This window comes from Nocardia sp. NPDC050412 (genome assembly GCF_044458825.1).
GTDB lineage: Bacteria > Actinomycetota > Actinomycetes > Mycobacteriales > Mycobacteriaceae > Nocardia.
Window position 1 is genome coordinate 324633 of record NZ_JBITIJ010000002.1, and the last position, 57374, is coordinate 382006.

At 65.6% G+C, this 57374-nt stretch carries 54 protein-coding genes (2 of these 54 cut by a window edge); 24 read left to right on the plus strand and 30 right to left on the minus strand.

Features of this window, described 5'->3' with window-relative positions:
* Positions 1–766: the 3' portion of a MerR family transcriptional regulator gene (locus tag ACIBI6_RS05555; protein WP_396955419.1), read on the plus strand. 167 nt of this gene lie to the left of the window's left edge; the window shows 766 of its 933 coding nt (coding positions 168–933); its start codon lies off the left edge, out of view; its stop codon occupies positions 764–766.
* Between the two features lie 9 nt (positions 767–775).
* Here the strand turns inward: ACIBI6_RS05555 and cysC are convergent, their stop codons facing one another.
* From cysC to ACIBI6_RS05570, 3 genes are read right to left on the minus strand one after another with little or no spacing between them, the layout of a single operon-like run.
* Complete coding sequence (gene cysC, locus ACIBI6_RS05560) at positions 776–2614, minus strand: adenylyl-sulfate kinase (protein WP_364343534.1); 1839 nt, start codon at positions 2612–2614, stop codon at positions 776–778.
* Positions 2614–3546: a sulfate adenylyltransferase subunit CysD gene (gene cysD, locus ACIBI6_RS05565; RefSeq protein WP_396955421.1), complete on the minus strand. Its 933-nt coding sequence runs from the start codon at positions 3544–3546 to the stop codon at positions 2614–2616. Before cysD ends, cysC begins: the two co-directional genes overlap by 1 nt.
* A gap of 32 nt (positions 3547–3578) precedes the next feature.
* Positions 3579–4466: a helix-turn-helix domain-containing protein gene (locus tag ACIBI6_RS05570; protein ID WP_396955422.1), complete on the minus strand. Its 888-nt coding sequence runs from the start codon at positions 4464–4466 to the stop codon at positions 3579–3581.
* Positions 4467–4555: 89 nt separating this feature from the next.
* Here ACIBI6_RS05570 and ACIBI6_RS05575 point away from each other — a divergent pair, with 89 nt between their 5' ends.
* Genes ACIBI6_RS05575 through ACIBI6_RS05585 form a run of 3 tightly spaced genes read left to right on the plus strand, consistent with a single transcriptional unit; the run spans position 4556 to position 7668 of the window.
* Positions 4556–5719 (plus strand): hypothetical protein, encoded by a 1164-nt coding sequence (locus ACIBI6_RS05575; RefSeq protein WP_396955423.1) that lies wholly within the window; start codon positions 4556–4558, stop codon positions 5717–5719.
* Complete coding sequence (locus ACIBI6_RS05580; RefSeq protein WP_364343522.1) at positions 5719–6495, plus strand: SDR family oxidoreductase; 777 nt, start codon at positions 5719–5721, stop codon at positions 6493–6495. Before ACIBI6_RS05575 ends, ACIBI6_RS05580 begins: the two co-directional genes overlap by 1 nt.
* 9 nt (positions 6496–6504) lie before the next feature.
* Entirely contained in the window at positions 6505–7668 is a 1164-nt protein-coding gene (locus ACIBI6_RS05585; protein WP_364343519.1) for a sulfotransferase, read from the plus strand.
* A 47-nt stretch (positions 7669–7715) separates the two neighbouring features.
* Here the strand turns inward: ACIBI6_RS05585 and ACIBI6_RS05590 are convergent, their stop codons facing one another.
* Positions 7716–8387, minus strand: a complete 672-nt coding sequence (locus ACIBI6_RS05590; protein ID WP_364343516.1) for a PaaI family thioesterase — start codon at positions 8385–8387, stop codon at positions 7716–7718.
* Positions 8388–8635: 248 nt separating this feature from the next.
* Here ACIBI6_RS05590 and ACIBI6_RS05595 point away from each other — a divergent pair, with 248 nt between their 5' ends.
* The gene (locus ACIBI6_RS05595; RefSeq protein ID WP_364343513.1) at positions 8636–9289 is read left to right on the plus strand and encodes an HAD family phosphatase; all 654 of its coding nucleotides are present in this window, start codon (positions 8636–8638) and stop codon (positions 9287–9289) included.
* 237 nt (positions 9290–9526) lie between these two features.
* Here ACIBI6_RS05595 and ACIBI6_RS05600 read toward each other — a convergent pair whose 3' ends face one another.
* Complete coding sequence (locus ACIBI6_RS05600; RefSeq protein ID WP_364343510.1) at positions 9527–10120, minus strand: TetR/AcrR family transcriptional regulator; 594 nt, start codon at positions 10118–10120, stop codon at positions 9527–9529.
* Between the two features lie 21 nt (positions 10121–10141).
* On the opposite strand from ACIBI6_RS05600, the gene ACIBI6_RS05605 reads away from it, so the two are divergent.
* Together ACIBI6_RS05605 and ACIBI6_RS05610 are read left to right on the plus strand one after the other, a co-directional pair.
* The gene (locus ACIBI6_RS05605; protein WP_364343507.1) at positions 10142–10510 is read left to right on the plus strand and encodes a hypothetical protein; all 369 of its coding nucleotides are present in this window, start codon (positions 10142–10144) and stop codon (positions 10508–10510) included.
* Positions 10507–10995 (plus strand): hypothetical protein, encoded by a 489-nt coding sequence (locus ACIBI6_RS05610; RefSeq protein WP_396955424.1) that lies wholly within the window; start codon positions 10507–10509, stop codon positions 10993–10995. The genes ACIBI6_RS05605 and ACIBI6_RS05610 overlap by 4 nt, the downstream gene beginning before the upstream one ends.
* Positions 10996–10998: 3 nt before the next feature.
* Here ACIBI6_RS05610 and ACIBI6_RS05615 read toward each other — a convergent pair whose 3' ends face one another.
* The 4 genes from ACIBI6_RS05615 to ACIBI6_RS05630 form a co-directional block, all read right to left on the minus strand.
* Positions 10999–12255: a sigma-70 family RNA polymerase sigma factor gene (locus ACIBI6_RS05615; protein WP_364343501.1), complete on the minus strand. Its 1257-nt coding sequence runs from the start codon at positions 12253–12255 to the stop codon at positions 10999–11001.
* 8 nt (positions 12256–12263) lie between these two features.
* A complete protein-coding gene (locus tag ACIBI6_RS05620; protein ID WP_364343498.1) occupies positions 12264–12611 on the minus strand; it encodes a YciI family protein in 348 nt (115 codons plus the stop codon).
* Positions 12612–12720: 109 nt separating this feature from the next.
* A complete protein-coding gene (locus tag ACIBI6_RS05625) occupies positions 12721–13524 on the minus strand; it encodes an ABC transporter ATP-binding protein (protein ID WP_396955425.1) in 804 nt (267 codons plus the stop codon).
* A 20-nt stretch (positions 13525–13544) separates the two neighbouring features.
* Positions 13545–14216, minus strand: coding sequence for an FCD domain-containing protein (locus ACIBI6_RS05630; RefSeq protein ID WP_364343486.1), 672 nt, complete (start codon positions 14214–14216; stop codon positions 13545–13547).
* Between the two features lie 253 nt (positions 14217–14469).
* Here ACIBI6_RS05630 and ACIBI6_RS05635 point away from each other — a divergent pair, with 253 nt between their 5' ends.
* Entirely contained in the window at positions 14470–16137 is a 1668-nt protein-coding gene (locus tag ACIBI6_RS05635) for a 2-isopropylmalate synthase (RefSeq protein WP_396955603.1), read from the plus strand.
* A gap of 79 nt (positions 16138–16216) precedes the next feature.
* Positions 16217–18490: a LuxR C-terminal-related transcriptional regulator gene (locus tag ACIBI6_RS05640; protein ID WP_396955427.1), complete on the plus strand. Its 2274-nt coding sequence runs from the start codon at positions 16217–16219 to the stop codon at positions 18488–18490.
* A gap of 4 nt (positions 18491–18494) precedes the next feature.
* Here the strand turns inward: ACIBI6_RS05640 and ACIBI6_RS05645 are convergent, their stop codons facing one another.
* The 5 genes from ACIBI6_RS05645 to ACIBI6_RS05665 form a co-directional block, all read right to left on the minus strand.
* On the minus strand, positions 18495–19010 hold the full coding sequence (locus ACIBI6_RS05645) for a DinB family protein (RefSeq protein ID WP_396955428.1): 516 nt from the start codon (positions 19008–19010) through the stop codon (positions 18495–18497).
* A 94-nt stretch (positions 19011–19104) separates the two neighbouring features.
* The gene (locus tag ACIBI6_RS05650; RefSeq protein ID WP_364343473.1) at positions 19105–19953 is read right to left on the minus strand and encodes an alpha/beta fold hydrolase; all 849 of its coding nucleotides are present in this window, start codon (positions 19951–19953) and stop codon (positions 19105–19107) included.
* Complete coding sequence (gene hsaA / locus ACIBI6_RS05655; protein WP_396955429.1) at positions 19953–21119, minus strand: 3-hydroxy-9,10-secoandrosta-1,3,5(10)-triene-9,17-dione monooxygenase oxygenase subunit; 1167 nt, start codon at positions 21117–21119, stop codon at positions 19953–19955. The genes ACIBI6_RS05650 and hsaA overlap by 1 nt, the downstream gene beginning before the upstream one ends.
* 127 nt (positions 21120–21246) lie before the next feature.
* Positions 21247–21954, minus strand: coding sequence for a response regulator transcription factor (locus ACIBI6_RS05660; protein ID WP_396955430.1), 708 nt, complete (start codon positions 21952–21954; stop codon positions 21247–21249).
* Positions 21955–22196: 242 nt separating this feature from the next.
* Positions 22197–23684: an FAD-dependent oxidoreductase gene (locus ACIBI6_RS05665; protein WP_396955604.1), complete on the minus strand. Its 1488-nt coding sequence runs from the start codon at positions 23682–23684 to the stop codon at positions 22197–22199.
* 170 nt (positions 23685–23854) lie between these two features.
* Between ACIBI6_RS05665 and ACIBI6_RS05670 the strand changes: the two genes are divergently transcribed.
* A complete protein-coding gene (locus ACIBI6_RS05670; protein ID WP_396955431.1) occupies positions 23855–26269 on the plus strand; it encodes a PEP-utilizing enzyme in 2415 nt (804 codons plus the stop codon).
* 59 nt (positions 26270–26328) lie between these two features.
* On the plus strand, positions 26329–27267 hold the full coding sequence (locus ACIBI6_RS05675) for a tyrosine-protein phosphatase (protein WP_396955432.1): 939 nt from the start codon (positions 26329–26331) through the stop codon (positions 27265–27267).
* Positions 27268–27462: 195 nt separating this feature from the next.
* On the opposite strand, the gene xylB is transcribed toward ACIBI6_RS05675, so the two are convergent.
* Both xylB and ACIBI6_RS05685 read right to left on the minus strand, forming a co-directional pair.
* Positions 27463–28875 carry a xylulokinase gene (xylB, locus tag ACIBI6_RS05680; protein WP_396955433.1) on the minus strand — a complete coding sequence of 471 codons (1413 nt, stop codon included), beginning with the start codon at positions 28873–28875 and terminating at the stop codon, positions 27463–27465.
* Positions 28875–29873 carry a zinc-dependent alcohol dehydrogenase family protein gene (locus ACIBI6_RS05685; protein ID WP_396955434.1) on the minus strand — a complete coding sequence of 333 codons (999 nt, stop codon included), beginning with the start codon at positions 29871–29873 and terminating at the stop codon, positions 28875–28877. The genes xylB and ACIBI6_RS05685 overlap by 1 nt, the downstream gene beginning before the upstream one ends.
* 67 nt (positions 29874–29940) lie before the next feature.
* Here ACIBI6_RS05685 and ACIBI6_RS05690 point away from each other — a divergent pair, with 67 nt between their 5' ends.
* On the plus strand, positions 29941–30453 hold the full coding sequence (locus tag ACIBI6_RS05690) for a hypothetical protein (RefSeq protein WP_364343449.1): 513 nt from the start codon (positions 29941–29943) through the stop codon (positions 30451–30453).
* On the opposite strand, the gene ACIBI6_RS05695 is transcribed toward ACIBI6_RS05690, so the two are convergent.
* From ACIBI6_RS05695 to ACIBI6_RS05710, 4 genes are all read right to left on the minus strand, one after another.
* Complete coding sequence (locus ACIBI6_RS05695; protein ID WP_396955435.1) at positions 30439–31470, minus strand: glycoside hydrolase family 172 protein; 1032 nt, start codon at positions 31468–31470, stop codon at positions 30439–30441. The genes ACIBI6_RS05690 and ACIBI6_RS05695 overlap by 15 nt on opposite strands.
* Complete coding sequence (locus ACIBI6_RS05700; RefSeq protein WP_396955436.1) at positions 31467–31793, minus strand: FGGY-family carbohydrate kinase; 327 nt, start codon at positions 31791–31793, stop codon at positions 31467–31469. Before ACIBI6_RS05700 ends, ACIBI6_RS05695 begins: the two co-directional genes overlap by 4 nt.
* A gap of 212 nt (positions 31794–32005) precedes the next feature.
* The gene (locus ACIBI6_RS05705; protein ID WP_364343443.1) at positions 32006–33418 is read right to left on the minus strand and encodes an L-fucose/L-arabinose isomerase family protein; all 1413 of its coding nucleotides are present in this window, start codon (positions 33416–33418) and stop codon (positions 32006–32008) included.
* A gap of 93 nt (positions 33419–33511) precedes the next feature.
* Complete coding sequence (locus ACIBI6_RS05710) at positions 33512–34354, minus strand: SDR family NAD(P)-dependent oxidoreductase (protein WP_396955437.1); 843 nt, start codon at positions 34352–34354, stop codon at positions 33512–33514.
* 107 nt (positions 34355–34461) lie between these two features.
* Between ACIBI6_RS05710 and ACIBI6_RS05715 the strand changes: the two genes are divergently transcribed.
* Positions 34462–35052 (plus strand): TetR family transcriptional regulator, encoded by a 591-nt coding sequence (locus ACIBI6_RS05715; RefSeq protein ID WP_364343437.1) that lies wholly within the window; start codon positions 34462–34464, stop codon positions 35050–35052.
* On the opposite strand, the gene ACIBI6_RS05720 is transcribed toward ACIBI6_RS05715, so the two are convergent.
* The 5 genes from ACIBI6_RS05720 to ACIBI6_RS05740 form a co-directional block, all read right to left on the minus strand.
* A complete protein-coding gene (locus ACIBI6_RS05720; protein ID WP_396955438.1) occupies positions 35030–35911 on the minus strand; it encodes a glycosyl hydrolase family 32 in 882 nt (293 codons plus the stop codon). The two genes, ACIBI6_RS05715 and ACIBI6_RS05720, sit on opposite strands and share 23 nt — an antisense overlap.
* Before the next feature lie 501 nt (positions 35912–36412).
* On the minus strand, positions 36413–37216 hold the full coding sequence (locus ACIBI6_RS05725) for a hypothetical protein (RefSeq protein WP_396955439.1): 804 nt from the start codon (positions 37214–37216) through the stop codon (positions 36413–36415).
* A gap of 60 nt (positions 37217–37276) precedes the next feature.
* On the minus strand, positions 37277–38041 hold the full coding sequence (locus ACIBI6_RS05730) for a tyrosine-protein phosphatase (protein ID WP_396955440.1): 765 nt from the start codon (positions 38039–38041) through the stop codon (positions 37277–37279).
* 4 nt (positions 38042–38045) lie between these two features.
* The gene (locus tag ACIBI6_RS05735) at positions 38046–40250 is read right to left on the minus strand and encodes a pyruvate, phosphate dikinase (protein WP_396955441.1); all 2205 of its coding nucleotides are present in this window, start codon (positions 40248–40250) and stop codon (positions 38046–38048) included.
* A 193-nt stretch (positions 40251–40443) separates the two neighbouring features.
* Complete coding sequence (locus ACIBI6_RS05740; RefSeq protein ID WP_396955442.1) at positions 40444–41472, minus strand: zinc-binding dehydrogenase; 1029 nt, start codon at positions 41470–41472, stop codon at positions 40444–40446.
* Positions 41473–41622: 150 nt separating this feature from the next.
* Here ACIBI6_RS05740 and ACIBI6_RS05745 point away from each other — a divergent pair, with 150 nt between their 5' ends.
* Together ACIBI6_RS05745 and ACIBI6_RS05750 are read left to right on the plus strand one after the other, a co-directional pair.
* Entirely contained in the window at positions 41623–42306 is a 684-nt protein-coding gene (locus ACIBI6_RS05745) for an AraC family transcriptional regulator (RefSeq protein WP_396955443.1), read from the plus strand.
* A 101-nt stretch (positions 42307–42407) separates the two neighbouring features.
* Positions 42408–43148 (plus strand): maleylpyruvate isomerase family mycothiol-dependent enzyme, encoded by a 741-nt coding sequence (locus ACIBI6_RS05750; RefSeq protein ID WP_396955444.1) that lies wholly within the window; start codon positions 42408–42410, stop codon positions 43146–43148.
* On the opposite strand, the gene ACIBI6_RS05755 is transcribed toward ACIBI6_RS05750, so the two are convergent.
* Positions 43092–45368 (minus strand): ATP-binding cassette domain-containing protein, encoded by a 2277-nt coding sequence (locus ACIBI6_RS05755; RefSeq protein ID WP_396955445.1) that lies wholly within the window; start codon positions 45366–45368, stop codon positions 43092–43094. The two genes, ACIBI6_RS05750 and ACIBI6_RS05755, sit on opposite strands and share 57 nt — an antisense overlap.
* 64 nt (positions 45369–45432) lie before the next feature.
* Here ACIBI6_RS05755 and ACIBI6_RS05760 point away from each other — a divergent pair, with 64 nt between their 5' ends.
* Positions 45433–46416 (plus strand): helix-turn-helix transcriptional regulator, encoded by a 984-nt coding sequence (locus ACIBI6_RS05760; RefSeq protein WP_396955446.1) that lies wholly within the window; start codon positions 45433–45435, stop codon positions 46414–46416.
* 65 nt (positions 46417–46481) lie between these two features.
* On the opposite strand, the gene ACIBI6_RS05765 is transcribed toward ACIBI6_RS05760, so the two are convergent.
* From ACIBI6_RS05765 to ACIBI6_RS05780, 4 genes are read right to left on the minus strand one after another with little or no spacing between them, the layout of a single operon-like run.
* Positions 46482–47297, minus strand: coding sequence for an SDR family NAD(P)-dependent oxidoreductase (locus tag ACIBI6_RS05765; RefSeq protein ID WP_364343407.1), 816 nt, complete (start codon positions 47295–47297; stop codon positions 46482–46484).
* A 15-nt stretch (positions 47298–47312) separates the two neighbouring features.
* The gene (locus ACIBI6_RS05770; protein ID WP_364343404.1) at positions 47313–48044 is read right to left on the minus strand and encodes a glucose 1-dehydrogenase; all 732 of its coding nucleotides are present in this window, start codon (positions 48042–48044) and stop codon (positions 47313–47315) included.
* A 1-nt stretch (position 48045) separates the two neighbouring features.
* A complete protein-coding gene (gene kstD, locus ACIBI6_RS05775) occupies positions 48046–49725 on the minus strand; it encodes a 3-oxosteroid 1-dehydrogenase (protein ID WP_364343401.1) in 1680 nt (559 codons plus the stop codon).
* Between the two features lie 14 nt (positions 49726–49739).
* Positions 49740–50477, minus strand: a complete 738-nt coding sequence (locus ACIBI6_RS05780) for a glucose 1-dehydrogenase (RefSeq protein ID WP_364343398.1) — start codon at positions 50475–50477, stop codon at positions 49740–49742.
* Between the two features lie 213 nt (positions 50478–50690).
* On the opposite strand from ACIBI6_RS05780, the gene ACIBI6_RS05785 reads away from it, so the two are divergent.
* From ACIBI6_RS05785 to ACIBI6_RS05820, 8 genes are all read left to right on the plus strand, one after another.
* On the plus strand, positions 50691–51851 hold the full coding sequence (locus ACIBI6_RS05785; protein ID WP_396955447.1) for an LLM class flavin-dependent oxidoreductase: 1161 nt from the start codon (positions 50691–50693) through the stop codon (positions 51849–51851).
* A 1-nt stretch (position 51852) separates the two neighbouring features.
* Positions 51853–52638: a glucose 1-dehydrogenase gene (locus ACIBI6_RS05790; RefSeq protein WP_364343392.1), complete on the plus strand. Its 786-nt coding sequence runs from the start codon at positions 51853–51855 to the stop codon at positions 52636–52638.
* A gap of 2 nt (positions 52639–52640) precedes the next feature.
* A complete protein-coding gene (locus ACIBI6_RS05795; RefSeq protein ID WP_396955448.1) occupies positions 52641–53591 on the plus strand; it encodes an alpha/beta hydrolase in 951 nt (316 codons plus the stop codon).
* Entirely contained in the window at positions 53588–53932 is a 345-nt protein-coding gene (locus ACIBI6_RS05800; RefSeq protein WP_396955449.1) for a VOC family protein, read from the plus strand. The genes ACIBI6_RS05795 and ACIBI6_RS05800 overlap by 4 nt, the downstream gene beginning before the upstream one ends.
* A 92-nt stretch (positions 53933–54024) precedes the next feature.
* Positions 54025–54537, plus strand: coding sequence for a hypothetical protein (locus ACIBI6_RS05805; RefSeq protein WP_364343383.1), 513 nt, complete (start codon positions 54025–54027; stop codon positions 54535–54537).
* A gap of 103 nt (positions 54538–54640) precedes the next feature.
* The gene (locus tag ACIBI6_RS05810) at positions 54641–55057 is read left to right on the plus strand and encodes a nuclear transport factor 2 family protein (RefSeq protein ID WP_364343380.1); all 417 of its coding nucleotides are present in this window, start codon (positions 54641–54643) and stop codon (positions 55055–55057) included.
* A gap of 86 nt (positions 55058–55143) precedes the next feature.
* On the plus strand, positions 55144–57207 hold the full coding sequence (locus tag ACIBI6_RS05815; protein WP_396955450.1) for a TRAP transporter permease: 2064 nt from the start codon (positions 55144–55146) through the stop codon (positions 57205–57207).
* 29 nt (positions 57208–57236) lie between these two features.
* Positions 57237–57374 carry the 5' portion of a TAXI family TRAP transporter solute-binding subunit gene (locus ACIBI6_RS05820; RefSeq protein WP_396955605.1) on the plus strand. The gene runs 825 nt beyond the window's last position, so the window shows 138 of its 963 coding nt (coding positions 1–138); the start codon lies at positions 57237–57239; its stop codon lies off the right edge, out of view.

The following is a 57374-nucleotide window of genomic DNA, read 5'->3' on the forward strand; positions in this document are numbered from 1 at the left end:
GCGCACCCTCCGTGAACTCGGGATCGATCTGCACGCCATCCGACAGGTGCTCGACCGCAAACTGACGGTGCCCGAGGTCGCGGCCGCCCATGCCGACGCGCTGGAATTCCAGATCAGCACACTCCGAGTGCGACGCACGGTGTTACGAGCGATAGCCGAGCGGGGCTCGACCCCTGAGGAGATGGAACTCATGCACAAGCTCGTCGAACTCTCAGACGCCGAAAAGCGCCGCCTCATTACCGAATTCGTCGAAGACACCTTCGGTGGTACCGATGCGAACCCGGAATTCGTCGACCTCATCCGCTCGACAATGCCGGAACTGCCCGACGACCCGGCACCCGCCCAGGTGCGGGCCTGGGTGGAACTCGCCGAACTCACCCGAGATCCGGATTTCCGCGCATCGGTGCGCCGCATGGCTGAATATCAGGCCGCACAGCGCGCCGAAGGCGACACCACCGGCCTGCACCACGAGCTGACCGAACTCGTGCGCGAACGAGTCGGTCAGGCGCTCGCGGCGGGCACAGCGCCGTCGTCGGTTGCGGCCCAGCTCATTGTCGATGAGCTGACCGCCGCATATGCGACGACATTCGGCCGCCCCGATGACGCCGAGCTACGGAACTGGCTGCTGCTCCGCCTCGACGTCGCGGGAGACCCACGCGCCGAACGCTACTGGCAACTCCTCTCGATCATCAATGGCTGGCCCGTCCCGCCGACACTTGGTCCGGTGTTCGAATGGTTCGGTGCCGCGCTGCGGGCGAATCCCTGACCGGGTGCATCATTCGAGATCCGCCAGCTTGGCGAGGATGGCCGCGGCCATGGCCGCCGGATCGCCGTCCTCGGGACGCAGCACCAGTTCGGCTCGGGTGGGTGCCTCGTAGGGATCGTCGATGCCGGTGAAGCCGCGGATCTCACCGGCCCGGGCCTTGGCGTACATGCCCTTGGGGTCGCGGGCCTCGCAGATCTCCAGTGGTGTATCCACGAAGATTTCGACGAACGGGATGCCCGCGGTATCGTGCACGGCCCGTACCTTATTGCGATCGGCGGCGTAGGGACTGATCAGGGAAACCACCGCGACCACACCGGCTTCGGCGAACAGTCGCGCCACTTCGCCCACGCGGCGGATGTTCTCGACGCGATCAGCCGCGCCGAAGCCGAGGTCGGCATTGAGGCCGTGCCGCAGATTGTCACCGTCGAGCAGGAAGGCCGGACGGCCCGCCGCGACCAGGCGACGTTCCAGTTCCACTGCGACGGAGGACTTTCCGGAGCCGGACAGGCCGGTCAACCAGACCGTCAGCCCTGCTGTCGGGCGCTCGTCGCGGCCGACAGCGGTGGCATGCCAGACGACACGAGAGGAGGGCAAGGTCGGCCCGGTGATCATGCCCGCGGCGACGGTGTTGTTGGTGGTGTCGTCGACGAGGATGAAGCTGCCAGTGATGCGGTTGCGGCGGTACGGATCGAACAGCAGCGGCTGGCGTGTGCGCAGCTGAATGCGTCCGATTTCGTTGAGCGACAACGAATTCGCGCTCTCATCGCGATGCAGGGTATTGACGTCGAGCCGGTAGTCCAGGCTGCGCACCTCGGCGGTCGCGGTGCGGGTGGTGTGCCGGATGGTGTAGGTGGCACCGGGGGTGAGATCGGAGTCCTCGGCGAACCAGCACACCATCGCGTCCAGATCGCGTCCGACATGGGGCCGGTTCGCGGGGCGGCAGATCAGATCGCCACGGGAGACGTCGAGTTGGTCGGTGAGTTGGATGGTAACGGCCTGCGGCGGAAAGGCTTCGGTGATCGGTGTTCCGCCTGGACCCCAGATTGCCTCGACCGTTGTGGTGAATCCGGAAGGCAGCACCGCGACTTCGTCACCCGGCTTGAAGACACCACCCGACACAGTGCCCGCATACCCCCGGAAATCCTCTGCGTGCCTGCGGGTTACATACTGCACCGGGAACCGCGCGTCGATGAGATTACGGTCGGAGGCGATATGCACCTCCTCGAGGTGGTGCAGTAGCGGCGAGCCCTCGTACCAGGGCATGCTCGCACCGCGATGCACGATATTGTCCCCGTGCAGTGCCGACATCGGGATGAAGCTCAGATCGGCGACCTCGAGTTTCGTCGCGAAGCTGGCGAATTCCTCGCGGATTTCCTCGAACCGGTCCTGCGACCAGCCGGCCAGATCCATTTTGTTCACGCACACCACCAGGTGCGGGATGCCGAGCAGACTGGCCAGGAAGGCATGCCGCCGAGTCTGTTCCACAATGCCCTTGCGCGCGTCCACCAGGATCAGCGCGAGATCGGCGGTGGAGGCGCCGGTGACCATATTGCGGGTGTACTGGATGTGGCCGGGTGTGTCGGCGATGATGAATTTGCGCCGGGGCGTGGCGAAGTAGCGGTGCGCAACGTCGATGGTGATGCCCTGTTCGCGTTCGGCGCGCAGGCCATCGGTGAGCAACGCCAGATCCGGATAGTCGTCACCGCGCGCCTTACTGGTCCGCTCTACCGCGGCGAGCTGATCGGTGAAGATCGTCTTGGAGTCGAACAGCAGACGGCCGATCAGCGTCGACTTACCGTCATCGACGCTGCCCGCGGTGGCCAGGCGCAGCAGGGTGGTGGTCGTCATCAGAAATACCCTTCCCGTTTGCGGTCTTCCATGCCTGCCTCGGAAATACGGTCATCGGCGCGGGTGGCGCCGCGCTCGGTGACTCGGGTGGCGGCGACTTCGGTGACCACATCCGCGGGGTTCGCCGCGGTCGATTCGACACATCCGGTGCAGGTCGCATCGCCGACCGTCCGGAATCGCACCGTGCTCTCATACGGCTGCTCACCGTCGAGCAAGGTGAGAAATCGCGTGTGCGCCAATAACATTCCGTCGCGTTGGACGACCTTTCGGCGGTGCGCGTAGTAGAGCGGCGGCAGCTCGATGGCTTCGGCGGCGATGTAATGCCAGATATCGAGTTCGGTCCAATTGGACAGCGGGAACACCCGGATGTGTTCGCCCTTGCTGTGGCGACCGTTGTAGAGATTCCACAGTTCCGGTCGCTGATTGCGCGGATCCCACTGCCCGTATTCGTCGCGGAAGCTGAATACGCGCTCCTTGGCGCGCGCCTTCTCCTCGTCGCGGCGCGCGCCGCCGAATACCGCGTCATATCCGCCCTCGCGGATCGAGCGCAGCAACGTGGCTGTCTGCAAACGGTTTCGGGAGGCGCGCGGTCCGGTCTCCTCCTTTACCCGGCCCGCGTCTATATCGTCCTGCACACTCGCGACCACGAGTCGCAGACCGAGCCGCTCGACGGTGCGGTCGCGGTATTCGATGACCTCGTCGAAATTGTGTCCGGTATCGATATGCAGCACCGGGAACGGCAGCGGCGCCGGCCAGAAGGCCTTGGCCGCGAGGTGCAGCATGACCACCGAATCCTTGCCGCCGGAGAACAGCAGCACCGGCCGTTCGAAGGTCGCGGCGACTTCCCGGAATATATGTGCCGACTCGGCCTCGAGCGCGTCCAGATGTGGCAACTCGTAGGTGCTCGCCGTCGACTTCGCGTACTGGCTCACGCCCCAAAACTAGAACACGTTTCGGTCATTGGTCAATGGTTGGAATCCGGCTTGTGACCCCCGGATTCGGCGGTCACCCGATCCGCGGCGGCCACGAGCGCCGTTCCGCGACGATCGATCTCGGCGCCGGTGATGGAAGCTCCGACATACATCGTCAGCACCATGTTCTGCCTGCCGTCGCCGCCGTAGGTGGGTGCCGCGAGGAGGCTGACCGGATGTTCCTTGCGCGGGCGCAGATCAGTGCCGAGATAGACCCGCTCCCCGAGGCTGGTCACCAATTCGCCGACGAGTTCGCGCACCTCATTGGGCAGATCGCTGGCCGCGACCCCGGCCAGCAAAGCGTACAGTCGCCGACCCGCCGCGGTCAGGCTTTCGACCAGGTAGCCGCGCTCGCGGCACTCCGCCACGATCCGGCGTAGCCGGGCCTCGTCCTGGCGTAGCGGCACCGTCGGCGGCTTGTGCAACCAGGCATCGAATGCCGCGTCGGTATCCCAGAGCACGTACATCAGACCGACCGGCGGTGCGAAATGGTAGGCCGCACCCACCTTGACCAGGCCAGGACCGGTGCTCTCCAGCACCATGATCTGCTCGCCGACCACGGCCGATGCGGTACAGGTGGTGCGGTAGAGCGCGGTGAGTTTCTCCAGTTCGCCGCGCGCGATGGAGGCGATGGCGAAGCTGTCCTGTGCGACCCGGCCCGCGGCGATAAGCGCAGGTCCGAGGCCGTAGGACCGGGTGCTCGGGTCGCGCATGAGATAGCCGCCCGCGGTCAGTTCGGTGAGGATGCCCAGGCAGGTCGGTTTGGCCAGGTCGAGTTCGCGGGCCAGTTCGGAGAGTCCGAAGCGTTTGCCGCGCCGCTCGACGAAGAAATCCAGCACTTGAACCACCCGTGCGGTCGGGGCGGATCTGCGGGCAACCATGGACAACTCCTAGAACAGGTTCTAATCTTGCTCATATCGAAATGTACCAGAGTGGTACATATTTGGAACAGCTACTTCGGAGAAGCCTCTTGCTGACACAGCCGTTCGCGGAAGCCATCGCCGCCGCCGAGGAAATCATCACCGGCGCACCGCATATTCGGACCGAACAGGACCTCGTCGAGGGCTACGACTACCTCGCGGGCAGTATTCGCGCCTCCATCCAGATGGCGTGGGCCTTCGAGCGGGACTTTCCGTTCTTCGTCATGTCCACCGGGCCGTATACGAAGATGGGTCTGGACAACCCGGACACCCTCTACTTCCATTCATATCTGCGTCCCGACGCCGAGTATGTGGTGACCGGGACGCGCGGCACCACCCGCGACCTCAGCTTCCAGGTGCTCAACGGCAACTACTCGCCGGTGGACGTCCCCGACAGCGAGACCGCCTTCGATGCTCGCGCCCTCGATATCGCGGCCGACGGCTCCTATCAGCTCCGTCTCGGGCCAGGCGAGGCGCGCCGCGGCTATGTCCATCTCGCGCCCGACTCCGCCATGCTCGTGGTTCGCGAGGTATACAGCGACTGGGCCATCGAGCAGGCGGGCACGATTCGCATTCAGCGGGTGGACACAATCGGCGACGCACCGCCGCCGCTGACCAGGGATCTGATGAGCAAGCGCTATGACATCGCGGGGAAAATGCTGGTCTCGCGGCTCAATACCTTCCTGGCGTTCCCGAAGTGGTTCTATCTCAACCTGCCGGTCAACACGATGACCGAACCGCGCTCCACCCCGGGCGGGCTCACCACCCAGTTCTCCTCCGTCGGCCATTACGAACTCGACGACGATCAAGCGATGATCCTCACGGTGCCGAAATCGGATGCGCCTTACCAGGGTTTCCAACTCGGCAGCATGTGGTACCTGTCGCTCGACTACATCAACCACCAGACCAGCCTCACCGCCGACCAGGCGCGCGTGGATCCGGACGGGATGATCCGGCTCGTGATCAGCGAGCGAGATCCGGGACTGACCAACTGGATCGAGCGCACCGGCCATGCGCGCGGGTACCTGCAGTTCCGCTGGCAACAGCTGTCGCGGGATCTGAAGCCCGAGGACGGGCCGACGGTGGAGGTGGTATCAGTCGCCGAATTGCCCGAGCGGCTGCCGTACTACCAGGAAGCTCGGATCACACCCGAGGATTGGAAGGCGCGGATCGCGGCGCGTCAGGTTGCCGTGGCGGAAAGGATGCTCGGCTGATGTTGTTGCAGGACAAGGTAGTTGTCGTCTCCGGCGTCGGCCCGGGGCTCGGCCGGGCCATCGCGGTGCAGAGTGCGCGCGCTGGAGCGGATGTAGTGCTGGCCTCGCGGACCGAATCGCGGCTGACCGAGGTGGCCAAGGAGATCACCGAACTCGGTAGGCGCGCGGTGGTGGTGCCGACCGATATCAATGATGAAGCGGCCGTGACGAATCTGGTCGAGACGGCACAAAGTGCCTTCGGCCATGTCGACACCCTGGTGAACAATGCCTTCGCGATTCCGCCGATCACCGATCTGGCCGATGTCGATCTCGATGATGTGCGCGCCGGTTTCGAGACGAATGTGCTTGCCGCACTGCGCTTGACGCGTCTGTTCGTGCCCGCGCTCACCGAGTCGAAGGGTTCGGTGATCATGATCAATTCGGCGGTGCTGCGGCATTCGCGGCGCACCTTCGGGCCGTACAAGATGGCCAAGGCGAGTCTGCTCGCGCTGGCTCAGAGCCTGGCCACCGAGCTCGGGCCGAAGGGCATTCGGGTGAATACCATTGCGCCCGGCTACATCTGGGCCGACAACTTGAAGTGGTACTTCAACTATCAGGCCAAGCAGCGCGGGATCACCCCCGAAGAGGTGTATGCCGAAACGGCCGAGACGATCGATCTGCGCAAGCTGCCCGAGCCCGATGAGATCGCTGACGCCGTCGTCTTTTTCGCCTCGTCGCTGGCGCGGGCGATCACCGGCGCCTGCCTGGATGTCAATGGCGGCGAATACCACCACTAGGAGATGACTGTGATCGGCAGAGACGACGTCGGCACCATCGACGATCTGCACGCCTCGGCGACCAAGGTCGTCGGATTGAGCGATTTCGGCGACGACGGCTACCGCGAGGGGCTGGCAGTGCTGCTCGAGTCCTATGCCAAGGAGGCTGAGCTGACGCCCTTCGGGAATAAGGTCAATCGGGCCTTCCTGCGAGGTGCGCTGATCGCTCGGCTGCTGAGTGAGGCGGCGTGGCAACGCTTTCCGGAACATGCCGAGGTCGCGATCGAGCGCCCGATCTTCGTGACCGGACTGCCGCGTTCGGGTACCACGGCGGTGCATCGGCTGCTCAACGCGGATCCGGCGCATCAGGGCCTGGAAATGTGGCTGACCGAGATGCCGCAACCGCGGCCACCGCGCGAGACCTGGGCGGACAATCCGGTGTATCAGCGGATCGAGGCGGCATTCGAACAGCACCATGTGGAACATCCGGAATTCATGGGCGTGCACCATATTTCGGCGGACCAGGTGGAGGAGTGCTGGCAGCTGCTGCGGCAGTCGTTGATGTCGGTATCCTACGAATGCCTCGGCTATGTGCCCGGATATTCCGAATGGTTGCGCGAACAGGATTGGACCGATGCCTATCGCAGGCATCGGCGCAACCTGCAGTTGATCGGGATGCCCGATGCCGACCGGCGCTGGGTTTTGAAGAACCCGAGTCATTTGTTCGCGCTGGACGCGATCTTCGAGGTATATCCGGATGCGCTGGTGATCCAGATGCACCGGGATCCACGCACCATCATCGCCTCGGTATGCAGTCTGAACGAGCAGGCCTCGGCCGGGTGGTCGGAGAAGTTCCGCGGTCCGGTCGTCGGTGCGGCGCAGTTGGATCTGTGGGCCAGGGGCGCGGATAAGTTCCTCGCGGACCGCAAGCGGCACAATCCCGCTCAATTCTGCGATGTGTACTACGACGATTTCATCGCGGACCCGATCGGCACCGTCGGATCGATCTACCGGCACTTCGATATCGATCTGAGCTCAGCGGCCGAAGCCGCGATGACGGCATTGCATGCGGAAAGCACCACCGGGGCGGCCCGTCCCGTGCACCGCTACACGCTGGAGGATTTCGGCCTCACCGCCGATCAGGTCGACGCGCGCTTCGCCGAATACCGCAACAAACATTTCCCGACGAGCTAGGACATGCGAGATCAGGTGGAATTTGCGATTTCACCTGATCTCGGTTCTCACTGCTGACCTGGTTTGAGCACGATGAACAGCCCCTTCGCCTCGGCGCAGAGGCGTTCGCCGTCGTGCAGGGTGGCCCGGACATAGACCTTTCGGCCCTCCTGCCGCTCGGTCCAAGCGTGCACCCGCAGTTCGGTGTCGAGGGGAGTGATGGAGCGGTAGTCGACGGTGAGCGACGCGGTGCGGGTCACCTGGCCCGCGTGCACCGCGGCGGCCATACCGAGCAGATCGTCGAAGCCGACCGCGACCTGTCCGCCGTGGGCGGCATTATTGCCGCCCAGGTGGAAGGTGCGAAAGGTGATGCGGGCTTCGATGCCGTCCTTGCCCGCCTTGTCGACGACGAACGGCGGCAGCGTGATGTTGCCGCGGGAGGGCAGGTCGACCCTGGTCCAGGTCGGCGCGGACCATTCGTCGACGATTGCCGTATCCAACTTGTCGTTGAGCTGTTTGAGGATGCCGATCGTCTCCAGCGCGAGCTCATCGGTCGGGCAGGCCAGCCTGGCCCGATCCATCAGACTGCGCACTTGCTCGACGAACGCACCATAGTGCGGCCCGCCGCGCGAAATATCGAGCTCGTCCAGCTGTGCATTGATCAGCTCCGACATCGGCCGGAACCCGCCCTCATGGTGTTCTTTGCTCGGCAGCGAGTTACCGACCTGCTCTTCGTTCATGTAGAACACGTTATCGGTTGCCGGTCGAATGCTCGTTCGGTGGGGCTGGAGCAGCGTCGCATCGGCCGTACGCCATGGCTGGTTGCGCGCGTCGACACGATGGCCGAATGCGGGGGCGGGGTGGGCTGGCCTAGTGTGGGTACTCGTTGTTCATCAGGTCTTCCGAAAACCCCCACCGCGGGGCGGGTCGATGGGTCGACCATCGGGTCGTCGCCGAACGGTGTCGCTGGCGAAAGGCTTTGTCCCGTATGCACATTGCGGCTGTTGTTTTTGATATGGACGGCGTTCTGATCGACTCCGAGCCAGTGTGGGAGCAGGTGCGCCGCGCGTACGTGGCGGAGAAGGGCGGGCGCTGGCTACCCGATACCCAGCAGCGCTTGATGGGGATGAGTACGGGGGAGTGGTCGGACTATCTCAGCGGTGAACTCGGTGTCGGTGCGACGCCGGATATCGTGGCCAATGACGTGATCGATCGGATGGCCGAGCACTACGAGAAGTCGGTGCCGCTGCTGCCGGGGGCAGTCGAGGCGGTGCAGCGCATCAGCGAACACTGGCCACTCGCGGTGGCCAGTTCGTCGCCGCGCAGTTTGATCGACACGGTGCTCGGCCGCACCGGGCTGATCGAATTCTTCGGCGTCACCTTCTCGACCGAAGAGGTCGATCGAGGTAAGCCCGCACCGGATGTGTACGTGGCGACGGCCGCCTTCATGCGGCACAAATCCACCGAATGTGCCGCCGTCGAGGATTCGAGCAATGGACTGCGCTCGGCACATGCCGCGGGGATGCGTGTTATCGCCGTGCCGCGCCCGGAATATCCGCCTGCGCCGGACGCCCTTGCCCTGGCCGCCGAGGTGATCGACACCCTCGACAAACTCACCCCCGAAATCGTCGCCGGAGGGTGAGACCGACTCGCCGATCATCCAGACCACCGAGGTCTTCCAGTGCGGACGCATGCGCCCCCGTGTCGGCGATCGGGTTCGATTCCGGTGCGATTCGGAGCCGAAAACCATCGCCACAGCGCCCGCAGAACCGCTTGGTTATCGAGTTCATCGACACCCGCCGGTAGACGCGACCTCGCGGTCTGCGCTCTGAACCCCTTTCATGTGGGGCCGTAAGACGCGCGGATCCCGGGACAGGGGTCAGGGCTGGTAGGACTCGAGCAGGGCGCGGGCGGCGGCGGTGAGGTCGGCTTCGAGCCAAGTGGGGAGGGCGGGGGCCTGGGCGTGGCGGCGCAGGGCGGCGTAGGGCAGGTCCACCACGGCGCGGCTGACGGCGTCGATTTCGCGCTCGCCGTCGCGGCCGAAGCGGGCGGCGGCGATGCGGCGCAGGTGCTCGATGAGCGGTGCGTTCATTTCGTCGAGCCGGGCACGGAACTCCGCGTCCGGTCCGCCGTCGAGCAGATCACTGGGGCGCAGGTTCAGCAAAAGCCTCGCGTCGTCGGGTAATTCGCGACCGAAGCGAATGCTCGCCACGGCCATTGCGACACCGGCCTCGACCGGATCCGGATCGGTGGCGGCGGACTTGACGCGGTCCTGGAAGCGTTCGAGCGCGCGCAGCCAGGCCGCGGTCAGCACGCCGTTGCGGTTGCCGAAGCGGTGATAGAGCGTACCGACGGGTGCACCACTGGCCGCGGCGATCGCCGCGACGCTGGCGGCGCGGGGGCCATCGGTGAGTACGAGGGTGCGCGCTGCGTCGAGGATCACGTCGGTGTCGTGCTTGCGGGGAGGCGCCATGTACTAGTACGTTCCTTCTATATGGAGCGATTGTCCTACATAGATGAGCATGCCAGATCGGTGGAAGCGAATCGCGATCGGGCGTGGAAAGCCTTGCTGAAGGTTGTCTGCAAGGATCCGAGCGATCCCTCGAAGACGCCGGTCGGCTTCGTGCTCGACGCGGCCGAGGAGCCCGCTCGGCTGGCACTGCGTGGGCGGCACTGGTTCTCGCGCTATGCGCTGGTCTTCGAACTGGACGAGCAGGGGCCGAGCCGGACGTTGCTGCGAGCGCGCAGCTGGGCCGAATTCCCAGGTCTGCACGGAAAAATTTACCGCGCGTTGGTCATCGGCACCGGCGGCCACAAGATTGTGGTGCGCGATATGCTGCGCCGAATCGCGGCCGCGGCATGATCCCGGGGTTGGTCTGGGGTGCCACCGAGGCCGAATGCGAACTCCCCCTGCCATGTGACGAGGTGCAACCTGGTGGGGTGCAGGCGGATCGGGCCATCAGCATTGATGCGCCACCCAGCGTGGTATATGGCTGGCTGTGCCAATTGCGGGTCGCCCCTTACAGTTACGACCTGCTCGACAACTTCGGCAGGCGCAGCCCACGCCACCGTGATCCGGCGCTGACCGAACTCGAGGTGGGACAGCGGTTCATGTCCACGTTCACCCTCGTCTCCTTCGCGCTGTGCCGCCATATCACCCTGGTCTCCGGCAACGTCTGCGTCACCTACGCGGTGCGACCCGAAGCGCACGGCACCCGACTGATGGTCCGAATGCATTGCGGCGCACCGTGGATTGTCGCCCGCGTGCTGGTCCTCGGCGATGTGGTCATGATGCGCAAACAGTTGCTGACGTTGAAGGAGTTGGCCGAGGCCGAGGTATCGCAATAGCGGTTACTCACATCCGGCCATGCGGTCCAGCAGCAGCGCCTGTTCGGCATTGTTCCCGGTCAGCTCCGCCGCGCGGGCGAATTCGGCCCGCGCTTCGGCTGGTCGACCGAGCCGGTCGAGCAGGTCGCCGCGGACAGCGGGGAGCAGGTGATAGTTGTCCAATGTGCCGGTGGCGACGAGCGCGTCGACGAGTTCGAGACCCGCGGCGGGTCCGTGCACCATGCTGACCGCGACGGCTCGATTCAATTCGACGATCGGGGACGGAAAGCGTTCGGCGAGAACCGCGTACAGGCCTGCGATGCGCCGCCAGTCGGTCTCCTCGGCGCTCGGCGCCATGGCATGCAATGTGGCGATCGCGGCTTGCAGCGCATAGCGGCCCGGCCGCAGCCCGCGATTACGGCTGGCCGCATGGGCCCGGCCCAGCGCTGCGAAACCACGTCGGATCAGCAGCTGATCCCATCGGGAACGCTCCTGATCCGCCAGCAGGACAACGGTTTTCGTGGGACTCATCCGTGCGGCCGAGCGCGAGGCCTGTAATTCCAGCAGCGCGGCGAGGCCGTGTGTTTCCGGTTCGTCGGGCAGCAGATTCGCCAGCATCCGCGCCAATCGCAAGGCGTCCTCACACAATTCGACGCGGATCCAATCATCGCCCGTCGTCGCGGAATAGCCTTCGTTGAAGATCAGGTACACGACCTCCAACACCGAATCCAAACGCCTGGCCAGCTCGTCACCCTGCGGCACCGCATATGGCACGCGCCTGGCGGCGATGGTGCGTTTGGCCCGCACAATGCGTTGGGCGACAGTCGATTCGGGTACGACGAAGGCGCGAGCGATCTCGTCGGTGGTCAATCCGCCGAGCAACCGCAGCGTCAATGCCACCCGGGCCGGTTGTGACAGCACCGGATGGCAAGCCGTGAAGATCATGCGCAGCAGATCGTCCTCGATATCCTCCGCCGACTCGGGCTCGGGAGCGGTCCGCAGTTCATGGCCGACCAGCGTCAGCTTCCGGGCGAGGTTCTGATTGCGCCGCACCCGATCGATCGCTCGATGTTTCGCGGTGAGCATGAGCCAGCCGCCCGGATTCGGCGGCACGCCTTCGCGCGGCCACTGTTCCAGGGCGGCGACCAGCGCGTCTTGGGCCAGTTCCTCGGCGGCGTCGATATCGCCGACGGTCCGGGTCAGCCCGGCTACGAGGCGCGGCCATTCCATCCGCCACACGGTTTCGACGGCATCGCGGATCTGCTCGGGCGGCCGGCTCATCTATCGGATCAGCCCTCGACGACCTGTCGAATCTCGACCTCGATATTCCACTCCGGCCCGTGCACGCTCAGGAAGCGCGAGGTCCATTCCACCGCCTCCTGCTTCGTCTTCGTCTGCAGCAGGCAGTACCCGCCGACGACTTCCTTCGACTCGGTGAACGGTCCATCGAGCACGGTCTGCTTACCGCCGACCTGGGTGATCTTGGTGGCTTCGGTGATCGGATGCAGACCGGCGGTATCCAACAGCACCCCGGCCTTGGTCATCTCCTCGATCACCTTGTTGACCTGCTCGATCAGCGCCTCGTCGGGAACCGGCGCATCCGTCGGATCGACTCGGATCAGCATCATGTGTCGCATCTGGCCATCCTTGGTTCGGTGGTCGGCTTGTCCGACCCTCACTCAACGCATCGAACGGCATCGGCTCGAATCGACATTCTCTCGAAAATTCTTCCAAAAGGCACATTTGTCACGCGGGCCAGGCCCGCGCGGCGGCCCGCGCGGTCCAGCGGCCGTCGTCGTAGCGGACTGCCACCGGGTGGTCGAAGGCCGCGCTCACAGTGTCCGTCGTGACCGTCTCGGCGGCGGGACCGGCGGCAACTGTCCGGCCGTCGGCGATCAGCAGTGCGTGGGTCGTGGTGCTCGGCAGCTCCTCCAGATGGTGGGTGACCAGGATCGAGGCGACCTCGGGATGGGTTTCGCCGAGGGCGTCGATGGTCTCCAGGAGTTGTTCACGAGCCGCCACATCGAGTCCGGTGGACGGCTCGTCGAACAGCAGCAGGCGCGGCTCGGCGATCAGGGCGCGCGCGATCAGGGTTCGGCCGCGTTCGCCCTGGGACAGCGTCGGCCAGATCTCCTCGGCCTTACCTTTGAGACCGACGGTGTCGATCATGGCGTCGGCGCGGCGCAGATCCTCCGGTGTCGGCGTCCAGCGCATCGGGGTGTCGATGGTTGCGGTGATGCCGGTGAGCACGACCTCGCGGACGGTCAGCGGATACCGCAGTGGATGGCGCGGATTCACATGGCCGATCGAGTGGCGCAGTGGGGCCAGATCGACTCGGCCCATCCGCTGGCCGAGGATATCGACGGTGCCCGAGGTCGGGAAGGTGACCGCGGCGCAGAAGCCGAGCAGGGTGCTCTTGCCCGCGCCATTGGGTCCGAGCAGTGCCCAGTGTTCGCCCGCGTGGACGGTCAGCGAGATGCCGTCGATGATCTGTTTGCCTTCGCGGCGGAAGGTGACCTCGGTCAGTTGCAGCACCGGGGTTTCGGGCATGAGAGATCTCCGTTCGGTCTTCAGGTGAACGCGTCTTTCAAAGCGCTCAAGTGCCTTCGGCTGAATTCGGCTGCGGCACTGGGGTTTCGATGTGCGATCGCATCCGTGAGCCGAATGTGCGCGTCGTGGTCGGTGGGCTCCGAGGGGACCGGGCGGATCTTGAGCATATCGATCATCGCCACCCGGAGCCGGGGGAGGAAGCTGTCGAAGAGTTGGGTGAGCACATCGTTGTGGGCGGCGACGATGACAGCACGATGGAATGCCATATCGGCATCGACATGGTCGGCGATCGGTTCGCCGTGCGCCTCGCGCGCGGCCAGGGCCCGGCGGATGGCGCGCAGGTCGGCCGGGGTGCGGCGCTGCGCGGCCAACGCCGCGGCCTCGGCCTCGATCGCGATGCGGGCTTCGATGACCGCCGCGATGGTGGCACGACGCAGCACCACATCCCAGTCCTCGGTGACATCCAGCGCGGTCACGAAAACCCCCGCCCCCTGACGACTGTCGAGCACGCCCTTACCCGCCAATTCGCGGATCGCCTCGCGCAGGGTCGAGCGGCCGACACCGAGCTGCGCGGCGAGGGTCGTTTCACCCGGAAGGCGATGTCCCAGTGGCCATTCCCCGCTCCGGATGCGGGTCAGCAGCAGTTCCGCCGCCTGTGCCGCGAGCGGATGCCGCCGTACCTGCGAGACCATCCGAACCTCTCTACTTGTCTGAGGAGTTGTGTATAGTCTAGCAATCATGCGCACCATGCTTCTGCTCAGCCGCCACGGCGGGGCCTAACGACCGGCCGCCCGCCGTGGGGCTTCGTCGTGGCCGGTCACCGTTCTCTGTGACGGCCCCGAAGGCCAGGAAGCAGCAATCATGACCATGTTCCCCACCATTGCCACGCCAGCGGGTGCCGTTCCGCATGCCGCTGCGGCGTGGAACAGACAGCGGCATTCGCAAATGCCGTCGCACCGCTACCGCAACGTCTACGATCGGGTGGAAGTGCCACTCGCCGAACGCGATTGGCCGAATGCCCGGCTCACCCACGCGCCGCTGTGGGTGCCGGTCGATCTGCGCGACGGCAATCAGGCGTTGGCCGAACCCATGGATCCGGTGCGCAAGCAGCGATTCTTCGAACTGCTGGTTGCCATGGGCTACAAGGAGATCGAGGTCGGCTACCCATCCGCATCGCAGACCGATTTCGATTTCGTCCGCCTGATCGCGCGCACCGATATCGCGCCGGAGGACGTCACGATCGTGGTATTCACACCGGCCCGACGCGATCTCATCGAGCGCACGGTGGAATCGGTGCGCGGCATCCGCAACGAGGTCGTCATCCATATGTACACCGTGACAGCGCCGGTATGGCGAAATGTCGTGCTGGGCAAGGATATCGGCGAACTGCGCGAGTTAATCGTCTCCGGTGGCCGCGACGTGCTCGAATTCGCCGGTGATCTGCCGAATGTGCGGTTCGAATTCTCCCCCGAGGTATTCAACCTGACCGAACCGGATTTCGTACTCGACATATGCGACCGCATGACGACCCTGTGGGGCGCCACTGCGCAGCGGCCGGTGATCCTGAATCTGCCTGCCACGGTGGAGGTTGCGACACCGAATGTGTACGCCGACCAGATCGAGTACATGCACAAGAATCTGGCGCGTCGCGACAGCGTCATCCTGTCGGTGCACCCGCACAATGACCGGGGTACCGGTATCGCGTGCGCGGAGTTGGCCGTACTCGCCGGAGCCCAGCGCGTGGAAGGCTGCGTTTTCGGCAATGGCGAACGCACCGGCAATGTCGATATCGCGACCCTGGCGCTGAATCTGCACGCGCAGGGCATCGATCCGATGATCGACTTCTCCGATATCGACGAGATCCGCAGGACCGTCGAGTACTGCACGCGTATGCCGATCCACGAAAGGCATCCCTACGTTGGCGATCTCGTGCACACCGCGTTCTCCGGCACCCATCAGGACGCGATCAAGAAGGGTATGGCCGAACATCGCGAACGGGCGGCCGCGACCGGTATCGACGAACGCGAACTCGATTGGCATGTCCCGTATCTGCCGATCGATCCGGCCGATATCGGGCGTGGCTATGACGCGGTGATCCGGGTGAATTCCCAGTCCGGCAAGGGCGGCATCGCATATCTGCTGGAGTCCGAATACGGCCTGGAACTGCCGCGTCGACTGCAGATCGCTTTCGCGCGGAACGTGCAGGCGCGTACCGATGACACCGGTCTCGAGATCACCGCCGCCGAACTGTACGAGCTGTTCGAGGCGACCTATCTGCATACCTCGGCGGAGTCGGTCGAGTTGACGCAATGGCGGACGACCGACGCGTACACCGAGGTCACGCTGAGCGTTGGCGGTGTCACTGAGCGTAGCGAACATCGCGGTGTCGGTCCGATCGAGGCGCTCACCGCGGCATTGGCCCGGGTGGGGTACCCGGTCGAGGTGCTCGGCTTGACCCAGCAGTCGATCGGGGCAGGCAACGCCGGGACCGCGATCACCTACCTCGAGTACCGCGTCGGTGCGCAGACCGGATGGGCCTGCGGAAGCAGCGATTCCGTCCTCACAGCATCGCTGGCCGCCGTCATCCGAGCCGCGAACGCGATAGTCTCCTAACGGGTACCAATACGACATCTCGGTCAAAATGCCCGGGACGACGGCCGCGCATGAAAAGGTATGCAGCGTGGTGCGGCACGTGACAGGGAACCTCCCCGCTGAGGTGACGAGCTTCGTCGGTCGTGACGCCGAGGTCGCCACGGCGCGCAAGCTGCTGTCCAGCACGCGGCTGCTCACCCTGACCGGGCCGGGCGGCGTCGGGAAGACCCGGCTCAGCCGACGGGTGGGGGAGACGGTGCGTCGCGCCTTTCCCGACGGTGTGTGGCTGGTCGAGGTGGCGCATGTGCACGACGGGGACTTGGTGGCGTTGAGCGTCGCGCAGGCGCTCGGCCTGCGCGACGACACCACTTCCCCCGTCATCGGCCTGACCGAATTCCTGGCCGACAAGAGCCTGCTGTTGATCCTGGACAACTGCGAGCACTTGATCGGCGCGTGTGCCGAACTCGTGGACCGGCTGATTCCGGCGACCACCGATGTGCGGATTCTCGCGACCAGCCGCGAGTCGCTCGGGGTCTCCGGGGAACAGGTGATGCCGGTATTGCCGCTCGCGGTGCCGGAGGTGGATGAGGACGAGACACGCCCGGCGCACGTCGACAGCGATGCGTTGCGGCTGCTGATCGATCGGGCCGTCGCCGCGAACCCTGACTTCCACGTCACCGATGCCAATCGCGGGACGCTCGCGGCGATCTGTCGTCGCCTGGACGGCATACCGCTGGCACTCGAACTGGCGGCATTGCGGCTGCGGATGTTCACACCGGATCAAGTGCTCGCGCGTCTGGACGATGCAATGCGGCTGCTCACCGCCGGGTTGCGTACCGCGCCGGAGCGGCAGCAGACCCTGGAGGCCGCGATCCGGTGGAGCTATGACCTGTGCACGCCCGACGAACAGCGGCTGTGGGAGCAGCTGTCGGTCTTCGCGGGTGGTTTCGATCTGGAGGCCGCGGAGGCGGTCTGCGCGGTCCCGGACGCACTGTTGGACGCGTTGACCGGACTGGTCGACAAGTCGGTGCTCGGCCACCGGCAGAACAGCGACGGTACCGGGCGCTACACGATGCTCGAACCGTTGCGTCAGTTCGCCTTGGCGCGATTGGTCGCCCGCGGTGGTGAGCGTGCTGTGCGGCTGCGTCATCGCGACTACTACCACGGGATCGCTGCGCAGGGACGCACCGCGTACTGGGGGAGCGAGGATGTCACGTGGTTCCGTGACGTCACCCGCGAACATCCGAATCTACGTGCGGCGCTGCAGTTCTCGCTGGCCGATGCGGAAAGCGCCCATCGCGCACTGGAGATCGCGACGGAACTGCGCCCGTTCTGGGAGCATTACCGCTTCCTACTGGAAGGCTACCGCTGGCTCCTGGAAGCACTGGAGAAGGATCGCGACCATACGAAGGATCGGGCACGCGCACTCGCGGCGGCCTCGGTGATCGCCGCCATGCTGTCGGATCCGGCGACCGCGACGCGATTCGCTGACGAATGTCTGGATATCGCAACGGAACTCGATGCCGAAGACGTGCTCGTCGAACACGCCCTGCTCGCCGCGCTACTCGCATTCGCCAACGACGAACCGAGACAGGCACTCGATATCGCCGAGTCCGTCTCCGACCGTGCGCGTGCCTGCGCCCACCACGGCGTCGAGATGGAGAGTCTGGCCTTCGCGTATGTGTGTGCGCTGGTGCTGGGCGACGAACGGGCTGGCGCGATCGCCGATCGCTTCCTCGCCAAGACCAACGACTACGGCTCGCACCTGTTGGGCGGGCTGGGGCATTGGGCGGTGGGCACCGATCGCTGGCGTAAAGGCGCGCAGGACGCGGCGATTGCGGAACTGCGCAAGGCGGTCGAGCTGTTCAGCCTGTTCGACCGATGTGTGTGGACGGCGTCCGGGTTCGACGGACTCGCGTGGGTGGCGACGGCCGATGGGGATCTGCAGCGCGCGGCGCGGCTGATGGGGGCGGCGTCGACGGTGCGGCGCGGCAGTACCCAGCGGCTCGCCCATGAGATGACCGAATTCGTGGGGGACAAGGTGCGCCTACAGGTGCGCGATGCGATGGGCGAGAAGGAGTTTCAGGCCGCCTTCGATGCGGGTGCGGCGTTGGGGTTGGAGGCGGCGGTGGCCTTTGCGCTCGGCACCGCGCGGCCTGCCGCGCCGGTGAAAACTGTTGCGGCGGACGTGCTTACTCGACGCGAACGTGAAGTCGCGCGGTTGATCGGGGCAGGTTACAGCAATAAGAGCATCGCGAGTGAGTTGGTGATTTCGATTCGGACCGTCGAGAGCCACGTCGACCACATTCTCACCAAATTGGGCTTCACCTCGCGGACACAGATCGCCGCGTGGGTCAGCCGGAATCAGATCTGACGCATCAGTCGCCGGTCGCGCCGTCGATGCGTTCGCGCAGGAAGTCGGCATGACCGTTGTGTCGCGCGTATTCCTCGATCATATGCACATAGACCCAGCGCAGGCTGAATTCGATGCCGCGACGAGTGAAGACGTGGTCCAGGGGAAGGTCCGCGACGGCGGCGTCGGCCGACTTGATCTCCGCGTGCAGCGTCGCCAGATCCGCGGCGGCATCGGCAGTGGCTATATCGTCGAAATCGCCGTTCGGGTTGTCTTCGCTGCAGTACAGGTAATCCAGCGGTTCGCCGCGGGTGGCGATGCGGAACCAGCCGCGTTCGCATTCGGCGAGATGGCGGACCAGCCCCAGCAGCGACAGCGTCGAAGGTGCGACGCAGCGCCGTTTCAGCTGCTCGGCCTCGAGGCCGGCGCACTTCCACAGCAAAGTGCGGCGGTGCAGGTCCAGCCAGGTCTGCAGCATGGTCCGCTCGTCGGCGACCAGCGGCGGCTTGGTTCTGGTGATCTCGGGTGCGGTCCACGTCACCGGCAGACTGTAACTGGCGAACCGCGACCGAATCTCGCGAATTAATGCGACATCGTCCGGACATAGTGATGCCTATGTCGCCTCGGCATCGGCGCTACAGCCCGGAGTTCAGGAAGTCGATGACCGCGCGCTCGAAGGCGTCCTTGCGCTCGATCTGCACCCAGTGTCCGCATCGCCCGAACAGCCGCAGATCGGCATTCGGCAGCTGACGTGACGGCAGCAGCGCACCCTCGGCCGGGGTGACCCGATCATCGCGACCCCACAGCAGCAGCACCTCATTGCGCAACGCGCGCAGCCGCGCCCACAGCGGAATCGGTTCCGCGAAGGCGGGATTCGCGAAGGTCGCGTAGGCATCGCGGATCGCCGCGATGGCGGCCGGATCCGCTGCCGCGGCCCATCGGTTCTCGATGAGTTCGTCGGTGAGTACCGCCTCGTCGAAGACCATGGTCCGCAGCCAGGCTAGTACGCCGTCACGAGTCGGATTGCCGGTGAAGTCGAGTAGTCGTCGAATCCCTTCGGACGGTTCGGGTCCCAGTACGTTGACGCCGACACCGCCCGGGGCCATGAGCACCAGTCGATCGATGCGCTGGCCGTGTTCCAGCGCCACGAGCGTCGCCACCGCGCCACCCATGGAGTTGCCGAGCAGGTGCACCGTCGGTAGTTCGAGTTGATCCAGCAATCCGAGCACCGCGTCGGCGGCGATGCGCAGATAGTTGCGCTGGTACACCTCGGGTCGCTCGCTCGCGCCGAAGCCCGGCTGATCCAGGATGAGGCAGCGGAAGTGTTCGGCGAGTATCGGCAGATTCGCGCCGAAGTTGGCCCAGCCCGATACTCCCGGGCCCGAGCCGTGCAGCAGCACCAGAGGTGGACCCGAACCCGCCTCGTGGTAGCGCAGTTTCAGGCCGTCGACGGTGATGTGGCGACTGGTGTCCGCCGCGTCCATCAGACCATCCGATCTTCGACCGGCAGCCCGAATTCGCCGCGGCCGAACATCGCCAGGGCGCGCTCGACATCGTTGATGACGTGCACACTGCCCGCGTGTGCGTCGCGCCAATGCCGTTCGATCGGATTGGGTTTGCGGATCGAGTGGCCACCGGAATTGTCGAACAGCAGCTCGATCGCCTGGATCGCGCGCTCGGTGCCGCGCACCTGGTCGCGGCGGGTGCGCAGCCGGATTTCGTACGGAATCTCCTCGCCCGCTTCGGCATAACGCAGTTGCTCGGAGATGTTGTGTTCCATTTGCAGGATGGCCGCGTCGATTTCGGAGCCCGCGCGAGCGACCCGCACATGTGCGAATGCGTCCTCGGCCACCTTCTGGCCGCCGTAGGACAGCCGGACTCGCTCGCGCATGCGCTCGATATGCGCCTCGTACGCGCCCTGTGCGGCACCGATGATGGGTGCGGTAATGGTGTTGGAGAACACGCCGGCAAACGGAATCTTGTACAGCGCAGCGGGATTGGCCTCCTGGCCGGGACCGCGCAGCTGTGATTGTTCGGTGGCGCTGTAGGCGCGGTGGTGCGGAACGAAGGCCTTCTCGATGACGATATCGTTGCTGCCGGTACCGGACAGGCCGACCACGTGCCAGACGTCATCGATGCGATAGTCGTTGCGCGGCGCCAGGATTGTCAGATAATCCTTGGGATTGCCGTGTTCGTCCGGGGCCAGTGCGCCAAGGAATGCCCACTGGGCGTGGTCGCAGCCGGAGGAGAAACTCCATCGTCCACTGACCTCGTACCCGCCTTCGACCGGCGTGAGTCGCCCGGTCGGAGCGTACGACGAGGAGATGAGCGTGTCGGCATCCTCCCCCCACACCTGTTCCTGCGCCTGCAATGGGAAAAGCGCCAGCTGCCAGGGGTGCACGCCGAGCACCGAGGAAACCCAGCCGGTGGACGGGCAGGCCGAAGCGATCGTACGAATGACCTCGTAGAACGCCACGGGGGAGGCTTCGTCGCCGCCGAAACGCGACGGCTGCAGCATGCGGAACACCCCGGCCGCGGTCAGTTCCCGGATGCTGGCCACCGGAACCCGCCGCTGCAGATCGGTCTCCGCGGCTCGCTCCCGGATTGCCGGGAGCAGATCGCGAACCCGATCGAGCACCTTATTGGCCATGACGGGTGTCCTCCTATGTTCTGATTCCGCGACCGGTGTGCCGGACGACGCCATAGTTGTGACGCTATGGCGGCCGTGACCGCGCGTCGGGAACAAGTCCCGGTGATCGGAACGCTCGGAGGGGCGTCTATACCGCGTGCAGCAAATTCGAATCGGCGTTGGTTTCGTACGGGTCCGGACCCCACCGGTAGCCGTAGCCGCGGATATTCGTGATCAGCCCGGGACGGTCCAACTTCGCGCGCAGCGAGGCCATATGCACATACAGTTTCCGCAAGACCGCCAGCATCGAGTCGCCCCAGACGCAGTCCATCAATTGCTCACGGCTGACCGCGATTCCGGGCCGCTCGACCAATACCCGCAGCAACTCGAACTCCAGCCGGGTGAGCGGAACCAGTTCCCCGGCTACCTCCACCCGCCGTGCCGCGAGATCCACGCGAACGTCCTCACTGGTCACCGTCTTACCCCGGGCGATACTGGCAACGCCGACCCGGCGCGTCACCGCCTCCAGCCGCGCTGCCAACTCACCGATACGCGCGGGTTTGACGAGATAGTCGTCGGCGCCGCTGTGCAGCCCCAGCACAATCGAACGCTCATCGGCGTGCTCACCGAGAATAACCACCGGCACCGAGCTCACCTCGCGCAATTTGCGCAAAACCTGCAACCCGTCCATATCCGGCAGGCCCATGTCGAGGATAACGGCGTGATAGCCATGATGCGCCAAGAGTAGATCGGTCCCACGATGCTTACGCTCCACCTGATGACCGTGTAATTCGAGTCCCTGCGCCAGGGCGTCGCCGCCGCCGTCGGCGTCATCATCGATCATGATCAGCCGCATCCGTCTCACCTTCCCGCACGATCCGCCGAAGAGCAGCGAACTTGCATGGTTGCCGCCTCTGCCCCAGCACGCAAAGTTATTCCCTTGCCACCCTTGGGAAACAGCGTTCCGCGCCCGCGGAGATCGCCGGAGGCGGACATTGTCGGCCGTCCAGCGGAATTCGTGCCGTCCGATCACTACGGCGAGTTCGTCGCGCGCCTCGACCTCGATCGGCAGCAGTGGCGGGTGGCTGCTTGATTGCGTTAGTGCCCAGGTGACTGCGCGGCGGTGGTTCCGGCTTTGCGGCCGAAGAAGGTAGCGTCGCCTAGGGAGGTGCCGCTGATGTAGCCCTCGCCGTGCAGGCCGGAGGCAGCTCGGCCCGCTGCGAAGAGGCCGGGGATGGGAAGACCGTCGAGATCGAGGACTTCGCCGTCGAGGGTGGTGTGGAGGCCGCCGAGAGTGAAGACCGAGGCGCCGGTGCCGCGGCGGTCGCCGGATTCGGCGGGCGGGCGGACGCCCGCTTTCACATCGATGGCGGCCAGCGGGGGTGTCAGTGGGCGCAGCCAGCGCGGTGCCTTGTGGAAGTCGGGATCGGTTCCGCGCGAGGCGAATTCGTTATAGCGGGTGATGCTAGCGGTGAGTGCGCCGGGCGGCAGGGCGAGTAGTTCGTCGAGTTCTTCGATGGATTCGGCGACGTGGGTCGGGCGCACACCCCAGCGTTCGCGTTCGGGCACCTCGTCGTAGCCCTGTTCGTCGAGCACCACCCACACGTTCATACCCTGACCGAACAGCGCGGCCTGGCCGATGCGGCCGGGATAGGTGTCCTCGTTGACGAACCGTTGGCCCCGATGGTTGACGACTATGCCGCGCGCGGCGAAACCCGGAATCAGGGAAGCACCGACCTGACCGGCCGACATATGCCGTACGGCGGCCCCGGCGGCCTGAGCGATGCGGATACCGCTGCCGTCGTCGGTGCCCGCGCTCACCTTGGTGTGGCCGAGCAGTCGCGGCGCGTGGGCGGCGAGCATATCGTCGTTGTCGACGAAACCGCCGGTGGTGAGCACACATCCACGTCGTGCCCGAATGGCGAGCTCCGTGCCGTAGCGTCGTGCCACTACACCGACCACCGAACCATCCTCGCCCAAGATCAGATTCGTGGCATAGGTGTCGTATTGTGCTGTCACACCCGCAGATTCGGCCGCCGATAGCAAACAATCCAGCAGCAACCTACCGCCGAAGTCGTTCGAGGTGGGCCGGTGCCCGCGCGGCGCCGGGATCGCGATTTCGGTAAACGGCCAACTGTTTTCGCCCAGCCACATGAGCCCGTCATCGGTCGGCGGCACCCAGGTGGGAGCATCCCAGAGGCTGGGTTTGAACGGCACACCGCGGTCGACGAGCCAGTGGAAATGCGCCACGCTGTGCTCGCTGTAGTGCACGATCTTCGCCACATCCGCGCCCGGCCCGAGCGCCGCCACCAGAAATGCCGCCATCTGCTCGGGACTGTCGTCGAACCCGCACCCCCGTTGGATCGGCGTCCCACCGCCGAGATAGATCTCGCCACCTGACAACACCGACGCGCCACCCGCACCACCGGCCCGATCCAGTACCAGAACCTCGGCACCGGCCCTCGCGGCCTCGAATGCGGCGCAGGCCCCCGCGCTGCCGTACCCGACGACCAGCACTTCGGTCTCGATGTCATAGGACTTCACCTCGGCGGCGGCACGCGGCGCGACCGATTTGCGGACCGTCATGGTGTCGAGACTGCCGCCGGTCCATCGGATGACGGAATCGATCATCTCGGTGGTCGGGCCGGTTGCTCCCGTTCAGTGGGACTGGCGCCGATCGCCGCGTCCCGCACTCGCGATGGTGTGTGAACGGCGTCACGTTTGCATATCCCGGCGCCAGTGAGGAGAGGAAATCGATGCGGGTCCTGGTCACCGGAATCACCGAGCCGAGCGGTCGCGCGGTGGCGCGCATGTTGTTGGCCGCCGGGCACGAAGTGGCCGGGCTGGACCAGCGGTGGCATCGTTATATCGATCCGCGGGTGCGGTTCACGACCGACCACACCGCAGCTGTCGACGGCTGCGCGAGCATCGTGCATCTGGCCGCAAGCGGACTCGCCGAAATCGCCGCTGAAGCGCGCAAAACCGGTGCGCGCTTGGTGGTTCCGGTCGATCCACGCTCGGCGCATGCGGACGGCAAGGCCGTGGCGGTGCTGCGAGCCTCGCGTGCGGACAGCGTGCTGGTGCGCACCGCGCCGACCGCCGGTCGCCGGAGCGGACCCGAAACCCGCCGGGCACTGGAGCCGATTCTCGGTTCGAAGTCCGACGACGGATTTCAACTGCTGCACAGCGACGATCTGGACCGCTTCCTGGTATCGGCCGCCACCGCACTATCGTCGGCGCATAGCGAAGATGGGCTCGAGATCGTCGAGCTCGCGGCTCCCGGCGTGGTCACCACCGACGAGGTACGCCGCATGATGCGCGAAGCGGGCGTACGCTACTCGGCCTGGGTGCCCGGGTGGTCCGGTCGCCAACCGCTCCTGGATCCCACTGTCGCACAGGAGAAGTGGGGCTTCCACTGTGGCTGGACGGCAAGCGAGGTCATTGCCGATCTGGTGCGTGGCATGATCGGCCGCAAGCCCGACGGCGGCGGATTCCGCACCCGCCGGGGCGCAATTCCGCTGCCGTCACACGTGATTCCCTCTCGTGCCGCCACCTCGGACAACCATCTGCTCACCGATGTCGCCCCCGACGGTCTCGAGGGTGAGTTCGATGATCGAGTCGACGAGCGCTACCCGGTCCACACCGCCACCAACACTTCCGAAGCGCTTCCCGGCCCGATGACGCCCCTGACCATCGATCTGCAGGCCGGTGCCATCCGCCTCAGCAACGAGGCCATGGGCGAGATGATCGCACTCGACGGAATCGCCTTGGAGCACTGGACGAGTCGGGTCACCACCGTGCTCGGCCACCACATCTACATCAATGCCTCGATCGGCGTGCTCGCCGCGGAGAATATGCCGGGCTGGGATGAGGAGAGCATCCGCCGCGATGCCTACGGCAATATTCCGGCCGAAATCGCCTTGCAGCCGCACGGCAAGCCGCCGATGCCGACGGGACTGGCGAGCACGCTGGCAACGGCGCGCGCGACGTCCCGCGTCATCGCAACCGCCCGCCGCTTCGCTAAGACGGCCGAACTGATCAATGCCGCATCTCATGCGGAAGCGTTGAGCGCGAACGAGATTCGCGAACTGTCCGATGAGCGGCTGCACGTTCGCGCCTTGCTCTGGCGCGACCGCCTGCACCAGGCGTGGCAGGCCGCGGCGATCGGTGTGATGATGACAGGTGCCGCCACCGCCATCCACGCACGCGGCAAGGATGCGGGCGAGGTTGCGATCGACCTGAATCGGTTGGAATCGGCGAAACCCATGCTCGCGGTGGAACGCCTGGCCGAATTCTGCCGCGCCGACGCCGATCTCGCCGAGCTTGCACGCGCCGGTGACATAGATGCGGCCCGGACGATATCCCCCGCATTCGCCGCCGCACTCGACGAGGAGCTGGCGAAGGTCGGGCATCGAGGTCCCGGTGAATGCGAGCTGATCAACCCCACATTCGGTGATCGGCCCGCGCTGTTGGTGAGCGCCGCCGCCCGCGCCGCGCAAATGCCTGCGCCCAAGCGCGAATCCGTGGATCCGTCGCCGAGCCGTACCGCGCGAATGGCCGCAGGAGCCACGGTGGCCCGGGAACGCGCACGCGACGGCGTCGTCCGGATCACCCACTGCCTGCGACTTGCCGTGCGCGAGTGGGCCGATCGGCTCGTGCGCGCCGGTCGATTGCGCGAGATCGACGACGCCTGCTATCTGACGCTGGACGAAATCTTTTGCCCTCCAGCGGACGTGGCCGCCAAGGTGGCCCGCAGGCGCGCGGAACGCACTCGGTTGCAGACCATCAGAATGCCCGATGTCATTGCCGGACAATGGGAACCGGTCCCCGATGCGGCGGCCCTCACCGCCGACGAGAGCCTGACCGGCATCGGCGTCTGCGCCGGCGTTGTGGAGGGCCGGGTCAAGCTGGTGCTGTCGCTGGATGACGATATCGAGCCCGGCGACATCCTGGTCGCCGCGGTGACAGACACCGGCCACACCGCCATGTTCGCCTACGCCGCCGCTGTGATCACCGATATCGGCGGCTCCGCATCCCATGCCGCGATCGTCGCCCGCGAATTCGGCATTCCCTGTGTCGTCGATACCAAGACCGCGACCACCAGTCTCGCCGACGGCCAGCGCGTGCGCGTGGACGGCGCGGCCGGGACGGTCACGCTGCTGGCCGACTGAGCGCGGCCCGAACTTGGGTCGCCGACCATATGCGGCCCTTGATGAAAGGAACACCCCTCGTGAAGAATTCGCGCGCTTTCCGCGGCACGATCACGGCCGCGGCCGTAGTGCTGGTCGGCGTTCTCCCGGCGCTGACCGGACCGGCATCGGCGGGTCCGGCGCTCTCGGGTCCGGCCGTGCCGGCGCTGCGGTCTCCGGGCCAGGCCGATCGGCCGCTGGGTCTGACGCATGCGCCGAATGCCCGCGATATCGGCGGCTATCCGGCCAAGGGCGCCAGGTCGGTCGCGACCGGTGTTGTGTACCGGGCCGACGCGCTGGCCAAACTCGACGCGAGCGAACAGCAGAAGCTGGTGTCGCTCAATATCACTCAGGTCATCGACTTCCGCAGCCCCACCGAAACCGGACGCGATCCCGATCGACTTCCGGCATCGATTCGCCGCATCGAACAGCCGGTCTACGATCCGGCCAATGACTTCTACCTCATGGTGGCGCGCCTGATCCAGGCCGGACCGGCCGCCCAGCAGGAGGCGCTCGGCGACGGCAAGGCCGCCAAGATCATGCGCGACTACTACGCCTGGTTCGTTTCGAATCCCACTGCGCGCGCCCAGTTCGCCCAGGCCTTCACCGCCATCGCGAGCGCGCAGGGTGCGGTGCTGTACCACTGCACGGCGGGTAAGGACCGCACCGGCTGGATGACCGCGATGCTGATGAGCGCGCTGGAGGTGCCGAAGGGGCAGATCTACAACGACTTCCTGGATTCCAACGACAACTTGGCGGCCGGAAACAAGGCGCTGCTGGACGGGCTCGTTGCCCAGGGTTTGGTGACCGATCGTGCGCTGTGGGAGCCGATCCTCGGTGTGCAGCGCGAATTCCTGGACGCGGCATTCGACCAGGTCCAGGCATCGTTCGGCTCGTTCGACCGCTTCCTCAGCGATGGGCTCGGGATCGACGGCGCGACACTCGACGCGCTGCGGGCGAAGTTGCTGACCAAGCACTGAGCTTGTGCCGGTGTCACCGTGACGGTGGCACCGGCTCGGTGAATCTCTCTGCGGCCTCGCCCCGCAAACTCCCCGCGGGCAGCGTCCGGCCGCACAACACCAGCAGCAGATCCTGGGCCGAGCCCGCGAGCAGCTACCGAGAGCCGGCCGAGGCCGATCAGCGCCCCACCCGCCAACATTCCCGCAGCAACGTATTCATCGAGCGTAGAGGGCTTGCCGGGTGCTCGCGTACGTAGCCCGGATCCGCTTGCCGATCGCCCCACCGTCGCTGGGAGCGCGGACCTCGGCGACGGTGCGCGCGGGCCAACTCGGTGGCTGTGCGGTGCCACTCAGAGCCCAGGCCGCCTGCCGGGCGGCGCCGAGCGCGACGTATTCGTTCGGCTCCGGGACCGTGACCGTGAGCCCGAAGATCTGGGCGGCGACTTCGGCGACCAAGGCGGAGCGGGCCGCGCCGCCGATCAGCAGGACACGCTGCATCGGGATTCCGGCGGTGCGCAGATGGTCGAGCGCGTCGGCCATGTTGCAGAGCATGCCCTCGACGGCTGCGCGCGCAATATGGCTGGGGCGCAAGGTTTCCGGTCGCAGACCATGCAGACTGCCGGTGGCATGCGGCAGGTTCGGGGTGCGTTCACCGCAGAGGTAGGGAAGCATGACGACACCTTCTGATCCCGGCGGTGCCTGGCGCGCAATGGTTTCCAAGCCGGCGATATCGACTCCGATCAGTTCGGCGGTGGCGCCCAGTACGCGGGCGGCGTTGAGTGTGCAGGCCAGTGGCAGGAATGCGCCGGTCGCGTCTGCGAATCCCGCAATGGCTCCGGTGGCATCTGCGCTGGGTGCGGCGGCGCGGGTGTAGACGGTGCCGCTGGTGCCGAGTGAGAGGACGACGTCACCGTCCGCGATCCCCAAACCCAGTGCGGCACCGGCGTTATCGCCGGTACCAGCCGCGACGATTGCGCCCGCGGGAGTGCGTCCGACCACTTCGGCGGGTCCGACGACGCGGGGAAGTTCGGGTGTTCGCCCCCGGAAGGCATGGGTGAGTATGTCTCTGCGGTACATACCGGTCGCGGGCGACCAATAGCCAGTACCAGAGGCGTCGCCGCGATCAGTGGTCGGCTCGACGGTGGGATCGGATGGCCCACCGCGTAACCGCCAGGTCAGATAGTCGTGCGGAAGGAGCACCCGGTGTGTGCGGTCGGCATGCTCGGGTTCGTGATCGGCCAGCCACCGCAGCTTGGCGACGGTGAATGCGGCCAGCGGCACACTGCCGACGGCATCTGCCCACACCTGCGGGCCGCCTAGTTCGGCGATCAACTCCTCGGCCGCGTGGGCGGATCGAATATCGTTCCACAGCAACGCATCCCGGACCGGCCGACCATCGACATCGAGTGCGACCAACCCGTGCTGCTGACCTGCGACCGCCACCGCATCGGCGCGATCCAACAACCCGTCGCCGGCCGAACACAGTGCCTGCCACCAGGATTCGGCGGGCACCGCGGTGCCCTCGGGATGCGGGGCGCGCCTTTCGTCCAGAATCTCGCCGGTGTCCGCATCGCACAGGACGACCTTGCACGACTGGGTGGAGCTGTCCACTCCTGCGACGGTGGCCATCAGGCTTCCGGCCTGAGCTGGATCTTGCGGCCGGTGCCAGCGCGGAAAGTCTGTAGCGCGTCCGCGAATTCGTCCAATCCGAAGTTGTGGGTGATCATGGTGTTCGCATCTATCACGCCCTTGCCCATGAGCTCGACCGCCCGGCCGAAGCTGTGCAGTACCGCCATCGAACCCACGATGGTGATCTCGTCGTTGTAGATACGGAACGGTGAGATCGACGCGGTCGCCGCGCCCGGCGCCACCCCGAACTGCTGAAACACCCCGCCCTTGCGCACCCGGCCGAGTCCGTCCTCGATGGCGGCGACCGCGCCCGTACAGTCGATGACCACCTCCCAACCCTGCGGGCGGTCGAATTCGTCGGCTGTGGTCGCGGCGGCATCCGCGCCGAGCTCGACGGCAACCCCGAGTCGTGCGGTATTGGTATCGACCACCGACACCGACGCGGCCCCGGCCACTCGCGCCAGCTGCAATATCAGCAGACCCATGGTGCCCGCGCCGTACAGCAGATAGTGCGCGCCGAGCGCACGCGGCAATACATCGAACGCATGTACCGCACACGACAATGGCTCGACCAGCGCCCCGTGTGTGGTCGACAGCGTCTCGGGCAGCCGGTAGCAATTCGCGGCAGGCACCGCGACGTATTCGGCCATCGCGCCGTCGACGGTATCGCCGATCGCGCCCCACCGTTCGCACAGATTCCCACGCCCGATCGCGCAGTAATGACACGCCCCACAGAACAACGACGGGTCTACCGCGACGGCATCGCCGACCCGCACACCATCGACCCCGGTGCCCAGCGCCACCACCGAACCGGCGAACTCGTGACCGGGCACGATCGGATACGGCGTAGGTGGGAACTCGCCATCGGCAATATGCACATCGGTGCCGCATATCCCGACCGCATCCACCCGCACCACGACCTCACCGGGCCCGGGCGTCGGATCCGGCTCGTTCTGTACGGCGAATTTCCCAGGGGTCTCGATCACGACCGCGCGCATAGCACTACCTTGCACCCGAACCCCGCCGCGCCGTCGCATTTCGCCCCGCCGTATCGCGGATTTCTGGATGAGGCAGACTGTCGCGGTGAACGACGACCCGGACCGGCATGCCGACGTGCACGTCCGCACGGGCGACGGAACCACACTGCCCGCCCTGACGGATCCGCTGCTGGACGATCTGCTGCGCGAACCACCAGACCCGGAATTTCCGGCGATTGTGGTCGAACGCGGCGAGCACGCCTACATCCAGGCTCGCCTGCTTCCCGATGGCGTGTACGAACTCGAGCACCGCGCGGCCGGATCGGGCGAGTGCTTCCAGATGTACACTCCCGATGCCAAGCTGGTGCGCGATGTCATGTGGGCGTGGATCGACGAAAATGTTTGGTGGCGTGAGAGTGTCGGGTGGTATCGCGTCGATCCGGCGGTCGCGGAATTGGAAGCCGCCCGGCGCGAGTTGTCCGGTCTGCTGGACGGACTTTCGGTTATGGACGGCATCGAGTCGGCGATGGATGATGCGCTGAACCGCGCCGACGAGCTACTCGCCATGGAACTTCCGGATGACGAGCTAGGCCGCGATTAGGCGGCTCTGATACCACAGCGCCGTTGTCGCGATATCCGCTTCGGTCAGCGGGAGATAGGTGCCGTCGTCGTGCCAGCCGAGCGCCTGGATCGTTACGCGCAACTCCTGCTGGAAACAGATCGGATCGCGAATATGCCAGCGGTACATCCCGAATCGCTGGTGCGGCTGGTAGATCTCATCGGGCGGCAGGACCTGGTGCAGGCCGAGGTAAGGCGTCGAATATGTCCGGTAAGCACCGTCGAGGTCGAAATTCCATGCGCCACCGAAGTAGTCCTCGGTGCCGGTGCCGCACAGTGTTGGATGTGTGGTGTCGCCATCGAGGTAGAACTTCAGCTCGCCCTCGCCCCACCAGCCTGGTGCGCCGGGCCGAATCGCCAGGTAGGTGCCGACATATCGGCCGGGCCCCGGTACCGCGTCGAGGATTGTGTGCACAGCGGGCTCGTTGAGGGGCGTGCTGTGGCGGCGCAGTGCGTGCAGATATCCGGCCGCGTCGGGGACGACCTCCTCGGTATAGGTGAATTGGTAGTAGACCGGCACCGCACGGTCGCTGGCATTGTGCAGTGTGATCCTGGCGTGCGCGCGAAAAGGCATGGGCCAGAAGCTGTTCAGTCCACCGGCGGGAGCGACGACGACCATCTCGGAGTGTACAAGTGCCAGTTCGTCCCAGCCGTTGCAGAAGAAATCGCCTAGTGGCAGGTCGATCGACGGCTCGGGTTCGTCGTCCCAGTACATGCGAAGCGTGAGCTGCCGCAGCACCGTCCGGTCGGTAGTGAGCCAGCAGTGGCGCAGCACACCGGAGCCGGAAATATCTGCCAGCGTCACGGTTTCGCCCGCACCGAGGTGAATGGACGGGGAGATTTTCCAACCGGGTCCGAGCAGCCGCGCTGCATGCGCGCCGGTGCCGTCGATGGCGCGAGCTCCGGCACCGGGGGAGCCGGTCGGATTCTCCGCGCTGATCGAGCGGGTGCGTGCGGCATCGAGCCGCCAGAGTTCCGATGCCGAACCCGCGACGTTCACAGCCCGGGCCAGCCGTATCGGTCGGTGACGGCGGCGTGGCCCGCGCGTTTCTGGTAGGAGGTGGTGGTCGGCGGCTGTTCGGGTTCGCCGACCGCGACCAGTCGCCGGGTCTGACCGCCTGCCATGGCTTCGAGGTTGTGCCGCACCCCATAGGCGATGCCCTCCGGCACCGCGCGGTACAGCTCCGCACGTCCGTGGCCGAGGGTGCGGCCCGCGATAACGCCCCTGGCATCCAGGTCGAACAGCGGCGTGCGTTCGCCTGCGAAGTACGGCAGCGCGAGCAGGCCGCGACTGCCCGCCGGGACGTCGGCAGCCTCGGCCATCAGGTCGCACTCACCTTGCTGCCAACTTCGGTGGGCCAGGCCGACTCGGGCAGCTTCAGACCGGGAGCAACAACTGCGGCCCAGTCGTGCGCCCAATAGCGGTGTCGAAACACCTTGCGTTCGTTCGGATCTGGCGATAACGGTGCCTTGCGACCGGACCGGGACGCCCTTGGAGCTGGAGGTCCCGATATCGACGCCGAGAAATGCGCTCGTCATCGGGTGAACTCGTCGAGGGTGATATCGAGCAGTTCACAGGCGGCCCGGACAGTGGCTCGATGGTCGCCGGGGACGGCGTGAATATGGTTGGCGCCGAAGCGGGACAGGAAATCGTCGGCATGTGCGTCCAACCGGGCGAAGGCATGCGGCCATTCCCAGGTGGACTGTTTCATCAGCGATTCATTGGTCGCCTGGTCATAGGTCTCGAAATCGCCCAGCATCAATTGCATTCGGTAGTTACCGTCCTTGCGGGTGAGCCGCGCCAGCGTCATGCGGCCGGGCGCGGCCAGATGGTGCACCGACGCGCCGCCCGCCGGGAAGAAGAACACCTCGGGGTAGAGATGTACGTTGGCGAGATTCTCCGTCGGCTCGTCGCTGCGTGCGGCGAACCAGGTGGCGTGCTGGCCCGAATTGCACAGATCCCAGATATCGCGGTCCGCGTGATAATGCCGGACGTCGGCGAAAAGCACCGGAGTGTCGGCGATCTGCTGCAGCAGCCGCATGGTGAGTGCGCCGTCCATATCCGCTTCGGTCGCACACACATGGGGTTGTTTGGGGCCGTTCCAATCGTAGGGATCATTGAGGAACGCCTCGGTGATATCCATGGTGGCGAAGTACTGGGTGAGCTCGGGCTGGCCCTTGATACCCGAGAAGTCCAGCCGCCATTCCTCGATCAACTCACGCACGGCCAGATACGAGCGAAGCTGGCGTTCCAGCAATTCCGGAGTGAGTTTCACGCCGTCGTAGTGCACACCGGCGGTATGGCGTTCCAACCACTCTCGCGCACCTTTCGCCTCACCGGCATCGGCCTGTTCGGCGCGGCGGACGATCTCCCACTGATCGATCTCCTCGACGTCGATGCCGAACAGGCGCTGCCACTGATCGGTATTGGCGACGGCCGTATTCATCCCCATCGGCCGACCGCCGAAGCGCCCGAAAGTGCTGCCGCGCAAGCTCGATACCGCGGCGGCCGCAGTCGCCCGGGTACCGATCGCCTCGATGAGCTCGGTATCGGCCGGATCGCCCCACAACCGGGTGTGCGTGCGACCGATCTGATCCAGCGCACCACCCGCGGCCAGCATGCCGACCATGCCCGGTTGCACCGGATCAATGTTGGACAGCAACAGCAGCGGACCGGGCGTCGCACCCGCGGCCAACATAGTGAAGTGCGGGAACGCCCAGACCGCGTAGTGCAGCACCGTGAGATCCACACCGGCGGCGGCCACTTCGCGCGCCACCGATCCAGCCAGCGCATTCGTACTGATCTGCGTCGCGCCGCGGATAACCTCGTGGCCGGCCGTCCGCAACGCGCTGACCAGCCGATCCTCGGCCGACTCGATGAACTCCGTGATCCCGGCGTGCACATAATCACGCCCATCGGACACGCTCATGACCCCTATCCGCGCCATCCCGACCGCCTCCCAACGCGCAGGCCCCCTCCAGGATTATCTATCCGAAGGGGGCCGCCGGTGGTCGGCTTCGGGCGAGCGGGTTCGAGGTCGTTATCCGCCGGTGACCCGGCTGTCGACCAACTCGGCGGTGATCGCGTCGAGCCGCCGGGCACGCTCGGGATCGAAGTCCTTGCCCGCCAAGGTGAGTCGCGTGCGGCGCCGGAAAGCGGTGATCGGTTCGGTCGGTGGATGGTCGATCAGTTCGGCGATGGGGACGATGGCCTTGCGCGCCGGTTGGCCGGCGAGTAGGAGCCACGTCTTGGTGAGGATGCGGTGCGCCGTCGGCAGCGGGTCGGCCATGGCGGTACGCACCATGAGCGGGTTGTACAGGACATATCGCGTGCGGGCTCCCGGATGACGTTGCGCGAATGCCACCCCGAGCAGGTCGATGCAGCGCGAGGACTGCATGGCCGCGCGCATGCCGCGAAAACCGGTTCGTAGCTGCAGATCGTCCCATTCGATGGTGCCCGGCAGCCCGCCCGGACCCGCGATATTCATGATGACCGGGGCTTCGGCGCGTTCCAGTGCGTCGAAGAGTCCGTGTCCGATGACATAGCGGCTCAGGTAGGTCAGGGCGAAGGTGTATTCGAAGCCATCGGCGGTCTCCTGACGTTCGGACCGGAAGTTCTGCGCGCCGAAGACGACACCATCGACGGTATCGGTGACCGCGGCGGCTTCCGCGATGACCTTGTGCATGCCCGCGAGCGTGCTCAGGTCGGCCTGGATGAAGCTGGCCTGGTCGGCGGCGCCGAGGGCGGCGGCCTCGCGCAGGAATCGGGCGCCCTTCACAGCGCCGCTGGCCACCGCGAGCACACGGTCGCCGCGGCTGAGGAAGTGCAGGCCGAGCCCCTTGCCCATGCCGTCGGTACCGCCGGTTATCACGTAGGTGCGCATCGAATCGCTTCTCCTCGAATCACTTTCGGTTGAGTCATCGGCCGATGACATCGAGGCTAAGAGGACTGCGAGACGCAAGTCAACAATTGGTGACTTATGCTGACTAGATGACCGAAACCGCAGCGCCGGGCCGTCGGCGCGACCGTGCCGCCACCCGATCCGCACTCTTGGATGCCGCCCGAATGCGGTTCGCCACGACCGGATTCGACCGCACCGGAGTCCGCGATATCGCCGGTGATGTGGGCGTCGATCCTGCACTGGTGTTCCGGTACTTCGGTTCCAAAGAAAAGCTCTATGCCGAGGCGATGCATATCGAGATTCCGAAAGGCGTTGCGGCCGACCAGCATCGACCCGTTGTCTCGATCGCGGATGCCCTTCTGCGTGATGTCGTGTTCGATGACTGGCCCGAATTCGGCGGTGAACATCCACTGGTCGCGGGGCTGCGATCGGCCGGTCATGACGTCGTGCGCGACCAGTTGCGCGCGCAACTCTGCGATGGTTATCTGCGCGAGATGGCCACGCGCCTGGGCGGTGCGGACGGTGACTTGCGTGCGGAACTGATCGGTGCGCTGCTGCTCGGGCTGGGGGTCATGCGCACGGTGGTCAACGCGCCGGCGGTATCCGAAGCGTCATTCGAGCAGACCAGGGTGCTGGTGGCCGGTATGGTGCGAGCGCTCAGCGGGGAACGTCCGCGGTGACGGAACGCGGGGTGGGGAAGGTGAGTGGTGCGAGGTGGACGCCGCCCTGGGCCCAGCCCGCGCTGGTGATCCACCAGCGGTCGTCGTCCCGCACGAGTTCGGCGGCGTGGGCAGCGATATGGCCGACCTTGTCGCCGATGCGGAACCGGAAGGGGTTGTCGCTGCGGAATACATCGGTGCCGACGTAGCGCGGGCGCGGACCGATGAACAGGTACCACCAGCCGCCGTGGTGCGCCACGAACGGTGATTCGGTATTGCCCGCTTCGGTGCCGACGGTGGGGTCGGTGTATGCGATATGGCGGTCGCCCCAGTGCAGGAGATCGCCGCTGGTGCGATAGGCGACGACGTGGTGTCCACCGCTCGGCGTACTGGTAGCGCAGTAGTACATGACCCATTTCTCGCCGATGCGCACGACCATCGGATCCCTGGCGTCGTAGCCGTCACCGAACAACGGTCCGGCTCGGCTGCGGGTCCAGCCGAACAGGTCGGTCGAGGTGGCGAGGTTGATGGTGGCGGCGGTGCGGTCGGGGCCGCCGCCCGCGTAGAACATGTAGTAGCGACCATCGACGCCGATGACATGCGGTGCCCAGAGATGGGTTTCGCCGTAATCCGGATCGACGGTCAGGGCTGGAGCTCGCTTGGTCCACGGTCCCTGGAGTTGGTGTGCGGTGGCGTGCGCGAATTCCGTTTCGTGGAACGGGTCTGCCGGTTCGGGATGGGTGATGCCGAACAGATGCCAGCGGCCGACTTCATCGCGGACGACGGTGTGGTCGTTGATGTACCAGGGGTGTGTTTCCTCGTCGCCGGGGTCGTAGATCCTCGTGAACGCGCCTGCTCTCACTACCTCGCGCGTCGTCATAAGGCTCATCATGACGTGCGCTGACCTCGTTGAGGTCAGGTCTGAGACATTGAGATGTCGCGGGTCAGGGGATTGGCGGCTGTTTCCGGGTCTTTTTCGGGGGATTCGGATGATGGTGTCGTCGGTGCTCCGAGTTGGCTCGGGAGCCGTGGACGCGGGTGTTGTGGCCGCGGCGGTAATCGGTTCGGCAGCGGTGGTCTGGGGCGTCGTGGCCCGCAGGCGCTGCGGACTCGGATGTCGTTGTCTGCTCGTGCGCTGTGGTCTGAAGCACTGGCGGCTCGGCCGCCGCGGACGTGGGTGTCGTTGTCGGCTTGGCAGCTCTGGTCCGGGTCGGCGATTCGGGTGATGTGGGCTCGGCCGTCGTTGGCTGGGGGAGCCGTCGACTCGTGTGTTGTGGGCGCGGGTGTCGTCGCCTCGGGCGTTGTGGACGGGTTGTCGTCGCGTCCGGTGTTGTTGGGTCGGGCGCCGTTGGTACGGTGCTGATGACTGAGGCGGCGCTGGTCAGGGCTTTTTTAGCTCGGCCGTCGTTGGTTCGGGAGTGGTCGACTCGGACGTTGTCGTCTCGTGCGTTGTGGACGGGGTTGCCGTCGCTTCCGGGGCTGTCGGCTCAGGTGCTGTTGGCTCGGCAGCTGCGGTCTGGGGGTTCGCTGGTCCAGGTGCCGTCGGCTCGGGTGTTGCGGTCTGGGGCGACTCGAGCTGGTCCGCAGTCGGGACAGGAGTAGTGGTCTGAGCTGCTGGGGACTGAGGAGCCGACGGCTGCGGAGCCAATGGTTGGGGCGTTGGCGGCTGAGACGCCGGTGATTGGGGTGCGGTCGGCTGCGACGTTTCCGTCGCGGGTGTTGTCGCCTGGGCCGCGGCAGCCCGCTGCTGGTTACGGCGCAGCACTGCCTGGCTGAAACTCGTACTGCTGAAATGCGTTCCGTAGACCCCGAGCGCGACCACTCCGGCCGCGATCACCGCGACGCCCGCGCTCCAGTCGATATGCCAGAAGGCCGCGACGACGCCGACGAGGGAGCTGAGCAGGGCGATGGCTTTGGCTGCCTCGTCGGTCATGCTCGGGCTGGGCGCTTGTTCGCCCGACTGCCATTCGTCGAGCATCAGCAGCACCGCGAGCAGTGGCAGCGAGATCGCGAAGGCGATCATGGAGATCCGACCGGATGTGCCCAGCGGCGAGGCCGTGAGGAAGCCCTGGAGGATGACGACGCCGATGGCGATCAGCCCGCCGTACATCAAGCTGTTCTGCTTGGCGTATTTCTTCTTCTCGGCGGGGGTGGCCAGCTTCGTGTAGTCGACATCGTCGTGCACGGTGGTGACCCTACTGGACTTTCGGCGGTAATTCCGGGTGAACAGTCGCCACCGCGGGGACTAGTCGACGAGCATCGCGCGCAGCTGCGCGAGTTCCGCACGGGATAGTCCGTTGGTGCGCAGCCATTCTGCCGCTCCGTCATGGGTAGTGTGCAATTCGTCGAGGAACCGGATGATCACATCCGGATCGACCGCGAGGATGCCGGTGCGGACCGGTGGCAGCCCGTGATACGACGGCAGCGCGTCCAGGCGTTCGCGGATGCGTTCCAGGCGTTCGCCGGTGAGCGCGTAATCGGCGGCGATGGCCTCCGCGGGGACACCCACCGCGTCCAGCACCATGGCCGCGAGGATGCCGGTGCGGTCTTTGCCAGCGGCGCAATGGAAGACGACCGAGTGCCGCGAGGCATCGCCGATCAGCCGGGCCGCCGTCACAATGGATTCGGTACTGCCGGTGAGGAGTTCGTGATATAACGCGACAAGGTCGTACTGTCTGCCGTCGGGAACCAGATCGGCGGGGGTCGCGACGACGTCGGTCGACTTGCGCACCGGGAGATTGACCATGCGCACCGTCGCGCTGCCGGTCAGTAGGCCATAACCCTCGCGTAGTACCTCATCGGGGTTGCGCAGATCGATCAGCGTGCGCACGCCGACTGGGCCGGTCAGCATGGCCAGATCGTCCTCGGTGAGATGCTGGGGGGTGCTGGAGCGGTAGACGACGCCGAATCGGGTTGTGCCGCCGCCGATCACGGGAAGTCCGCCGAGGTCGCGGACATTGTCGATCTCGGCGAACTCGACCCATCGCCGCTGGGCGCTATCGGTGAACATCGCGCTAGTGGGCCCTGCCCGCGGCGGCCTCGTCGGTGCGGCTCAGGCCGCACAGACCGATGAGGTCCTCGTGCAATTCGAACCACACGGTGTGATAGCTGTCGATGATCGGCCGAGCCACCCAGCTGTGGTCGCCGCCGTTCATCCGCTCGACGGCGCGGGCCAGGCGGTCGGTGTAGGGAGCCAGGCGCGGCGCGATGGCGCTGATGCGTTCGACAAGGGGTGTGACGCCGTGGTGCAGTGCGGTCAAGCGCGCCAAAACAGCTGCGTCATAGGTGTTGTCGGAATGATCGTTCACCGTGCTCGCGTCCTTCATTTGCCAGGCCGTGATGATTGCCTTCAGCTCGGCATTGAACTCGCAGAATTCATCGTAGGCCGCGGCGAGGTCGCTACGGTCGAGATCGGCGCGCTCGTGTTCGAGGAGTTGGGCGAGTTGTTCGCGGCCCTGCGGGGTCAGGCGAACGCCGACAGGTGTGCGGGCGCACAGCCCGCGTGTCACGAAATCGGCAGTGCGCGAGCCGGCTTCGGTCTCGGAGATTGTGAGGCTTGCGGCGATGGTGTCCGGCTCAACTCGCCCCTTGATGCCGATCAGGCGCAGGACAGCGAGTTCGGAGACCTTGTTGCCGTTGGTATCTTGGGTCATCGGCAAACGAGCCGAATCGGAATCCGTTGCCGCTGAACGATCGTCGTTCCGTTTCGACAGGAACACGGGCAGCTGGGCCGAATCGACCTGTGCCCATTGTGCGAGTCGCTCGATATCCTCGATTACCGAGGCTTCCACTGCCTTGCCGCTCACTTGGCCCGGCCACACGGTGCCCGCCCCACCATCGACGGTGACGATGCGACCGACCAGTGCCTCGACAACCCCAGCCCCGCAGCCGACTACGCACGGACGGCCCAGCTCCCGGCTGACCAGCGCGGCATGCGAGGTGGCACCGCCGAGTTCGGTGACGATGGCCTGCGCCGCGATCATCCCGTGCAGATCGTCCGGGCTGGTGGTCGGACGTGCCAGGATCACGTGCTCGCCTGCGGCCGAACGGGTTTCGGCTTCGTCGGGATCGGTGACGACGATGCCGGAGGCGAGTCCGGGACATGCGGATTCACCCTGGGCCAGCGGGCTCAGTCCGGTGTCATCGCCCGATGCGGGCCGCAGGACGGTGCGCACCTGGTCGGCATCGACCCGGCGCAGTGCCTCATCCGCATCGATGAGTCCCTCATCGGCCATGGCGACGGCGGCGCGAACCGCCGCGCGCGCAGAGCGTTTCGCCGGTCGCGACTGCAATAGCCACAGGCGGCCGGATTCGACGGTGAACTCGATATCCTGGATATCGCGACCGTCGCGCTCGAGCAGTTCGGCGGCGGCGAGCAATTGGCGGTGTACCTGCGGCAGCGTCACCGCGAGTTCGTCGAGTGGACGCGGGGTGGTGCGTCCGGAGACGACATCCTCGCCCTGTCCGCCGACCAACCATTCGCCGAAGACCGCACGCGCACCGGTATTCGGATTCCGGCTGAACAGCACGCCGGTCCCCGAGAGCGCGTCGAGGTTTCCGAAGACCATGGCCTGCACCGTGACCGCCGTACCGAGCGCATCGGAAACACCCCGGGTACGCCGATAGGTCTTGGCCCGCGCGGAATCCCACGAACGGAATACCGCGGTGACCGCGCCACGCAACTGCTCCCAGGGATCCTCCGGCACCACGCCATTCGGGTCACCGAGCACGATCTCCCGATACTGGGTGACGAACCGCCGCCGAGTATCACTGGCGTATCCCGGATTTCGCGTCTCGGCGGTCAATGCTCGCTCGACCGAGTCGTTCATGCCCAGATTCAGCACGGTATCCATCATCCCCGGCATACTCACCGCGGCCCCGGACCGCACCGACACCAGCAACGGATGCTCGGCGGCCCCGAACCGCCGCCCCGTGCCGCGCTCCAATGCGGCGATACCGTCTCGCACTCCGGCCCAGAGCTGCGCGCCGAGCATCCCACCGTTGGCCCCGAATTCCGCCCAGGCCTCGGTTGTCAGCACGAATGCGGGCGGGACCGGCAACCCCAACCCTCGCATGTGATCAACGCTCCACGCTTTGCCCCCGATCCGCTCCCGCGAAAGTCCGCACGCCCCATCGAGTGCCACAACGACCGAACCATCGGCGCCGGCCCTGCCGAAGGCGCCCTCCGGTCGCCGCACCGGCTCCACTCCGATCGTCATAACACTCCTTCGGTCATCGACAGCCACCGCGCAACCAAGCGCATGACAAGGGCAGATCACCGGGCCGCTGGCACAGCCCGAACGCCCTGGCAAATGGCGCAACCCCGCAGTGCGCACACCGCGGGAAGCCCGATTTCAGCCTGCCGCCCAGCCCCGGCTCGGTGTACTGGCCGTCTCGGTCAGCAGGATGTAGCTAGGGCACCACGACAACTTTTCCGGTGGCTTGGTTGTTTTGCATGTGGTGGTGTGCCGCGACGATGTCGTCCAGGCCGAAGACGCGGTCGATGTTTGGCCGATAGACGCCCGCCTCGACCTGGCCGATGACGCGTCGCAACACGGTCGTGCCCGCGCGCCCCTTGAAGTTGTCGCTGTGGAAAGCCGTGAGCTTGGTGCCAGAGGGGATCATCGCTATCGGTTCGAAGTTCTGGATCAGCCAGCCGCTGAGAGAGCCTGATACACACACTGTCCCGCCGCGACGGACCAGGCGCAACGAGTCCACCGCCGTGCTTGTCCCGACAAGATCCAGGACATAGTCCGGGCCCTCGGGCCAAACCGCGTGCACGCTCGCCCTCAGCGATTCACCGGTGTCGAGGAGTACGTGGTCGACGCCGGCCGTGGTCAATGCGTCGCTCTTGCCTTGTCGCCGAGTCGTGGCCGCGGTCTCGACGCCGTAGCCGGATGCGATCGACGCGGCGGCCATCCCTACCGACGAGGTCCCGCCGCGGATCAGCAGCTGTCCCGTGCTACCCGGCACTATGCCCAACGCGTCCAGCGAGCCCTGTGCGGTCAAGTAGGTTTCGGGTAGCGCGGCCAACACATCCCACGGCAACGTGCTCGTGACCGGCATGAGCAGCGAGTTCGGCAACAACGCGTACTCCGCGTAGCCGCCGTCGAACTCCCGGCCCATCTCACCCATCACCGCGGCAACCTGCGTCCCCTCCGGCAGTAGGGGATCGGTCGAGGCTGCCACGATTCCCACACATTCGATCCCGAGCACACGCGGGAACCGCACGTTCGGGGAATGCCCTTGACGGGTCCGCAGCTCCGATCGGTTCAAGCCCGCGCCCTTGACCTGCACCAGGCTCCAGCCATCCCGAACCGCTGGCACCGGTAGCTCACGAATCTCCAGTACTTCCGGGCCACCGGCTCGGACACAGACCGCCGCTCGCATTTTCCGACGGCGTGAGTTCGTGGTGCTGGCTGAGTGAAGATCATCGCGCATGCCTTCACTCTGGCCGGTAGGCCGTATGGCTGGCTACCGGTAGAATGCCAACATATGCCCGTAGGCCGCCAAATTCCCTCGCCCGGTCGGACGTCGCGTCTGTGGCCCTCTGGAGGAGTTCATCTCTGGTCGTCGGGGGGAACGAGCACGGTGCATTCCCATCCACGTGGACACCTGGTGTACGCCGCGCGCGGCGTTCTGTCAGTGCACACCGAACGTGGCACATCGATCGTTCCGGCCAATCGAATCGCATGGACCCCCGCCGGGTTCACGCACTACCACCGCGCGCACAGCGATACCGATATGCGGATCCTGTTCCTCCCGGCGTCCCTGGCCCGGCTCGCGCCAGAGCAACCTGCCGTTTTCATGGTCTCCGATCTCGCCCGCGAAATCCTGCTGACCCTCACGGGCCCACGCGAATTCGATCGCGCCGCGCTTGCTCGGCTTCGCCGAGTACTCGTCGACGAACTCCGCGAAGCACACGAGCAGCCACTGCAACTGCCAGAACCACGCGACGATCGGTTGCGCGCCATTGCGCAAATGCTGTACCAGCGGCCCGCGGACAACAGCTCACTCGCCGAACTCGGACAGCAGATCGGAGCCAGCGCACGCACTCTCAGCCGACTGTTCCACAACGAACTCGGCATGACCTTCTATCAATGGCGCACACAACTACGCATCTATCACGCACTTGTCCTGCTTGCCGACGGTCACGATACGACCCACGTCGCGTACGCCTGCGGATGGGCGAACCCCAGCAGCTTCATCGCCGCCTTCACCAACATCATCGGCACCACCCCGGGCCGCTACCGAACCAGTCGCGCTGCCCCTTGATCTGAGCGGCACGTCCTTTGGGGCGCAGCACAATCTTGATTTGGTCAGTGTCGCTGACTATAATAGTCAGCGACACTGACTGAATTGTATCGGAGGCCGATATGGACCGGGATGCGCAGTGGCGGGTCATCGAGCAGCAACGACGTGCCGTCGCCGACGTGCTCGACGACCTCGCGCCGAATGAGTGGGAGCTGCCGTCGCTGTGTGCGGGCTGGCGGGTTCGGGATGTGGCCGCGCATATCGCGTTGGCGCCGCAGCCGCCCGGCCCGGTCGGTATGGTTCGTGAAGGGCTGCGGGCGCGGGGGCGGTTCCATCGGCTGAATCACGATGTGTCCGTTCGCTACGCTGAGGCGGGGCATGATCTTGTAGCCGAAATCCGAGCGCATGCCGCATCGCGAAAGTTGCCGGCGGTCACCAATTATCGCAATATCCTCTACGGCATCATGGTGCACGGGCAGGACATCGCGATCCCGACGTGCAGGCAGGTCGACCTCCCGATCGAAGCCGCGGTGACGGCGGCCACTCGGGTGTGGACGATGGGGTGGCCGTTCTGGGCGAAGCACCGGCTCGAGGGATTCCGGCTCGTCGCGACCGACGCCGACTGGGCGGTCGGCGCCGGTGACGAGGTACGTGGCCGCATCGCCGACCTGCTGTTGCTGACGACGGGTCGCTCGGTTGTCATGCCGCTCTTGTCCGGTGCCGGTGTCGGCAAGCTCTGGATGCGGTTGTCGTATCGAAATCTGGTCCGCGGGGGCATGGTCACGTCGAGGGGCCGCGGCCGGGTGTCATGCGACGCTGCGCCGCAGATAGTCGGCGGTGATGGAGCGCTGATCGTCGAGTAGCGCCGAAGGTGTTCCGGTGAAGACGATTTCGCCGCCGTGCTTGCCGCCGTCCGGTCCGAGATCGATCACCCAGTCGGCCCGTTTGACGACCTCGAGATCGTGTTCGATGACGATGACCGTATTGCCCGCGTCGACCAGCCGGTCCAGCAGGGCGATCAGGGCCTCGACATCGGCCATGTGCAGTCCGGTGGTCGGCTCGTCGAGTACGTAGATGCCGCCGCTGCGATGCAGGTGGTCGGCGAGTTTGATGCGTTGACGTTCACCGCCGGAGAGTGAACTCAGCGAGCGACCGAGCGTCAGATAGCCGAGACCGACCTCGTTCAGCGCTCGCAGCGGAGTGCGAATCTTGCTGCCCGCATTGCCATTCCAGAAGTCGATGGCCTGCTCCGTGGTCATATCCAACACGTCGGCAATGGATGCACCGCGCACGGTATAGCCCAGCACTTCGCGACGATAGCGGCGTCCGTGACAGCTCTGGCACACCGTGGTGATCGGGTCCATATAGGCGAGATCGGTGAAAATGACGCCCGCACCACCACATTCGGCGCATGCGCCCGCGGAATTGAAGCTGAACAGTCCCGGCTTGACGCCGTGCTCCTTTGCGAACACCTGCCGCATCGGGTCCATGATGCCGGTGTAAGTGGCGGGGCTCGAGCGTCGGGAGGCGGCGATGGCGGACTGGTCCACCGCGATCGCTTGCGGGTAAGCATGCGCGAATGCACCAGATACCAACGTGCTCTTGCCCGAACCCGCCACACCCGTGACCGCGGTGAGCACGCCGACGGGGAACCGTGCGGTGAGATTCTTCAGGTTGTACGAATCCGCGCCGGTGACCGTGAGCCAGCCGGTCGGAGTGCGGCTCACGCTTTTGACTTGTTGCACCCGCCGTAGCCGCTCACCGGTCGAGGTGCCCGACGTGCGCAACTTTTCGACGGTGCCCTGGAAGATGACCTGACCACCGTGTCCGCCCGCGCCGGGCCCCATATCCACGATGTGGTCCGCGACGGCGATGACATCGGGGGAATGTTCGACCACCAGCACTGTATTTCCCTTGTCGCGCAACTGGATCAGCAACTTGTTCAAACGGCTGATATCGCGCGGATGCATGCCGACGCTGGGTTCGTCGAAAATATAGGTCATGCCGGTGAGGCTGGAGCCGAGATGCCGAACGACCTTGAGACGCTGTGCTTCTCCGCCGGAAAGCGTGGATGTCTCGCGATCCAGCGAGAGATAGCCGAGCCCCACCTCCTCGATCCGGCGCAACCGGGCAATGGCCGCATCGGCGATCAAGGCGGCGGCGGTCTCATTGAGCTCGCCGAGCACTTCGATGAGATCGGACACCTCCATGCGGCCGAAGTCGGCGATGCCGAATCCATTGATCCGGCTCGCCAGCGCGGCGGAATTCAACCGTGCGCCACCGCATTCCGGACAGGTCTGCGCGTGTACCACTTCCATCGCCGCCGCGCGGATCTTGTCGCTCAGCGCACCGAGGTCGCGTTTGATGTAGAGCCGGTCGAAGCGCTCCAACAGTCCCTCATAGGCATTGCTGCCCATCGAACCGGTCTTGTTCGGGCGCGGCACCCGGAATCCCTTGCCGCGCAGGAACAACTGCCAGTCATCCGGGGCGAAGTCACGTAACGGCTTGTCCGGATCGAAGAGTCCGGACTCGGCGTAGATCTGCCACTGAAATGTCCCCACCGCGAACGGCGGAAAGTTGATGGCACCCTCGTTGAGTGATTTGGCGGTGTCGAGCAACTTGTCCAGATCCGGCCGCACTACTCGGCCCAGCCCGCCGCACTCCGGACACATGCCCAACGGGTCGTTGAACGAATAGCGGGTCGCTTCACCGGCACTCGGCTCGCTGTACCGCGAGAACAGCACCCGAATTATGGAGTGGATATCGGTCATGGTGCCGACGGTGGAGCGGGAATTTCCGCCGATGGGCTTCTGGTCGACCACCACCGCGGGGGCCAGATTGTCGATCACATCGGCCTCGGGCCGCTCGTATTTGGGCAGTCGATTGCGGATGAACCAGGTGAAGGTCTCATTGAGCTGACGCTGCGATTCGACGGCCACGGTGCCGAAGACCACCGACGATTTGCCCGATCCGGATACGCCGGTGAAGACGACGATCTTGCCTTTGGGGATGGCCACGGAGATATTGCGCAGGTTGTTGGCGCGGGCCCCGATGATCTGGATGGTGTCTCGGTCTGCGTTCACAATCGCCACGGTAGGTGCCAATGAGGTCAGGTTTGGTCCTCATTGCGGCGGATACTTCGAGGCTGTGACCGAAACCGCCGCCCGCCTGCTGCAACTGCTCGCCCTGTTGCAGACCCGCCGCGAATGGACCGGCCCCGAGCTGGCCGAACGCCTCGGCGTGACGGTCCGGACGGTGCGCCGCGATATCGAGCGGCTGCGGGAACTGGAATATCCGGTGTATGCCAGCCTCGGTTCGATCGGCGGCTACCGCCTGGAGGCCGGGACCGCACTGCCGCCGTTGCTGCTCGACGACGAAGAGGCCGTCGCGATCACGCTCGGACTGCGCAATGCGGCGCTGGGCGCGGTCGAGGGTATCGACGAGTCATCGGCGCGGGCGCTGGTCAAGCTGCAACAGGTGCTGCCCGCCCGACTGCGCCGCCGAGTCGAGGCGGTACGGTCGGCAACGGTGTCGCTAGCAGGCCCCGCCGCTGGACCGATGGTCGACCCGGAAACCCTTGTCGTCCTGGCCGCCGCCTGCCGTGACCGCGAACGCACCCGCTTCCGCTACCGCGATAAAGGCGACACCGAGACTCGCCGACTGACCGAACCGCACAGCCTTGTCTCCGCGGGCCGCCGCTGGTATCTGGTCGCTTGGGATATCGACCGCACCGACTGGCGCACCTTTCGCGTAGACCGCATCGATTCTCCGCGACCGATCGGAACACGTAGTGCCCCAAGGCAATTGCCCACCGAAGACGCTGCTGCGTTCGTCACCCGGTCGCTGGCCCGATCCCGCCCGCTGCGCCGAGTCGTGTTCCTCGTCCACGCCCCGGCCCCGCAGCTGATCGAAACCTTTCGGGTCCGCCCCGAGGAAATCGAGCCCATCGACGAGAAATCCTGTCTGCTCCGCACCACCGCCGATTCACTGGAATGGACCGCCGTGCGCATCGCCCACCTGGGCCTGGAATTCGAGGTCAGAGAACCGCCGGAGATGGCGGAAATGCTGGCCGATCTCGGCGCGAAACTACTGCGCGCCGCCGGAGCGGATTCATCCGAATGCGGAAAATGATGCCGAATGCGATCAGCGACATAGTGTGGGAACCGCGGGTTCACCATCGACAAGTGCCGCCCGATCTACACCTCATTTCGCATCTGGGCGGTGATGATGCGCTGGTAACCCGAACCGAAGATCCTTGGCAACAAATCGATTACGCGGGCATCGGCGCCGATGAGGATCTTGGCCTTATCCTTTCGGATACCGCGCAGGATGGTCTTCGCCGCGGATTCGGGTGTCGTCTTGGCCAGTCTGTCGAAGTTGGCGGCCAAGGCGTCGCGGTCGCGGTCGCCGCCCGTGCGGGCCTTCCAGGCGATTTCGGTTTTGATCATGCCGGGATGGACACTGCTGACCCCGACCGGGTGGCCCGCTATCTTCATCTCCTGACGCAGCGCGTCGGTGAAGCCACGGATGCCGAATTTGGTCGCATTGTATGCGGCTTGGCTCGGGCAGGCGGCTAGGCCGAACATGCTGGAGACGTTGGCTATATGACCGTCACCCGAGGCGATCACCTGTGGCAGAAAAGCTTTCGTGCCGTACATGACGCCCCAGAAGTTGATATCGACGATCCACTCGAAGTCTTCCCAGGTCAGCTCCTCGATATTCGCGGTGAGGGAGACGCCCGCATTGTTGACCACGAGATTGGCCGGGCCGAAGTCGGATCGGACCTCATCGGCGTGGGCGTAGACGGCGCCGCGATCGGTGACGTCCAGTTTGTAGGCCCGTGCCTTGGCACCCGCTTTCTCGCACAACGCGGCGGTTTCGGTGACATTGGCAAGGTTTCGGCCGGACAATGCCAGCCGCGCGCCGTGGCCGGCGAGTTCGAGCGCGAGCGCGCGGCCGATGCCCGCGCCCGCGCCGGTAATGACGACGACCTTGTCCTCAAAGTTCTTCACAGCAGCTGTCCTTGGTCATTTGGTGGTGTAGCCGCCGTCGGCGACGAATTCGGAGCCCGTACAGAAACTTGCCTCATCGGAGATGAGGAACAGCACAAGATTGGCCAGCTCACCCGGTGCCGCGGCGCGGGGCAGGGGCTGGTCATGCACCATCGAGTGCGAGCGATCGGAGTCGGCGGTCATTTCGGTGGCCACCACGCCGGGATGTACCGAGTTGACCCGGATGCCGTCGGCGCCGAACTCCTGGGCGGCGGCCTTGGTCATCCCACGCACGGCCCATTTGGAGGCGACGTAGCCGAGGATATTGCTGAATGCGATGATGCCGCCGATCGAGGAGATATTGACGATCGAGCCACCGCCCGCCCGGCGCATCGACGGCACAACGGCTTTCATGCCGAGAAACACCCCGACCTGGTTCACATCGATCACCCGGCGGTAATCCGCCTCGGCGAGCCGCTCGATCGGGTCGACGTGCACGATGCCCGCATTGTTGACCAGTCCGGAGACGGGGCCGAAGGTGTGCTCCGTCTCGGCAATCAATGCGGCCCAGGCAGATTCGTCGGTGACGTCGAGGGGACAGAACATGGCCTGATCGCCGAGTTCGGAGGCCACCGCCTTGCCCTCGTCGGCGAGCACATCCGCAACGATCACCGATGCGCCCTCGCTGACCAGCCGACGGGCGAATGCCGCGCCCATACCGCGCGCACCACCGGTCACGATGATCGTCTTGCCGCTTACCCTGTCCACGTCATGCTCCCGCTCGGATTTCGAGATCGGCGATGTGATTTGCCGCGATATAGCCGAACACCATGGCGGGCCCGATTGTCGCGCCCGCGCCCGCGTAACTGTTGCCCATCACGGCGGCCGAATTATTGCCCGCCGCATACAGTCCGGCGATGGGCGCGCCGTCTTCGCGCAGCACCCGGGAATGTTCGTCGGTGGCCAGGCCGCCCTTGGTGCCGAGATCGCCGGGCACCATCTCAACCGCGTAGAACGGCCCTTTATCGATTGGTGCCAGACAGGGATTCGGTTGCACAGTGGGGTCGCCGTAATAGCGGTCGTAAGCGGATTCACCGCGATGGAAGTCATCGTCTCGCCCGGCACGTGCGAAACCGTTGAACCGCTGCACCGTGGCGATCAAGGAATCGGCCGGAACTCCGATCTTGGTGGCGAGTTCGGCGAGGGTATCGGCTTTCTTGATGATCCCGGCATCGAAATACTTCTGCGGGATGGCCTGTTTCGGGAAGGTGCCGAGGAACAGGTATCGATCGCGGAAGCGCTGATCCATGATGAAGTGCGCTGGCACGTGCCCCACACCGGTAGCGTGTCGCTGGTACATGGTGTGCACCACATCGACATAGCTGGCCGATTCATTGGTGAACCGCTCGCCCGCATCGTTGACCATGATCGCGCCGGGCTGGGATCGCTCGGCCAGGCAGAAGAACGGCGGCCCGTCCGGATTGCGCACCGACGGTCCCCACCAGGCATCGTCCATCAGATCCAGTGCGGCGCCGAGCTTTTCACCGGCCCGGATGCCGTCACCGACGTTCTCGGTCGCGCCGACGGTCCAATCGGTACTGACCGGCGCGGTGAAGAACTGTTTACGCATCTCCAGGTTGTGCTCGAAACCGCCAGCGGCGAGCACCACACCGCGCCGCGCACGGATGACGATCGGTGCACCATCGCGCTCGGCGCGCACTCCGACCACCGCATCGTCGGTGGTAATCAGCTCGGTGAGCGGCGTGTTCAGCCAGACCGGCACGCCCGCGTCGCGCAGCGCCAACCACAGCCGGGCCACCAGCGCCTTGCCGAGGCTCAGCGGCTGCCGTCCCCGGATCCGGTTCAGCACCGCCTTGGCCCCGACCTTCATCGCGGTGCGCTTACCCTTCCAGGTCCGCGCGATCATATTCAGATCGTGGAAATCGCTGACGGTGAATGCGATTCCCTTCGGCCCGGACATGGTCGGCCGGTTGATCAGCTCCAGATCCTCGCCGAGCAGGCGGCCATCGATAATCGCCGGTTCGATGCTGCGGCCCTGCGCGAGGCCACCGGGCAGTTCCGGGTGGTAGTCGGAATAGCCGCGGTCGTAGACGAATTGTAGATGGTTGGTGCGTGCGCCGAGATAGGTCATCATGCGCGGGCCGTTGTCGAGGAATGCGTCCTGTTTGGCCTGCGGAACACGATCGCCGACAACGGATTTCAGATAGACCCGGGCGAGATCCGGACTGTCGGGCACGCCCTCGCGGACCAGCACCGGATTGTTCGGAATCCATACACCACCGCCGGAACGCGCGGTGGAACCGCCGAAGCTGCCACTCTTCTCGATCAGCACCACCGAAAGCCCGCGATAGGCGGCGGTGAGTGCGGCGGTCATCCCCGCCGCACCCGAGCCGACGACCACCACGTCGTAGGTGTATTCCTCGGACATCTGGCTCCCTTTCCCTAGTAACCGGCGCCGGTGAGCATGCCGCCGTCGATGACGACCTCGGTTCCGGTGCAATAACTCGCGGCATCCGAGGCCAGGAAGACGGCCGCCTCAGAGACCTCGCCGGGCTGTCCCCAGCGCGGAATCGGCAATCCGGCGAAGAAGGTATTGCCGTCGACGCCCGAACCCGCCGCCGCCGTCATCGGCGTAGCGATACCACCGGGATGGATGGAGTTGACCCGGATTCCGATCGCACCGAGCTCGCGCGCGGCCGATTTGGTCAGTCCGCGAATGGCGAATTTGCTTGCGCTGTAGGCCGATAGGCCTGCGGCACCGACGAATCCCTCCACCGAGGAGATATTCACTATCGCGCCACCGCCGGTCATCGCGGGCGCGGCGGATTTGATGCCGAGCCAGGTGCCGGTGACGTTCACCGTCATGATCGTGGTGAAATCGGCCAGGCTCATCTCGGCGATGCGCTGGAACCGCAGCAGGCCGGCATTGTTGACGAGCACATCGAGCCTGCCGAACTCCTGCACCGCGGTCCGCACCGCGGCTGCCCAGTCCGCCTCGCTGGTCACATCGTGGTGCAGATAGCGTGCACCGGTTTCGGCGGCCAACTGTTCGCCCTGTTCGTCGAGGACATCGCCGAATACCACCCGCGCACCCTCGGCAATGAAGCGGCGGACATGTTCGGCGCCCATCCCGCGCGCGGCGCCGGTGATCAGCGCGACCTTGTCATCGAGTCGACCCACGTCAGGTCCGTCCTTTCTCCGGCGTTGGTTCGAACGCCGTGTGCGATCTCGACGCTATGGGCGCGCGGACGGCGCGAACCGGAATAGTCCCATCCACCGAGACATGCACCTGACCTCAACAAGAGCATCGGAAATATTTCTACTAGGCATATCGAATTGGGGATGGACAGCCGGCGGAGCCGGTGGGGTGGGAAGAACAGATGGAGGCAATGCATGAAGTTCTCGATGATCTTCGAGGCGCAAATGACCGACCCGTCGGCCGATCACGAAAGGCAGGTATTGCGTGACTGTGTCGAGCAGGCGGTACTGGCCGAGGAGATGGGATTCGACACTGTCTGGGCGGTCGAACATCACGGCTTGAAGTGGTACGCGCACATGAGCGCCCCGGAGATCTTCCTGACCTGGGTGGCCGCGCGCACCGAGCGGATCCGCATCGGCCACGGTGTGGTGTGCATGCCGTTCAACTTCAATCACCCGGTGCGCGCGGCCGAACGCGCGGCCATGCTCGATGTGCTCTCCAACGGGCGGGTGAATCTCGGTGCGGGGCGCGGGGCCACCCCGCAGGAAACCTCGATGTGCGGTGTCGATCCCGACCGCACCTATCAGGAGGTCGAGGAGTCGCTGCGCATTATCGGCAAGGCCTGGCAGGATCCGGAGGGCGAATTCGAATGGCACGGTGAGCTGCTCGATATCGATCCGCATCCGATGCTGCCGCGTCCGGTGCAGCTGCCGCATCCGCCGCTGTTCATGGCGTGCACCAAGAAGGACACGCTGAAACTGGCCGCCGACTACGGAATCGGCGCGTTGGTACTGGGTTTCGCGGGTGTCGAGGAGATCGCCGAACTGCGCCGCACATATGACGCGGCGATTGCCGAGCGGACAGGGGAGAAGTTCGTCTCCACGGTCGTCAACGATCACTTCGCGGCCTTGTGCCCGACGATCGTGCTCGACGACCGGGAGAAGGCGCAGCAGATCGGCGCGCGTGGGCAGCGGTTCTTCGCGCAGTCCATCAAGCACTGGTACGGCGCGGGTCCGGTGCCGGACGAGGCCATCGATCCGACGGTGGACGAGGTGGCCAAGATTCGTGAGGCCGCCGATGAGCATGTGGCGTATCTGCACGAGGCGAAGATTCCGGTGAAGGCCGGGGCCACTTCGGTTTTCAATGCCGAGCACGCGTACGGCAGCCCCGAGGACGCCATCGCGTATGTCGAGCGGCTGCAGGCGGCCCGTGCCGACGAGATCCTGTGCCTGATCCAGATGGGAACGGTGCCGCAGCAGGCATGTCTGGAGACCATTCGGCACTGGGGCGAGAAGGTCATTCCGCACTTCAGGGCAGCGGAGCGTGCTGAGACAACCGAATTCGTAGGAGCTTGAGATGATCGATCTCACTGGCAAAGTCGCCCTCATCACCGGCGCCGCACGTGGCCAAGGCGAGCAGGAAGCGCGCCTGTTCGCCGCCGCTGGCGCACGTGTCGTCCTCACCGATGTGCTGGAACCCGAGGGCAAAGCAGTTGCCGAATCCATCGGTGATTGCGCCCGTTTCGTCACTCACGATGTCAGCAGCGCCACCGACTGGGCCGTCGCCGTCGAGACCGCGATCGTCGAATTCGGCGGCATCGATGTGCTGGTGAACAATGCGGCGATCTACACCGCCAAACCGCTTATCGAAACCTCCGCCGCCGAACTCGAACGCATTCTGCGTATCAACCTGATCGGCTCGTTCCTCGGCATCCAGGCCGTCGTGGATCCGATGCGGGCGGCGGGCGGTTCGATCGTGAATATCTCCTCGCAGGCCGGATTGCAGGGGCTGATGGGACATTCCGCTTATGGTGCGTCCAAATGGGCGCTGCGCGGGTTGACGAAGACGGCCGCACTCGAGTTGGGACCGCTCGGAATCCGGGTCAACTCGGTGCATCCGGGTCCGATCGCGACACCGATGATCGGGCATCTCGGGCTGAGCACCGGTGCCGGCAGCTTTCCCTCGCTACCCCTCGGTCGCGTCGGATTGCCCTCGGAGGTAGCGGATTTGGTGGTATTCCTCGCCTCCGATTCCGCGGCGTTCATCACCGGTGCGGAATTGGCCATCGACGGCGGATTGTCGGCGGGACAGTTCATTCCCCCGGACGCGCTGCCGCCGGTCGAAGCCGTGGGCGAGGGATAGGCATGCCGCTGAAGCCCGAAGCGCAGGTGATCGTCGATCTCGCCGCGGCGGCGTTTCCCGCGCTGGGCACTGAAGTGCTCGATGCCGTCGAGGCGCGTCGGATACTTGCCGCGCGTCCGGCGGCCCAGGTCGATCCGATTCCGGTGGGGCGGGTCGAGGAGCGCCTGGTACCGGGACCTGTTGGAGCGCAGCAGGTTCGGGTCCGTATGTATTGGCCCGCTGCGCCCGGTGCCGACCTGCCGATCGTGCTGTTCTGCCATGGCGGCGGTTTCGTGATCTGTGGTCTGGACAGCCACGATCAGCTGTGTCGTGCGATGAGCAATAGTGTCGGTGCGATCGTGGTATCGGTCGACTACCGGCAGGCTCCCGAAAATAGGTTCCCGGCCGCCGCCGAAGATGCGTTCATCGTCCTGAAATGGATTGCGATCCAAGCGGCTTCGTTCGGCGGCGATCCCGCTCGCATCGCGGTGGCCGGTGACAGTTCCGGTGGCAACCTGGCCGCCGTGACGGCACTGATGGCTCGGGATCACAATGGCCCGGCCATCGCCCATCAATTGCTCATCTACCCGATGCTCGATCCGGCCCGTGACACCGCCTCCTATCGGGAGAATGCCAGCCGTTACTTCGTCACCGACGACCATTTGCGCTGGTATTGGGAGCAATACCTCGCCTCGGACGCCGATGCCGAGAACCCGTACGCCGCACCGCCGCGTGCGACGGACCTGTCCGGCCTCCCGACCGCCTACATCATCACCGCCGAATTCGATCCACTCCGCGATGAGGGCGAGGCCTACGGGCGGCGGCTGCGGGATGCGGGAGTCGAGACCGTCACGATCCGTTACGACGGGCAATTCCACGGTTTCTTCAGCATGGCCGACAACCTGTCTGATGCGAAAGACGCCGCCGACCAAGCCTTTTCGGCTGTGCGCCGAGCATTGGAGAAAAAACCATGACCGTCGAACGTCTCGGCACCATATTCCCTGTCGAGAATCTCGCCGCCGCAATAGATCTGCTCACCGCGGTACTCGGCACGACCGCAACATTCGTCGACGGTGATCGATGGGCGCAATTCGATATCGGCCCGACCCGGGTCATGCTCGCCGGTGCCGATGAACGCGATATCCCGTCGCTCGCCGTCAAAGTCGGGGATCTGGACGCGACCCTCGCGCGCCTGCGCGCCGCTGGATTTTCGGCCGACGATCCGGTGACCGGTCCGCACGAACGGCGTACCTCGGTCCGCCCGTCCCGCGAATCCCCGTGGGCGATCGTCGTGTACGAGCCCTCTGTCGGATAACTGCCCCGTGTGGCTCGGATAACATCGCGCGCCGACTTCCATACGCTACCGTATGGGCAGTGTTCCATACGGTAGCGAATGGAGGTTGGGGCATGGTGCGAAATGTCCACCAGCGGGAATACCCGGTGCCTACGGATCAGCTCGGCGCATTGCTCGCCAGGGCCGCCGAGCCGGACAGTCCGGTGTGGCCGCCCGGCTGGCCCGCGCTGGTCCTCGACCGGCCACTCGGGGTGGGTGCCGACGGTGGACACGGAGTCATCCGGTATCGCTGTACCGAGTGGATACCGGGCCGCCGCATCGAGTTCACCCTCGCGCCCGGATCCTTCCTGGTCGGCACGCACAGCCTCGACGTGTTGGACGGCCGGTGGCCGGACAGCAGCATCCTGCGCCACGAGATCGACTGCCGCCTGCGCGGTATCGGCTACCTGCTGTGGCCCCTGGCCATCCGCTGGATCCACGACGCGATGATCGAGGCACTACTCGACCGAACCGCGGTCTCCCTCGGCCACCCGCCCGTCACCCCGGCCCGCCCGTCCCCATGGGTCAATTTCCTGCGCTGGATCATGAAGCGCCGCCCATCGGCACGGACCGCCACACCCGCATAGCCCGGATAAAGCAGCGGCGTAAGCGATCACTCGTCCGTTACAGTCGCGGATAACCGGACCAGGCCTCATCTTCGGCAGGAAAGTGGGGCGGCAGGAGGCTTACATGGCGTTATCGGCGCAGGATCGGTTCGAGATCGGTGATCTGATCGCGCTGCACGGTCATCTGATGGATGCGGGTGAGCTCGATCGGATGGATGAGCTGTTCACCGCTGAAATCATCTACGACCTCAGTGATTTCGGGGCCGGTGAGCTACGCGGAATTCCGGCGCTGCAGGAGGCCGCGGTCGCCCTCGGCAATGGAAATCCGGTCGGGCATCACATTACGAACGTGGTCATCGCCGAGGTGGGCGGTGCGGTTCGGGTGCGGTCGAAGGGGATCGGGATCTATGCCGATGGGACCAGCGGAAGCATCGAATACGACGATACGGTCGTGCGCGGAGCAACCGGCTGGCGCATCTCGTATCGCCGGTTGATCGCGCACAAGGTGCCGCTGGGTGGTCGGGCGACCAGGTCGACTTAGGGCGACAAACCGACCGCTTTTCTACTTTTCTCGGCTACATGTTTGTTAGCCGTATACGGACGGTCGTGCGTTGATATGGTCGCGCAATGTCGGACATGCGGGACGCTCATCTAGCAGCCGAGCCTCCCGCCGACCGCCACGCCGTGCGGCCCCGGGGCGGTCTGGACCGGGCAGGGCCGGGCAAGATCGAGGTCGACGACGAGGAGAAGCCCGCGCGGATATTGCGCGGATGGGCCGAGTGGGTGCTGGCGACGGTCGCGTTCGCGGTCGCGTTGCTGGTGCTGTGGCAGGTCTTTCGGCCGCTGGCGCAGGGGAGCCAGTACTACCTGGTGATCTTCCTCGCCGGGACATTGCCGGTGGTGTTCCTGGCCTATCGGTCCGGGCTGCGATGGTTCGATCGATGGAATGGTCCTGGTCGGCTCGACTGGTTGCTGGCGGTGGTCGCGCTCATGGTGTGCCTGTATCCGGTGCTGCCGATGGCGATCGGGTCCGGCGGGGGCGGATACAACGCATTCCTGGATCGGCAGGGTCTATTCGATCCGGTCGACACCGCCATGGGCACGGTGCTGTTGGTCTTGGTGCTCGAGGCCTGTCGGCGCACCACTGGCTGGATGTTGCCCGCGGTGTGCATGGCGTTCCTCGCCTACGGCTACTACGGCGGGTACCTGCCACAGCAATGGACCATCGCGCATGCCGGACTCGACTTCGGACAGATCATCGATGCGCTCTACAACTCCGGTAGCGGGTTCTACGGCACGCCACTGGATGTCGCGGCCAGCTACATCGTGCTGTTCACCCTCTACGGCGCCGTACTCGAATTCTCCGGTGCGGCACAGTTCTTCGTCGATCTGTCGGTCGCGGCATTCCGGCGCTCGCGCGGCGCGGCCGGACGCACCACCGTGGCATCGGGATTCCTGCTGGGCACCGTCTCCGGATCGGGCACCGCGACCGCGGTGACGGTCGGCGCGGTCACCTGGCCGATCCTGCGTCGCGCCGGATATCCGCCCGAACAGGCGGCCGGTGTGCTTGCCGCGGCAGGTGTCGGTGCGATCCTGTCACCGCCGACGCTCGGTGTCGCCGCCTTCATCGTCGCCGAATATCTCGATGTCTCCTATGTGACGGTGCTCGGGTGGGCAATGATCCCGACGCTGCTGTACTACTTGGGAATTCTGCTCGCGGTGGAGATCGATGCGCGCCGGCTCGGTGCCGAGTCGGTGGAGATGAGCACCACCTCGGTGTGGCGGCTGCTGGCCCGATTCGGTTACCACTTCCTGTCTTTGATCGCGATCGTGGTGCTGCTGCTGATCGGCCTGAGTGCCGCGCGCGCCGTGGTGTACGCCACCGCACTGGCTTTCGTGCTCGCCTTCGTCGATTCGCGCATTCGCGCCGAGGCTCGATCACCGCGACGGATCTTCCAAATGATCGGCAGCGGTGTGCGTTCGGCGCTGCCGGTGGTCGCGGTGTGCACATCGGCGGGGGTGATCACCGCCATCGCCACCAAAACGGGCCTCGGCGCGCAGCTGGCATCACTGCTGGTGAGTGCGGGAAAGGCATTGTCGGACAACCACACCGTGGTGTTGGCGTGCACCGTGGTGCTCGCCGCGCTCGCACTCGCGCTGCTCGGGCTCGCGGTTCCGGTGACCGCGTCGTTCATCATCGGCTGGGCGATCATCGGTCCCGCCCTGCTCGCGCTCGATGTATCCCCGCCCGCCTCAGCGATGTTCGTCTTCTACTACTCGGTGCTGTCGGAGGTGACGCCACCGACGGCGCTGGCCGCGGTGGGCGCGGCGGCCATCACCGGTGCGCGCGCGGTGCCGACCATGTGGCAGGCATTGAAGTACGCGCTGCCCGCCTTCCTGGTACCGATCGTGTTCGTGCTCAGCGGCCCCGGCGAGTATCTGCTCGGGCACGGGCCCGTGCTCGGTGTGCTGTGGACGACGATCGTGGCCGGGGTCGGCGTCGCGGCGCTAGCCGCCGCGACCGGCGGCTGGATCCTCGGCATCGGCCCGGCCGGACTCCCGGCCCGGCTGCTCGCCGCGGTGGCCGGACTGGCGCTGCTGTACCTGGAACCCGGCGCGCTCGTCGTTGGTCTGGCCGCGCTGACCGCGGCCGTCGGGGTAACGCTGCTCTCACGAAGGAGGACGACTTGAGAAGAGTTGCCATAGGACTCGCCGTCGCCATGGTGTCGGCCGGATTGCTGACCGGATGTGGGGGCCGCCGCGACACACCGCAGTCCGACACCGGCGGGGAGGTCACCTGCGAGGTCGACACCGACACCCGCGTCGGCATCGCGACGGGCAATTCGACCGGCGTGTAC

Excerpts from the sequence above, each read along its gene's own strand:
- ACIBI6_RS05650 (WP_364343473.1), bottom strand. The coding sequence starts at position 19,953 with ATGGACGCGGCGGACACCAGTCGCCACATCACCGTCGACGGCCTGAAA.
- ACIBI6_RS05670 (WP_396955431.1), top strand. The coding sequence starts at position 23,855 with ATGCGGGTCCTGGTCACCGGAATCACCGAGCCGAGCGGTCGCGCGGTG.
- ACIBI6_RS05590 (WP_364343516.1), bottom strand. The coding sequence starts at position 8,387 with ATGAACGAAGAGCAGGTCGGTAACTCGCTGCCGAGCAAAGAACACCAT.
- ACIBI6_RS05635 (WP_396955603.1), top strand. The coding sequence starts at position 14,470 with ATGCCGTCGCACCGCTACCGCAACGTCTACGATCGGGTGGAAGTGCCA.
- cysC (WP_364343534.1), bottom strand. The coding sequence starts at position 2,614 with ATGACGACCACCACCCTGCTGCGCCTGGCCACCGCGGGCAGCGTCGAT.
- hsaA (WP_396955429.1), bottom strand. The coding sequence starts at position 21,119 with ATGGCCAATAAGGTGCTCGATCGGGTTCGCGATCTGCTCCCGGCAATC.
- ACIBI6_RS05615 (WP_364343501.1), bottom strand. The coding sequence starts at position 12,255 with ATGAGCCGGCCGCCCGAGCAGATCCGCGATGCCGTCGAAACCGTGTGG.
- ACIBI6_RS05705 (WP_364343443.1), bottom strand. The coding sequence starts at position 33,418 with ATGGCGCGGATAGGGGTCATGAGCGTGTCCGATGGGCGTGATTATGTG.
- kstD (WP_364343401.1), bottom strand. The coding sequence starts at position 49,725 with ATGTCCGAGGAATACACCTACGACGTGGTGGTCGTCGGCTCGGGTGCG.
- ACIBI6_RS05630 (WP_364343486.1), bottom strand. The coding sequence starts at position 14,216 with ATGGTCTCGCAGGTACGGCGGCATCCGCTCGCGGCACAGGCGGCGGAA.
- ACIBI6_RS05785 (WP_396955447.1), top strand. The coding sequence starts at position 50,691 with ATGAAGTTCTCGATGATCTTCGAGGCGCAAATGACCGACCCGTCGGCC.
- ACIBI6_RS05600 (WP_364343510.1), bottom strand. The coding sequence starts at position 10,120 with ATGGCGCCTCCCCGCAAGCACGACACCGACGTGATCCTCGACGCAGCG.
- ACIBI6_RS05685 (WP_396955434.1), bottom strand. The coding sequence starts at position 29,873 with ATGCGCGCGGTCGTGATCGAGACCCCTGGGAAATTCGCCGTACAGAAC.
- ACIBI6_RS05700 (WP_396955436.1), bottom strand. The coding sequence starts at position 31,793 with ATGGCCGAGGCTGCCGACGTCCCGGCGGGCAGTCGCGGCCTGCTCGCG.
- ACIBI6_RS05665 (WP_396955604.1), bottom strand. The coding sequence starts at position 23,684 with ATGACGGTCCGCAAATCGGTCGCGCCGCGTGCCGCCGCCGAGGTGAAG.
- ACIBI6_RS05730 (WP_396955440.1), bottom strand. The coding sequence starts at position 38,041 with ATGTTCACCGATAGCGCCCAGCGGCGATGGGTCGAGTTCGCCGAGATC.
- ACIBI6_RS05750 (WP_396955444.1), top strand. The coding sequence starts at position 42,408 with ATGGACCGGGATGCGCAGTGGCGGGTCATCGAGCAGCAACGACGTGCC.
- ACIBI6_RS05735 (WP_396955441.1), bottom strand. The coding sequence starts at position 40,250 with ATGACGATCGGAGTGGAGCCGGTGCGGCGACCGGAGGGCGCCTTCGGC.
- xylB (WP_396955433.1), bottom strand. The coding sequence starts at position 28,875 with ATGGCCACCGTCGCAGGAGTGGACAGCTCCACCCAGTCGTGCAAGGTC.
- ACIBI6_RS05610 (WP_396955424.1), top strand. The coding sequence starts at position 10,507 with ATGATCCCGGGGTTGGTCTGGGGTGCCACCGAGGCCGAATGCGAACTC.
- ACIBI6_RS05690 (WP_364343449.1), top strand. The coding sequence starts at position 29,941 with ATGAGGCAGACTGTCGCGGTGAACGACGACCCGGACCGGCATGCCGAC.
- ACIBI6_RS05710 (WP_396955437.1), bottom strand. The coding sequence starts at position 34,354 with ATGCGCACCTACGTGATAACCGGCGGTACCGACGGCATGGGCAAGGGG.
- ACIBI6_RS05805 (WP_364343383.1), top strand. The coding sequence starts at position 54,025 with ATGGTGCGAAATGTCCACCAGCGGGAATACCCGGTGCCTACGGATCAG.
- ACIBI6_RS05740 (WP_396955442.1), bottom strand. The coding sequence starts at position 41,472 with ATGCGCGATGATCTTCACTCAGCCAGCACCACGAACTCACGCCGTCGG.
- ACIBI6_RS05625 (WP_396955425.1), bottom strand. The coding sequence starts at position 13,524 with ATGCCCGAAACCCCGGTGCTGCAACTGACCGAGGTCACCTTCCGCCGC.
- ACIBI6_RS05810 (WP_364343380.1), top strand. The coding sequence starts at position 54,641 with ATGGCGTTATCGGCGCAGGATCGGTTCGAGATCGGTGATCTGATCGCG.
- ACIBI6_RS05580 (WP_364343522.1), top strand. The coding sequence starts at position 5,719 with ATGTTGTTGCAGGACAAGGTAGTTGTCGTCTCCGGCGTCGGCCCGGGG.
- ACIBI6_RS05595 (WP_364343513.1), top strand. The coding sequence starts at position 8,636 with ATGCACATTGCGGCTGTTGTTTTTGATATGGACGGCGTTCTGATCGAC.
- ACIBI6_RS05605 (WP_364343507.1), top strand. The coding sequence starts at position 10,142 with ATGGAGCGATTGTCCTACATAGATGAGCATGCCAGATCGGTGGAAGCG.
- ACIBI6_RS05790 (WP_364343392.1), top strand. The coding sequence starts at position 51,853 with ATGATCGATCTCACTGGCAAAGTCGCCCTCATCACCGGCGCCGCACGT.
- ACIBI6_RS05800 (WP_396955449.1), top strand. The coding sequence starts at position 53,588 with ATGACCGTCGAACGTCTCGGCACCATATTCCCTGTCGAGAATCTCGCC.
- ACIBI6_RS05815 (WP_396955450.1), top strand. The coding sequence starts at position 55,144 with ATGTCGGACATGCGGGACGCTCATCTAGCAGCCGAGCCTCCCGCCGAC.
- ACIBI6_RS05715 (WP_364343437.1), top strand. The coding sequence starts at position 34,462 with ATGACCGAAACCGCAGCGCCGGGCCGTCGGCGCGACCGTGCCGCCACC.
- ACIBI6_RS05720 (WP_396955438.1), bottom strand. The coding sequence starts at position 35,911 with ATGACGACGCGCGAGGTAGTGAGAGCAGGCGCGTTCACGAGGATCTAC.
- ACIBI6_RS05570 (WP_396955422.1), bottom strand. The coding sequence starts at position 4,466 with ATGGTTGCCCGCAGATCCGCCCCGACCGCACGGGTGGTTCAAGTGCTG.
- ACIBI6_RS05660 (WP_396955430.1), bottom strand. The coding sequence starts at position 21,954 with ATGCGGCTGATCATGATCGATGATGACGCCGACGGCGGCGGCGACGCC.
- ACIBI6_RS05795 (WP_396955448.1), top strand. The coding sequence starts at position 52,641 with ATGCCGCTGAAGCCCGAAGCGCAGGTGATCGTCGATCTCGCCGCGGCG.
- ACIBI6_RS05620 (WP_364343498.1), bottom strand. The coding sequence starts at position 12,611 with ATGCGACACATGATGCTGATCCGAGTCGATCCGACGGATGCGCCGGTT.